Raw genomic sequence first — 55,802 nt, 5'->3', positions numbered from 1 at the left:
GGCAGCGGGCCGGGGGCCCTCAGGCGACGATCAGCGCGATGCCCACATAGGTAGTGAGCAGCGTCGCGAGCAGCCATTCTGCGGTGGAACCCGTCTCGGCCAGAATCGGCAATGCCACCCGCCCATTGGACTTCCAGCAGCCGCCAATCAGCGGCAGCCGGCGGAACCAGCGCGGCGAGCCGATCTTGATCGGCCACAGCAGATTGCAGCCGCCGATGGTCAGCATGTCGCCCAGCACGTGCACGATCGCGCCCAGGGAGACTGCCATCAGGAACCAGAGGTTCTGCTCCGGCGCATTCATCCCGACGAAAGTCCCGGCGGCCAAGGCGATAATCCAGCACAGCAGCGGCGGCATGAATTTCATGGTCTTCACCGCGAAGGAAATCAGCAGGATCGCGAACAGCGCCGCGGCCGGGTAGACCGTGCCCAACGCCGCGGTCTGCACATCCCAGCCGTTGGCCAGCCAGGCCAGGAAGATGAAGAAGGCGATGCCGATCAGCGAATGGGTGCCATTGCGGTGCCCACCCGAAACCGAACCGACAATCCGCGTGAAAATGCTGGAGAACGGGGGCAGCGAGCGGGCGATCGTGGCCCCGTGGTGATCCGCGTCGGGCAGCAGGGCCGCGCCAGCGCAGACGATCGCGCCGGCCAGGGTTTCCCAGCGGTCCATCTGGAAAGTTCCCAGCCCCAGGTTCACCGAACCCACGGTGACGTCAGTTGTAATTGCCAACCATGCGGCTGCGCCGCTCACCGCGTGGTGTCCACCCATCATGCATTCAACCTTAGGTCTGGTCACCGACGTTTTAGCGGTGCGACGGAGGTAAGCTGGAACACATGAGTATTGTGCGTGAAGCTGTTCCGGGCGACTGCCCGCAGATCTTGGCGATGATCCAGGAATTGGCCGACTATGAAAGGGAACCTGATGCGGTGCTCAACACCGCAGCAGACCTCCAATCCCATCTGTTCGGCCCCAATCCCCAGGTCTTCGCCCATGTTGCCGAGGATGAAACCGGGACGCTCAGGGGCATGGCCCTGTGGTATCTGACCTACTCCACTTGGGAAGGCCGGCACGGCATCCATCTGGAGGATCTGTATGTGCGCGAATCCCAGCGCGGTTCAGGCACCGGCACCGCGTTGCTGCGCACGCTGGCGCAGATCTGCGTCGAACGCGGCTACAAGCGCCTGGAATGGTCAGTGCTGGATTGGAACGAGCCGGCCATCAGGTTCTACGACGCCATCGGTTCCAGCTCCATGGACGGCTGGAGCACCCGGCGCCTGGACGGCGAAGCACTGCAACAACTTGGCATGCAAGGAGCGAGCTAATGCGCCACTACCGCGGTATGGATGTCACCGACCATCGCATCGAGGTTCCACTGGATCACGCCGATCCGCAGGGCGAAAAGATCTCGGTCTTCGCCCGCGAGATCAGCACCGGCACGGCCAAGCCCTGGCTGCTGTTCCTGCAGGGCGGTCCAGGGGGCAAATCCCCGCGCCCCGGTTCCTTGTCGGGGTGGTTGGCCGAAGCCACCAAGCACTTCCGCGTGCTGCTGCTGGACCAGCGCGGCACCGGACTGTCCACCCCGGCTAACCGCAAGTCCCTGCCGCTGCGCGGGGACTCGGCCGCCCAGGCCCGCTACCTCTCGCATTTCCGCGCCGACTCGATTGTGCGCGACGCCGAAGCCCTGCGCGAGCACCTGGGCATCGAGCAGTGGAGCACCCTGGGGCAGAGCTACGGCGGGTTCTGCACCCTGACCTATCTCTCGCTCTTCCCGCAGTCGCTCACCCGCTGCCTGGTCACCGGCGGGCTGGCCTCGCTGGATGCCGATGCGAAGACCGTCTATCGCGCCACCTACCAGCGGATGGCAGGACGCAACAGCGAGTACTTCTCCTGGTACCCCGAGGACTTCCAGACCCTGCACAGGATCTACGAGCATGTGCGCACCAATGACGATGAGCTGCTGCCCAACGGCCAGCGCGTCACCGTGCCGCTGGTGCAGATGCTGGGCATGTACCTGGGCGGAAACACCCGGGTGCACCTGCTGCATCACATCTTCGAGGAGGCCTTCAGCCACACCCCGGGCGGCGACCGCCTCTCGGATCACTTCCTCGAAGCGCTCCTGGCCCAGAGCTCTTTCGCCTCGAACCCGCTCTATGCGCTGATGCATGAAACCATCTACGCCCAAGGCGAGCCGACCAATTTCGCGGCCGAACAAGTCCTGCCGGAATTCGCCGACTTCACCCGCCACGCGGCGACCCCGCTGCTGACCGGCGAGATGATCTACAGCTGGCACTTCGCCGAAGATCCTGCCCTGCGCCCCCTGGAGGACGTGGCCCGCATCCTGGCCGAGCACGAAGGCTTCGGCCCGCTCTACGATCTGGACGTCCTGGCCAAGAACACCGTGCCGGTGGCCGCCGCGGTCTACCATGACGACGTCTATGTGGACCGCGAGCTCTCGCTGCGCACCGCCTCGCAGGTGGCCGGGTTGCAGACCTGGGTGACCGATCAATTCCACCATGACGGCATCGGCGACGATGGCCCGGCGATCTTCCGCCGGCTGCTGGCCATGGCCAACGGCGAAGACCCGGACGCCGCGGCCCAGGACAGCTAGCCCGCGCACCGGCTAGGTTAACGCGCAGGGCGCTTGAATCCCCCGGGGATTCAAGCGCCCTGCGCGTTAAGCCTTCTGCTGCTAATGGTCCAGCTTCGCGGCAACCTGGTCATTCAACCGCTGCAGCAGCGGCACAGCCTGCGCCAGAATCCGCCGTTCCTCGGCGCTGAAAGAATCGATGCCGCCGGCCAGCGAGGAAATCGCGCGCTGCCGGTAGGCTTCAATGGCCTCCTTGCCGTCGCCGGTCAGGCTCACCAAGCTGGCGCGGCCGTCCCCAGGGTCCGGTTGTCGCTGGACCAACTGGTCGTTTTCCATGCGGATGACCAGACCGGTCATGGTCGGCTGGGCCACGCGCTGCTCGATCGCCAAGTCGCCCACGCGCTGGGGGCCCAACCGGTCCAGGGTGGAAAGCACCCGCCAAGCGGTCACCGATCGGCCTTGCCCGGCCGCGCGTCCAAGCAGCCGGGACATGGTGCCCGACGCTAGTGCTACGCCGGTGGCAATGCCACTGGCTTCTGTCGATAGGTCGCTCATGGAAAATACCTTAGCAGAACAGCATAGGCACACTATGCGGGTGCGGAAAACCCGCCGGGGCCAGTTGGAAGCAACTGGTCCCGGCGGGTAATTGTGCGGATTACTTGGCGGCGTCCTGCTCTGCAGCTTCCGCTGCGCCGGCGAGCTCCGCGGCTTCAGCCGAAGCAGCGGCGCGCTTGCCCCATGGGCTCCACAGCGACAGCACGGTTGCGATAACGATCGCGCCCAGGATGACCAGCAGCGAAACACCCACGGAAATATCCAGCCACGCGTAATGCAGCGGCTCGCCGCCGTTGATGAACGGCAGGCTGTTCTCGTGCAGGGCGTGGAAGACCAGCTTCACGCCGATGAAAGCGAGGATGAAGCTCAGTGCGTGCTTCAGGAAGACCAGGCGGTTCATCAGGCCACCGAGCAGGAAGTACAGCTGGCGCAAGCCCATCAGCGCGAAGATGTTCGCGGTGAACACAATGAACGCGGACTTGGTCAGGCCGAAGATCGCCGGGATCGAGTCGAAGGCGAACAGCAGGTCGGTCATGCCGATGGTCACGAAGACCAGCACCATCGGGGTGAACAGCTTCTTGCCGTCGACCACGGTGCGCAGCTTGGCGCCATCGAAGTCCTTGGAAATCGGCAGCTTGGAGGTCAGCTTCTTGACCAGGCCGCTTTCCTCGTCCTCATCCTCGTCCTTGAGCTGGTTCCATGCGGTCCACAGCAAGAAAGCGCCGAAGATGTAGAAGACCCACGACCACTGCTCGATGATCGCGGCGCCGAGCACAATGAAGATTGCGCGCAGGACCAACGCGATGATGATGCCGAACATCAGCACTTCCTGCTGGTACTTACGCGGTACCGAGAAGCGCGCCATGATGATGATGAAGACGAACAGGTTGTCCACCGACAACGCGTATTCGGTGACCCAGCCGGCGTAGAATTCCTGGCCAAGCTGCGGTCCAGCCTGCGTCCAGATCACGGCACCGAAGATCAATGCCAAGGAGATGTAGATGCCGACAAAAATGCCTGCTTCCTTCATGGAAGGAATGTGCGGACGCTTGGTGACGTACAGCAGGTCTGCGATGAGCACCGCGCACAGAACAATCAGCGCGATGATCTCGAATTGAATAGTTAACCCATTAGTGCCCACGGACGAGCGACCTTTCGTTGGAGGGTATGGAAAATCGCCGCAAGTCTCTCCGCCGCCACACCAGAAATCGAAACACTTCGATAGCTGGCTCAGTGATCGGCTGCTGTGCCCGGCGAAACATCATTGGTTCGCGTGTTGACGTCCACAGCATTGGGATACTCCCCTACGTCCAGTGATCAAGTGTAGCGCACAGGAACTGCACAGGCTTGGCGCATGTCCCAATACTGCGCTGGACAGCAGCAGGGCTACGCGTGCCCGGCAGCCTTCATCTGGCGCAATTCCTTCTTCAACTCGGACACTTCATCGCGGATCCGGGCGGCCAATTCGAACTGCAACTCAGCGGCCGCGGCGTGCATCTGCTCGGTCATTTCCCCGATCTGGGCCAGCAGGTCCTCGGCCGGGGCGGCGGCCAGCCCATCCTTGCGCACCGCGGACGAGGCCTTGGTGCGCTTGGCATTCTTCGCCAACCGGTTGTTGTTCAGCAGTTCCTGGGTGTCGGCATCCTCACGGGCCAGCTGGTCGGTGATGTCAGCGATCTTCTTGCGCAGCGGCGTGGGGTCGATCCCGTGCTCCTTGTTGTGCGCTTCCTGGATTGCCCGTCGGCGGTTGGTCTCCTCGATCGCCTGGTCCATCGCATCGGTGATCTTGTCGGCATACATGATCACCTGGCCCGAGACGTTACGCGCGGCACGGCCGATGGTCTGGATCAGGCTGGTGGCCGAACGCAGGAAGCCCTGCTTGTCGGCATCCAGGATCGCGACCAGCGAAACCTCGGGCAAATCCAGGCCCTCGCGCAGCAGGTTAATGCCCACCAGCACGTCGAAGGAACCCATGCGCAGCTCGCGCAGCAGCTCCACGCGGCGGATCGTGTCCACATCGGAGTGCAGGTACTGCACCCGCACCTGGTGCTCGGTGAGGTAGTCTGTCAGGTCCTCGGCCATGCGCTTGGTCAGCGTGGTGACCAGCACGCGCTCATCGCGATCCACACGGGTACGGATCTCATCGAGCAGGTCATCGATCTGGCCCTTGGTGGGCTTGACGATGATCTCGGGGTCGATCAGCCCGGTGGGGCGGATGATCTGCTCCACGAACCCGTCGGACTTGCCCAGCTCGTACTTGCCCGGAGTGGCCGAAAGGTACACGGTCTGCCCGATGCGCTCAAGGAACTCATCCCATTTCAGCGGGCGGTTGTCCATGGCACTTGGCAGGCGGAAGCCGTGTTCCACCAGCGTGCGCTTGCGGGACATGTCGCCCTCGTACATGGCGCCGATCTGCGGCACGGTGACATGCGACTCGTCGATCACCAGCAGGAAGTCATCGGGGAAATAGTCGATCAGGCAGTGCGGGGCGCTGCCGGCATCGCGGCCGTCGATATGGCGCGAGTAGTTCTCGATGCCGTTGCAGAAACCCATCTGCTCCATCATTTCCAGGTCGTAGGTGGTGCGCATGCGCAGCCGCTGGGCCTCGACGAGCTTGTTCTGCGATTCCAGCTCCTTCAGGCGCACCGCCAGCTCGTCCTCGATCCGCTTGATCGCCTTGTGCATCCGCTCGGCACCGGCCACATAGTGGCTGGCCGGGAAGATGTACATCTCGGTCTCCTCGCGGATCACCTCGCCGGTGACCGGGTGCAGGGTGTGGATCGCTTCCACCTCGTCGCCGAAGAACTCGATGCGCACGGCCTGCTCTTCGTACATCGGGATGATCTCCACCGTGTCCCCGCGCACGCGGAAGGTGCCGCGGTGGAAGTCCATGTCGTTGCGGGTGTACTGCATGGCCACGAACTGGCGCAGCATCGCGTCGCGGTTCAGTTCCTCGCCGGTGCGCACGGTGACCATCCCGGCCACGTATTCCTCGGGAGTGCCCAGGCCGTAGATGCACGAGACGGTGGCGACCACAATGGTGTCGCGGCGGGTGAGCAGGGAGTTGGTGGCCGAGTGGCGCAGGCGCTCGACTTCCTCGTTGATCGAGGAGTCCTTCTCGATGAAGGTATCGGTCTGCGGGACGTAGGCCTCGGGCTGGTAGTAGTCGTAGTAGGAGACAAAGTACTCCACCGCGTTATTGGGCATCAGCTCGCGGAACTCGTTGGCCAGCTGGGCGGCCAGGGTCTTGTTCTGCACCAGCACCAGGGTGGGGCGCTGCACCTGCTCCACCAGCCAGGCGGTGGTCGCGGACTTGCCGGTACCGGTGGCACCGAGCAGCACGATGTCCTTCTCGCCGGCGTTGATCCGCTCAGTCAGCTGCTTGATGGCCTGCGGCTGGTCGCCGGCAGGCTGGTACTCGCTGATGACTTCGAAGGGGGCGACCACGCGCTTGATCGGCTGTGCAAGACTCATGCTTCCAGCATATCCACTTGCCCCGACCGTTGGGGCTGCGCCCTAGCCAGCTTTCAGCTTAAATCCGGGGTGCTACTTGCGCATCCCGTAGCGGATCGCATTGCGCTTGACGGTGCGCTGGATGCTGCTGCCGAAGAATCCCACGGTCATGATGGTGGCGGCAATCAGCCCCAGCAAGGCCAGGGAGCCGGAAATGTAGACCACCGGCGAATACGGCCCGGATTCGCTGGCAACGAATTCGGCGCGGCCGCCAAAACCGAGCCACAGCACCAAGGCGACGGCGAAAGCGATCAGGGTGATCCACTTGCAGATCTTGTACATTCCTACTCCTGTGCTGGCGCCAATTGGCGGTAGAGGGCAGAAACCTGCACCTCCAGTTCTTCCAAGGTACCGGAATTATCCAGCAGGTAGTCGGCTACGGCCGCCCGCTGGTCATCCGTGGCCTGCGCGGCCATCCGGGCCTCGGCGTCTTCCCGGGTCCAGCCGCGGTCCTGGACCATGCGGCGAATGCGTTCGGCGTGCGGGGCGGCCACGACGACCACCGCGTCGAAGCTGTCCAGCTGGCCGGTCTCGACCAGCAGCGGGATGTCCTCGACCACCAGCGAGCCGGCTGGCGCTCCTTGGCGCAACTTCGCCGCTTGCTCCCGCACCAGCGGGTGCACGATCGCGTTGAGCTTGGCCCGCGCCGCCTCGTCGGCGAAGACTATCGCGCCCAATGCGGGACGGTTCAGCGACCCGTCGGCCAGCAAAACGGCTTCGCCAAACGTGTCCTTGATCGCAGCCAGCCCGGGCGTGCCGGGTTCGACCACCTGGCGCGCCAACGCGTCGGCATCGATGACTACGGCTCCCAGGGCGGCCAATTTGGCCGCGACCGCAGATTTTCCGGAGGCCACTCCCCCGGTCAGTCCCACATGCATCATGTTCCCACCCTATAAACTAAGAGGGATGAACACCAACGACTCGGCCGCGACACGGTACACGACCTTGACCAGCGATTGCGTGCACGAGCTGGAAATCAAGCGTTCGCGATTCATCACCTACCTCTACCGGGTCGAAACCGAGGCCGCCGCCCGCGCGCAGATCGCGGCCCTGCGCAAGACCCACTTCGATGCCCGCCACCACTGCAGCGCGTTCATCCTGGGCCCCGATCGCATGGCCCAGCGCTCCAACGACGACGGCGAGCCCTCGGGCACCGCCGGCATCCCGATGCTCGATGCCCTGGCCAAGCGCGAAATCGCCGACGGCAGCGTGCTCTCGGATGTGCTGGCCGTGGTGGTCCGCTACTTCGGCGGGATCAAGCTTGGCGCCGGCGGACTGGTCCGCGCATATTCCGAGGCGGTATCTTCCGGGCTGGACAATGCGCAGCTGCACCTGCGCCAGCGCATGCGGATCTTCACCTTCCCCGCCGCCCACGCCGACGCGGCCCGCTACGAGAACGAGCTGCGCGCCGCCGGCTACCAGGTCGAACCGACCCTCTGGCAGGCCGATGCCGCAATCGTGCAGATCGGCATCCCGGACACGCCCGAAGCCGCCGCGCAGCTGCGCACCGGCATCGCCGCACTCACCTCCGGCGCCGGGGAACTGGCCGCCGCCAACACGCAATGGGTTGATCTGATTTGAACTCCGCCGCCAATCCCGAAGGCACGCCCGCTGCCGCGAGCGGCCTCCAGGCCCTGCTGCCCGCCCTGCGCCGCTGGCCCGATGTCGAAGCCGCCAACCTCTACGCCGCCGACGCCTGCGACCGGCTCATCCTGGACACCTGCGCCGCCGCGGCCGGACCCTCGGACCGCTGGCCGGATGCCATCGCGGTCATCGGCGACCACTACGGCGCACTGGCCCTGGGCGCACTGGCACTAGGCAGCACGAGCGTGCGCGTGCACACCGATTCGCTCACCGCCCGCCGGGCCATCGAGGCCAACCTCGCCCGGCTCATGCCCGAGCGGGCCGGACACCTCGAATTCTGCACCCTGGAACAGGTCGCCCAGCGCGCCAGTTCGATCCTGCTGGCCCTGCCTCGCGGACTGGACGTGCTGGGAGAACAGGCCGCCGCGGCAGCAGCCGTCGCCGATCCCGGCGCGAAGCTTTTCGCCGGGGGCCGCATCAAGCACATGAGCCGTTCCATGAACGAGGTGCTCGCGGCGCATTTCACCCGCGTCGACGTCTCGCTGGCCCGGCAGAAATCCCGGGTGCTCACCGCCAGCACCCCGCGCGCCGAACAGCCCGCCAGCAGCTTCCCGGCCACTGCCACCCACCAGGTGCGCGGCACCAGCTTCACGCTGCATGCCGGTGCCGGGACCTTCGGTGCCGCCCGGCTGGATCCGGGCACCCGGCTGCTGCTGGAAAACCTTCCGGACCTCTCCGGGCACGCCACGCTGGTCGATCTGGCCTGCGGCAACGGCGCGATCGGCATCTGCGCAGCACTGGAAAACCCGCAGCTGCGCGTGGACGCCTCGGACCATTCGGCCTCCGCGGTCGCCTCCACCCTGGCCGCCGCTCAACGCAACAACCTGGCCGGACGCATCACCGCCGTGCAGGATGACGCCCTGGGCCGCCTGCCCGACGCCAGCGCCACCCTGGTCACGCTGAACCCGCCCTTCCACATCGGCAACACCGTCACCGCCGACATCGCGTTCAAGCTGATCGACGACGCCGCCCGCGTGCTCGCTCCCGGAGGCACCTTGCTGTGCGTGTTCAATTCGCACCTGCGCTACCGCGGCGAATTGGCCCGCCGCGTTGGCCCCACCGAACAGCTGGCCCGCGACAGGACCTTCACCGTGACCGCATCCACCCGCGCGCACTAGGCTTTTCCACAGGCCGAATTGCCGGCCGGCACGCCACGCACCGCCTGGCGCATGCTGGGGCCATGAACAGAACTGTCAGCCAGGCGCTAGCCGGGCTTGCCCAAGCGATCAAGGATGCGCCGGCCCTCGCGGTGGACGACGCCCTGGCCGTCGCCGCGTTCATCCCCGTCCTGCACCAGACCCTGCTCTGCGCCGATCCAGCCACCGGCCCCGAGTCCCACTACCTGCACGATCCGCGCTACGCCTTGGCCCTGGCCACCGCGGCTGAAGCTTCGGCCCACCAGGCCCTTCGCACCCAGATCTACGCAGCCCACCTGGTCGATGACACCGCGGCGCACACCCTGGCCCAGGTTGAACTCGCCGCGGCCCGCCAGGGCACCACCGATTTCTTCGTCCCTGCCCAGCGCACCGGAAAGCGGCCCAGCTTCACCGGCCCTGCGGCACTGCTGGCATCCTGGCTGCGCACCGACCATTTCGAGGCCACGCGCCGCATCCAGTCCGCCAGCCACGTCTTTGCGCAATACGACTACCAGCATCAGCGGCACCAGGCACAGTTCCCGCTGCTGGCGCGGCGCTTCGCCGATCTGCGCCAGCCGCCAGCCGAAGTGCTCAGCGCGGCCCGGCGCCTGGGCGCTCTGGAACCCCAACGCGACGAATACGCCGCACCGGCCACCGCCTCGGCGCTCACCGAAGATGGCGAGCTGCTTGAATCCATCGTCAACCAGCAATTGGACGAGCCCGACCCCGGCACCCGCAGGCAATTGGTCAACAGCTTCCTGAAATCCCAGAAGGAACGCTTGGGCAAGAAGCGGCCCGAAGCCCAGGAAGGCCTGTACCGGCGGGGCGAACGCGGCGGCCTGGTCCACTACGACCTCGCCCTGCGCCCTACGCGCGCAGAACTCTTCGAATCGGGCATTTCGCAAAGCGACAATCCCCGCTCCGGTTCCGGCCAAGCCGCACGGGAGGCTTTTGCCCAGTCTCCGGGACAACGTACAGAGCAGGATGCTGCCCCTGGCACTTCCTACCAGGCCGACGCCGGAGGCCATCCAGATTTCTTGACCGATGAGGAAGCTGCCGCCAGCGAAGATCCTGTTTCCCCACCGCTTTCTCCCGCGGCACGCCGCCTCAACGGCCTGATGAATCTGCTGGAGATCAACACGAAGCGGCTCCAGGAGCTGCTGGATGCCGCGCGCAATGGCGGGACCCCCAAGGGCGCCGATGGGAATGATGCAGGCACCGTGGATGTCCCCACCATCACCCCGCAGGTCGTGGTCATGCTGACCTTGGACGAGTTGGAAGGCCGCGCGAGAACCCATGGCATCACCCAGCACGGTTTCAAGCTCGATGCAACTGACCTGCGCCAGACCCTGGCCAGGGCACGCATCATCCCGATGGTGCTCGGCGGCAGGGGCGAGCTGCTTGATATCGGGCGCAGCCAGCGCAAGCATCCGAACTACATGCGCCTGGGTGTTGCGGTGCGCGATCGCGGCTGCATAGTTCCCGGGTGCACCATGGATCCCGAACGCTGCAACATCCACCACATCTGGTTCTGGTCCGAGGGCGGTGTCACTGCGGTCTACTGGAGCGCGATGCTCTGCGACACGCATCATCATGACGTTCATGCCGGGTTGATCAAGGTCATTGCCGACGATGGCGTACCCAAGGTCATCCTGCCCAGCTTCATCGATCCCACCCAGACCCCGGTGCGCAACAGCTACCACATGGCCAAGGCCGCCTAGTTCGCGGCAATGCGCCGGCGCCATCCGGCTAGATCAAGAAAGGGCGTCCACCGTGCACGCGGACGGCTTGGGCGTTGATTCCCAATGGACGAAGGTCGATCCGGTCGATCTCGCCCCGCTCATTATTCTCGAAAGTATCAGCCGTAACCGAATCACCGGCAGGGGTCAGAACCGCCAGGCGGCGCTTGGTTCTGGCCAGAGGCTCGCGTGCCGATGCCGGGACGTAGTAGGCGCTGGCCTGCTTCCCTCCACCGTAGAGCCATGAAGCGCGCACCGCGACCGGGCGTGAGCCCCAGCCGCTGAGCCCTGCAATGACCAAGCGCTGGCCGGTTGCCTCTAGCAGTTTCCCATTCAGGTTTTCCCCATAGACCCAGGGCTGGGAGGCGATGCCCAGGAACTCTTCGGCAGAGCGCTGGTTGACCGCATGCACCCCGTGCACCGGGCACACCTCTGAGCAGAAAATGAATCGCGGATCCTCAAATTTCTGCTTGGACCCGTTCTTGTCGTCGTTGCGGCACAGGCAGGCCCCGGTTTCTTCCGTTTCGATGAGGATCGCGTTGCCATAGGCCCGCAATGACGTTGGACCAATTCGGTGGTCCGCTGGAACTTCGAGTGCGAAAAGTCTCATCGATTTCAAGCGCATCCAGCGCAGCATGCTCAGCAGCAGGCTGATGCCCAGCAGGACGGCCGCGGCGTACACGTCAAGACGGTAGCCTTCATCCAAGTCATGCAGCGAATGAACTTCCGTGCTGACCAGTTCCCAGCCCAGCCGGAGCAGCGGGTAGATCAGTGCTCCTACCGCAAGCTTCCATACCATGGGCGACATTTGCTTGGTGATTCCAAAATCGCTCTCTTGCCCCGGCGCCAAGGCGATGCCTCCTGAGGCTTCACGCTTCCAGGTTCTCAGCAGGCGTCGGAACCGTGCGTCCATGAGACCTACGGACAGTGCGAGCAGCAGGAAATAGCCCAGCGCCAGCATCAGGATCCTTTGCAGGTCCCCGGCAGGAGCCAGCAGGAAATAGATTCCGGCGGCTACGCCCAAGCCCATCCAGGGTGATTGCCGTCCGCCGCCAAAGATCATGGCCAGGACGGTAGCGACCATGGAGAAGGAGAGGATGTCCATGATGCCCTTGTCCAGGTACGGGGAATGCAGAAGATCCGAACGGACGAGGACCACCAGTGCAACCAGCGGAAGCCAGGTCGCTGCGGCAACCCAGAAATTGGGAATAGTGCGCGGTACAGTTTCCCACTCCTCGTGGCTGACCTGGCGCACCGGGATCTGCTGTCCGGCAGTTGCGCCTGCCGCATAGTCTGCCGGCGAATTTCCTGTCGTTGCCATGTGCTACTACCTGCCGTTAGTGAGTCCACCTGATCGGTGCACTTTTAGTCTAACCTCAGCAAGTATTAAGAGCAGTGCTCCTTCGGAGCTATTCCTGTCCGGCGGATGTCAGCAGAAATAATGACGTGCCAGCCATGCGGCAAGCAAAAAACCAGTTAAACAACGAAGGTCCAACCCTTGCAGGGTTGGACCTTCGTGAATCAGCTAGAGCTAATCACAATCTCTGCACGAGGCAGAAGCCGGAATTAGTTGCCGGTCAGCTTCTCGCGCAGTGCAGCCAGCGCTTCGTCCGAAGCCAGGGTGCCTGCATCGGTGGCTGGTGCCTCCGAGGAGTACGAAGCTGGAGCTGGCTCGGAACCACCGGCAGCAGCAGGCTCTGCTTCTGCGTCGGCAGCGATAGCGGCAACAACCTGCTTCTTGTGTGCTTCCCAACGCTCCTGGGCAGCAGCGTACTGTGCTTCCCATGCAGCGCGCTGGGTGTCGAAGCCCTCGAGCCATTCGTTCGACTCTGGGTCGAAGCCCTCTGGGTACTTGTAGTTGCCGGCCTCGTCGTACTCTGCAGCCATGCCGTAGAGTGCTGGGTCGAACTCGGTGCCCTCTGGGTCAACACCTTCGTTAGCCTGCTTGAGCGACAGCGAGATGCGGCGGCGCTCCAGGTCGATGTCGATGACCTTGACGAACAGTTCGTCGCCAACGGAGACAACCTGCTCAGCCAGTTCAACGTGGCGAACTGCAAGCTCGGAGATGTGAACCAGGCCTTCGATGCCGTCTTCGACGCGTACGAACGCACCGAATGGAACCAGCTTGGTAACCTTGCCCGGTACAACCTGACCAAGTGCGTGGGTGCGGGCGAAGGTCTGCCAAGGATCTTCCTGGGTAGCCTTCAGCGACAGGGAAACGCGCTCGCGGTCCAGATCGACTTCCAGAACCTCTACGGTTACTTCCTGGCCAACCTCGACAACCTCGGATGGGTGGTCGATGTGCTTCCAGGACAGTTCGGAAACGTGTACCAGGCCGTCGACGCCGCCCAGGTCCACGAATGCACCGAAGTTGACGATGGAGGAAACAACGCCCGGACGAACCTGGCCCTTTTCCAGCTTGTTGAGGAAGGTCGAGCGAACCTCGGACTGGGTCTGCTCGAGCCATGCACGGCGGGAAAGCACAACGTTGTTGCGGTTCTTGTCCAGCTCGATGATCTTGGCTTCGATTTCCTGGCCGATGTATGGAGCCAGGTCGCGCACACGGCGCATCTCGACGAGCGATGCTGGCAGGAAGCCACGCAGGCCGATGTCCAGGATGAGGCCACCCTTGACAACCTCGATGACGGTACCGGTAACGACGCCGTCCTCTTCCTTGATCTTTTCGATGTCGCCCCAAGCGCGCTCGTACTGCGCACGCTTCTTGGACAGGATCAGGCGGCCTTCCTTGTCTTCCTTGGTCAGGACCAAGGCTTCGACGCTGTCGCCAACGGTGACAACTTCACCTGGGTCAACGTCGTGCTTGATGGAAAGCTCGCGGGAAGGGATGACACCTTCGGTCTTGTAACCGATGTCGAGCAGAACTTCGTCGTGGTCAACCTTGACGACGGTGCCTTCGACGAGGTCACCATCGTTGAAGTACTTGATGGTGGCGTCGACTGCGGCCAAGAAGTCCTCAGCAGATCCAATGTCGTTGATTGCGACGACTGGTGCGCTGTTGTTCTCGTTCGAGGTGATGGTCATGTAGTAGGGACTCCGATGTGGATAGATTTGATCAGTCGAAACCCCGGAAGTCCCGGAATTTCGAAGGGGGTAGAACATGAATGCGGACATGACGAAGCCATGGCACGCTGTTCAAGTCTACGCGCCTAGCACACCGCGGGTCAAAGCGTAACCCGCTAACATCCTCGCCAGCATTTTGTGAACTTCGTCATATCAACCGGATAATGCGACCCGTCCCACTAGAAACCGTGCGGCGTGAAACCCTCGCGAGCCACGCTGAACAACTGAACCCAGTCCCCCGCAGCTCCCCCGCCGACCAGTTCGGCGCGTCCCGAATCCAGCAATTGGTCCAGCTGCACGGTGCCCAGGTACAGTCCAGCCAGCTCCCGCTCCGAAAGCGCCACGCGCGGCAGCCCGGAGTCGGCCTGCCCGTCCTCGATCCGGCTCACCGTGGCGCGGGAATCGGACACCTCGAAGAGGTAGGTTCCGGAGATCAGCTCCAGCCGGTCGCTCACGCTCAATAACAGCCGGGCATCGCGCTGGTAGCCGCGCGCTTGGAAGGCGGCAACAACATCGAGCACGCGCAGCCACAGCACATCGTCAATGGAACGCACGTGGTAGTCCCGCACGTTCTCCAGCACCTGGCGCAGTGGATCGGCCACCGGGCCTTGGCCATGCACTTCTTCCACCAGATCATGGTTGCCCAGGTACTCGAAGAGCTTGATGCGCGCGGCGTCGCTGGTGGCCACCAACTTGTGCACCACCAGCTTCGCCTTGGGCTCGTCCCAGCCGCCGAACTTGTAGGTGGCGAATCCGCCGAGCTGGCCAGCGTCATCGTAGTAGGCGGCAAAACGCAGGTTCTTCGGCTTCTCCAGGGTCTCCCAGGTGTCCCAGCGGCCCAGGGCAAAGCCATTGTCGAACTCGGTGCTGTCCACGGATCCGAACGTCTGCTCGAGCGCGCGCACGGCCAGCGCGGCATAACCGGGCCCGAAATGCTGCGGATCGGCGTCCACCACCCGGCCGGGTACCTGCACGCGCAACTTCACCCCGTGGGCGCACTTGAGCGTGAATCGGCTTTGGTAGGTAGCTGGCTCGAAGCCGTACCGCCCGTAGATCGTCGCTTCCGACGCGGTCAAAGCCGCAATAGGGAAACCCGCCTGCTGGGCATAGGCCAGGTCGGCGGTGATTTGCCTGGACAGGATGCCGCGGCGCCGATAGCTCGGCGCGACGGTGACCGCGGAGATCTTGTGCGTTGCCACCGGCGCCTCGCCGCCGGCATTGAGCAGCCCGGGGAATGCTCCATAGGTGTGCACCGGGTAGGTTGCATGGCGCGAGTGCGGTTCGGCCTGCTGATCGAACACCAGGGAGAAGCGCATTTTCTGCGCATAAGTCAGGTCCAGGTAGTGCGTCCAATTGGGCTCTTCGGGCAGCTGCTCGTAGAAGCCGATCCCGGTGGCCTGATGGAACAGCTTGATCGATTCGTCGAGTTCCGGACTGCGGATCGCAGCCTGGCAGGTCCGGGTTTCCAGCTGCGGCGGGGTCTCTGGTCTCATCGTGCTCCTTGGCGAGGAAATCGGCTGATCACAGTCTATGCGCCTGTCCGGCCGGCGCAAGGGGTGCATTCACCAGGCAGCGGAGAGCGTGGTGAACCGCAGGCCGGAATCCAGCACCTGCCCCAGCCCGAGCGCCACGCCCTTGGCAGTGCCCGAGGCGGGCTGGTTGAAGTGCCCGATGCCGACGTCCCCGGCGGCCAGCTGGCGGACCTGGGCGGCCACGGCTTGCGCGCCAAAGGTCGCCCCGGCGTCCAGGTTGACGGTGAAGTTCATCGGCACCACGCCCAGGTCCCGGCACATTGCCGCGCCGGCTTCGTCCATATGGGCGGTGCCGGAGCGGAAGAATTTCGCGGTGATGCCGAATTGGTCGGCAAGATACCGCTGGTTGCCCATCACCTCGTCGTAGGCCTGGCCGATCGACTCCGTGCCCCCGATGCCGTAGGCTGCCTGCCCGGAAGTGGCCAGCGGGGCGTGGCTGGTTCCGTGGTTGGCGATCTCGAACAGCTCGTCGCTGGCCAGCTCGGCCATCAGCGGCGCGTTGGCGCGTGCCCAGCGTTCGTTCACGAAGAGGGTCGCGGGCACCTGCTTGGCACGCAAGGCGTCCAGCAGGGCCCCATCCACCCCCGAGCCCCGGGGTCCCCCGCAGGCATCGAAGGTCAACGCCGCGGCGGCATTGCCCTTGGGCAGGCCCAGCTCGATGCCCGGGACTTCCAGCCCGAACTGCCCTGCAGGAACATTCTTGAACTTTTCCATGACCTGGCTCCGGCTCGGATACACCGTCTGGAGGCTGGCGGTAGGCCGGGGCGAAGCAGTGGCGGTGGGCGAAGGACTCGCCGTTGCCGAGGCCGCCGCGGACCCGGCTCGTTCCGCCGGTCCGCCCGTACTGCAACCGGAGACCAGCGCGGCGGCCAGCGCCCCCAGCCCCAGGCTTCCGGTTTTCAGCGCCCAACGGCGCGAGTAGTGCTCCAAGTTCGTCTCTTTCCCCAAGCCCATTCGATCCTGCCGAAAGGGGCAGGAACACCCGCGGTGCCCCTGCCCCTTTCGATTGCTGCCCCTAGTGCGCGGCGTCGTGCCAGGTCCGGCCGATGCCCGGCTGGACATCCAGCGGCACCAGCAGATCTGCGGCCTGTCCCATTTCGCGGGTCACCAGCTCCTGCACTGCTTCCAGCTCCTCCTCGGCGATCTCCAGGATGAGTTCGTCATGGACCTGCAGCAGCATCCGGGACTTGTACTGCCCAGCGCGCAGTCCCTCATCGATGCGCAGCATGGCCACCTTCACCAGGTCGGCGGCCGAACCCTGGATCGGGGCGTTCAACGCGGCACGCTCGGCGATGTCGCGCAGCCGGCGATCCGAGCTGTTCAGCTCCGGCAGGTAGCGGCGGCGTCCGAAAATGGTTTCGGTGTAGCCATCCTTGCGGGCCTGGTCGACGACCGAACGCAGGTAGGTGCGCACGGCACCGAAGCGGTCGAAGTAGTCCTTCATCAGCTTGCGGGCCTCGTCCACGCCGATCTTCAGCTGCTTGGACAGCCCGAAGCTGCTCAGCCCATAGGCCAGGCCGTAGCTCATCGCCTTGACCTTCGAGCGCATCTCCGAGGTGACCTCGTCCGGCTCGACGTTGAACACGCGCGAACCGACATAGCGGTGCAGGTCCTCGCCGTTCTGGTAGGCCTCGATCAGCCCCTCGTCTTCGGACAGGTGCGCCATGATGCGCATTTCGATCTGCGAGTAGTCCACTGTCAGCAGGCTCTGGTAGCCGGCCCCGACCATGAAGACGTCGCGGATGCGACGTCCCTCTTCCGAACGCACCGGGATGTTCTGCAGGTTCGGGTTCAGGCTGGAGAGGCGCCCGGTCGCGGCCACGGTCTGCGCATAGGTGGTGTGGATCCGGCCATCATCGTGGGTGGCCTTGAGCAGGCCGTCCACGGTCTGGCGCAGCTTGATCGCGTCGCGGTAGGCCATCAGCGCGACCAGGAACGGGTGCCCGGTCTTGATCAGCAGATCCTGCAGCGACTCGGCATCGGTGGTGAAACCGGTCTTGATCTTCTTGGTGCGCGGCAGATCCAGCTCTTCGAACAACACCACCTGCAGCTGCTTCGGGCTGGAGAGGTTGACTTCGTGGCCGATCGCGGCGAACGCGTCGTTGGTGGCCTGGTCCACCTGCTCGGTGAAGTGGGCACGCAGTTCGTTCAGGCGATCCACGTCCACTGCCACGCCGGCGCGTTCCATCTCGAAGAGTACCGGAATCAGCGGCAGCTCCATCTCGGCAGCCAGTTTGTCCGCGTGCTTCTCGGCCAGCTTGGTAGCCAGGTAGGCGGAGAGGTCGTGGATGGCCTGCGCCTGGGCCAACGTTGGCTCGGCAAGATCCGAAGTGAGCCCCAGATCCAGTTCGCCCCTCTTGGCCTGATGCACCGGCACGGCGTACTTCAGGTGGTACTGCACCACGTCCACCAGGTCGTGGCTGCGGCGATCGGGCTGGATCAGGTAGGCGCTGATCAAGGTGTCGTCCTTGATGCCGGCGATCCGAAGCCCGCGCTCGATGAGCAGGTGCATGGCGGCCTTGGCATCGTGGAAGAGCTTCGGCGCGTTCTCATCGGCCAGGAACTGCGCAAGCACGCCTTCGGTGGCTTCATCGAGTTCGGCCAGTTCCAGCCAGAGGGCTTCCGACCCGCGGAAAAGGGCCAGACCCACGGCTTCGCCGTCAACCGCAGCAGGCTGGATTGCGATCGGCGCGCCCTTCCCGGCCCCGATGAATCCGCCCAGTGCGTCGGCATCGGCGCCGAGCACCCGGGAGAATTCGGCAACTTCGGGTGCCGCTTCCTCTTCCTGGGCTGCAAACAGGTCGAACAGGCGCTTGCGCAGGGTGTTGAATTCCAGCGCGTCGAACAGGTTCTCGATCTCTTCGCGGTTCGGGGCTTCGAGTTCCATCTGATCGAGCGTGACCGGGAGTTCCAGGTCGTGCTTGAGCTGGTTCAACCGGCGGTTGCGGGTCACGTTGTCCACGTGCTCGCGCAGCGACTCGCCGACCTTGCCCTTGATGTTCTCCACATTCTCCAGGATGCCAGCCAGGTCCCCGTAGAGGTTGATCCATTTGGCGGCGGTCTTCGGCCCCACGCCTGGCACACCGGGCAAGTTATCCGCGGTTTCGCCGACCAGAGCCGCCAAATCCGAGTAGCGCTCGGGACGCACGAAGTACTTGGCTTCCACCGCTGCGGCATCCATCGGCGGGATATCGCTGATGCCCTTCTTCGGGTACAGCACCAGGGTCTTGTCGGTGATCAGCTGGAAGGCGTCGCGGTCGCCGGACACCACCAGCACGTTGAAACCGGCTTCTTCGCCCTGGGTGGCCAGCGTGGCCAAGATGTCATCGGCCTCGAAGCTCTCCAGGGTGATCGAAGGGATGTTCATCGCCTTCATGACTTCCTGGATCAGATCGATCTGCCCGTAGAACTCTTCGGGCGTCTTATTGCGTCCGCCCTTGTACTCGGTGTACTCCAGCGAGCGGAAAGTCGGGGTGTCCAAGTCGAAGGCCACCGCAACGTGGGTGGGCTTTTGCTGGCGGATCATCGTCAGCAGCATCGATACGAATCCGTGCACGGCATTGGTGTGCTGGCCGGTGCTTGTTGCGAAGTTCTCTGCAGGCAGCGCATAGAACGCGCGGAAGGCCATGGAGTGTCCGTCAATAATCAGCAGTCTCTTGTCCGACGAGGCAGTCGGTTTGGTAGTTTCGCTCACACCTGAAAGCCTAGTTGCCATGAGCGACAATTTCACTTCTCGAACCACGCAATCTTCGGCACATCCGTTTGCCGCGCAGCTGGCCCGCCACGGCATTCCCGAATCCATGTGGCCCTACCTGCTGCACAATGGCGTGGGCGAACTCGTGGAGAAACTGGAAATCATCTTCACCGGGTTCGAACCCCAGCGCGTTGCCGCCACCATGCCGGTGGCGGGCAACACCCAGGTCTACGGCATCCTGCATGGCGGCGCTTCGGCGGCACTTGCCGAAACCCTCGGTTCGATGGCCGCTGCGCTGCACGGTGCCGGCCGGGCCAACCCGGTCGGCGTGGATTTGAACATCACCCACCACAAGGCCGGGCGCACCGGGCTGGTCACCGGGGTATGCACGCCGGTGCATCTGGGCCGCAGCAGCACCTGCCATGAGATCGTGATCAGCAATGAGCAGGGCCAGCGTGTCGCGACCGCTCGCATCACCAATATGCTGCTGCCGGTCGAAAACTGATCCCCGCAGGCGCCGTTCGCGCCAAGCGCGGCGGATCCGGCTTTTCCGGAGCGCTGGCCCTGGCCGGCTGGTCCCCTTGGCCGTTTAGCCGATCGCGTAGCGCGAGAGGAAGATATCCGCGCCGAGCTCGGTGATCCCCAGGGCCGAGAGCTGCGTGCTGATCCCGCGGCCAAAGATATTGGCCCCGTCGCCCAGCACCTCCGGAACGGTGACCAGAAGCAGCTCATCGAGCGCATCGGCTTCGACGAACGCTCCAGCCAGGTCGGCACCGCCAACCACCCACACGTCCCCGGCCCCTGCGCTCTGGGCGATGTCCCGGCTCCAGAAGCCCACCTCGCCGCGGATGAAGGTCAGGTCCGCTCCGGGCAGTGTCGGCAGTTCATGGTGTGTGAAGACCCACACCGGCTTCTCGCCGAACACCCACGGCACGGTTCCCTCGGCAGCATCGCGGACGATGTTCTCGTAGGTCTTGCCTCCGATCACTACGGCGCCGACGCTCCCGAAGAACTCGTCGAAATGCTTTTTCACTCCCGGCTGCGTGGCATAGGGGATGAACCATTGGACGCTTCCGCTGCGATCGGCGATAAAACCATCGATGGAGGCACCCACGTAGTACTTGAAGCTAGTCATGGCTCCAGTCTAGGGGTGCCTCCATCGAAGGCAATATCAAGTTGTCGAGGGACCCGAAAATCGTGTCGGATCCACCCGCAGCCGCGAGCAGTTCCTAGTGGCTCGAGGAGAAGCCCAGGATCGCTTCGCTCAGCTGCGGCACGATCAGCACCACGCCGAAGAGGACGATCAGGCCGCAAATCGCGAAGCAAGCGTAGGCTCCGGCATTGCTCAGGCTCTGGTTGCGGCCCTCGTCCTTGGCAACTGCCAGCAGGCGGACGCCGAAGGAGTAGGCCGCCACGATCGCCATCGCGGAAAACCAGGTGATGGCGGCGACGATGAGAAAGGCTGTCCAGTCAATCATGAATTATCGGCTTCCTTCTGCGCTGCGGCAGCCTTGGCCAGCTTGGCTTCCGCCTTGGCCTTGGCACGGCGTTCCTTCTTGGTCAGGATGTTCACGGCTGCGCCCGAGTTATCGATGTCGGAAATGTTCGACTCGTGGTCATGCGGCTGCTTGCGCGAGAGGAACCAGATGGTCAGCATGGCGCCGGTGCCGGCGATCGCGACGATCACGATGCCGATGGTGCCCAGGTGGGTGATCGCTGCGGCCACGCCGCCAACGGCCGCGGCTGCTGGCAGGGTGAACAGCCAGCCCAACGCGATGCGTCCTGCGGTGCCCCAGCGGACTTCGCCGCCCTTGCGGCCCATGCCCGAACCGATCACGGAGCCGGAGGCTACCTGGGTGGTGGACAGCGCGAAGCCCAGGTGCGAGGAGGTCAGGATCGCCGAAGCGGTGGACATCTCGGCTGCGAAGCCCTGCGCGGGCTTCACGTCGGTCAGGCCCGAACCCATGGTGGCGATGATGCGCCAGCCGCCGGTGTAGGTACCCAGCGCGATGGCGAAGGCACAGGTGGCAACAACCCAGAACTGCACGCCGGAGTCGGAATCCTGCAGGCCAGAAGCCACCAGGGTCAGGGTGATGATGCCCATGGTCTTCTGCGCATCGTTAGTGCCGTGGGACAGCGCGACCAGCGAGGAAGAGAAGATCTGCCCGTAGCGGAAGCCGCCGCGCTTGGGCGCCGCGCCATTCTCGCGCTTGGTGATCGCGTAGGCCAGCTTGGTGCACAGGTACGCGGAGATGCCGGCGATCACCGGCGCGCACAGGGCCGGAAGCAGCACCTTGGAGAGCAGCACGCTGTAGTTCACCGAGGCGAAGCCTGCACCGACGATCGCGGCGCCTACCAGGCCGCCGAACAATGCGTGGGAGGAGCTCGAAGGCAGTCCCAGCAACCAGGTGAACAGGTTCCAGATCACGGCGCCCATCAGGCCGGCGAAAATCATCGCCGGCCCAATAGCCACGCCCGAGGTCGGATCTTCGTTGATGATGCCGCCTGAAATGGTCTTCGCTACCTCGGTGGAGAGGAATGCGCCAACCAGGTTCAGAATTGCGGCGAGGGCAACTGCCTTCTTAGGGGAAATTGCTCCGGTTGCGATTGGGGTGGCCATCGCATTGGCCGTGTCATGGAAACCATTGGTGAAGTCGAAAAACAACGCCAAGGCAATGACCAGGACGACGATAAGCGTCAAATCCATTGAATACCAGCCTGAGGGGTCGAACGGCAAGGAAAAAGAGAACGGGCCAGAAATAGGATCCTGCGAAAGGCATTGGCGTGCAGGACTTCGTTCTAAGCGCAATTTCCATCTTAGGCGTACGGCGCAGTACGTCAATCCGGAACTTCAACCCCATCCGGGGGAAACTCGGATGAACAACTGGTTACCAGAGGGTTAACTAGCCTCCAAGCGCGGTATCGGCGCATCGCAGGCATAAAAAATGTGCGCCAAACCATAAGTGGCTTGGCGCACAATCCAGTGCTTGGCGGTCCCTACTTGACCTGGTCGACGACCGTCTCGGCAACCTGGCGCATGCTCAGGCGGCGATCCATGGAGGTCTTCTGGATCCAGCGGAACGCTTCCGGCTCGGTCAAGCCCATCTTGGTGATGAGCAGCGACTTGGCGCGATCAACCAGCTTGCGGGTTTCGAACTGCTCGGCCAGGTTGCTGACTTCTTCCTCCAGCGCGCGCAGCTCGTCATTGCGGGAAATCGCGATTTCGATGGCCGGGGTGAGGTCTGCCGGGGTGAACGGCTTGACCACGTAGGCCATGGCACCGGCTTCGCGGGCACGCTCCACCAGTTCCTTCTGGCTGAAGGCGGTCAGCAAGACGACCGGGGCGATGCGTTCCTTGACGATGGCTTCGGCGGCGGTGATGCCATCCATGACCGGCATCTTCACGTCCATGAGCACCAGATCGGGCTTCAATTCGCGCGCCTTCTCCAGGGCGGTCTGGCCGTTGTCGGCTTCGGCGACGACGTCGTACCCTTCGGAACGGAGAATTTCGACGATATCCAAGCGGATCAGGGTTTCATCCTCGGCAACGACCACTCGACGCGGAGTGGATTGCACCTCGGATGGGATGCGGGTGATTTCAGGTAGTTCGCTCATTGGCGCCTTCCTCCATGGTCAGAAATCCTGCCCGCTGAATGGGCAGTATCTAGATGGTTTCAGTTCAGCGAAGCCACGTTGCCTCGGTTTCACATCTAAGCCTACTGGCATGTACTCTTGTTGAGGCGAAGACGCGAGGTTCCTGATTAGGAAATCTGGAAAACCTCTAGTAAAGTAGTCAAAGTGCCAGCCCAAGTGGCGGAATCGGTAGACGCGCCGCACTCAAAATGCGGTATCGAAAGATGTGTGGGTTCGAGTCCCACCTTGGGCACCAGCATGAAGGCCGTTGGATCGGAAATTTTCCGGTTCAACGGCCTTTTTTGCGCGCGCAGCCACAGGGCACGTGCTCGAGTTCACAATGGTGCATTGCGGGTGCCAAGGCAAAAAATCCGCCCTGCTCCAGAATTCTGGAGCAGGGCGGATTTTCTTGCCTCAGCTAGTGCGCGAAAGAGCGTCTACAGGTTTTTCGGCGTGGAGACGTTTTCCGGTGCCCACGGACCGACCTTCTCGCGAGCAGGCATCGGCTTGCCATTGACCAGCTGGCCGGCATCGGCGAGGTCGCCGACCTTGTGCACGCGCAGCGAGTTGGTGGACCCTGCCTGTCCCGGAGGGGAGCCGGCGGCGATGCACACGATATCGTTGAGCTCCGCCAGGCCTTCGGAGAGCAGCGCCTCGTCCACCTGGGCAGTCATCTTGTCAGTGTGGTCGGCGTAGGCCACCAGGCGTGCCTGCACACCCCACATCAGGGTCATGATGTTGTAGGTCTGCTGCAGCGGGGTGAAAGCCAGGACCGGCTTCTTCGGGCGCAGGCGCGAGAGGCGCCGTGCCGAGTCGCCGGACTGGGTGAAGGCGACGATGTACTTCGCGTCGAGCTGATCGGCGATCTCCACCGCGGCACGAGTGATCGCGCCGCCGCGGGTCTTCGGCTGGGAGCCCAAGCGGGGAATGCGATCCAGGCCGTGCTGCTCGGTCGAGGAGATGATGCGCGACATGGTCTCCACGGTTTCCACCGGGTACGCGCCCACGGAGGTCTCCCCCGAGAGCATGACCGCGTCGGCGCCGTCGAGCACCGCATTGGCGCAGTCCGAAGCCTCGGCGCGGGTCGGGGTCGGCGATTCGATCATCGATTCGAGCACCTGGGTGGCGACGATGACCGGCTTGGCCCAGCGGCGTGCCAGCTCCACGGCACGCTTCTGCACGACCGGAACTTCTTCCAGCGGCAGCTCCACGCCCAAGTCGCCGCGGGCGACCATGATGGCGTCGAAGGCATTGATGATTTCTTCCAGCGCGGCCACGGCCTGCGGCTTCTCGATCTTGGCGATCACCGGCACGCGTCGGCCTTCTTCGTCCATGATCTCGTGCACGCGCTCGATGTCCTCGGCATTGCGCACGAAGGACAGTGCGACCATGTCAATGCCGGCACGCAGTGCCCAGCGCAGGTCGTCCTCGTCCTTTTCGCTCAATGCGGGAACGTTCACCGCGACGCCTGGCAGGTTGATGCCCTTGTTATTGGACACCTCGCCTCCGACGACAACCTCGGAACGCACCGAGGTCTGGTCAACTGCCAGCGCCTTGAGCTTGACCTTGCCATCGTTGATCAGCAGGAAATCGCCCGGCTGGACATCGGTGGGAAGGCCCTTGAAGGTGGTGGAGCACAGGTTGCGCGTACCTTCGATGTCCTCGATGGTGATGGTGAATTCCTCACCAGCCTCGAGGATGTACTTGGCGTTGTCCTTGAAGCGGCCAAGGCGGATCTTCGGACCCTGCAGGTCGGCGAAGATGCCGACCGCGCGGCCGATCTCCGCGGCCGCATTGCGCACATTCGCCAGGGATTGTGCGTGCATGGAGTGGTCTCCATGGCTCATGTTCAGGCGGGCTACGTCTACGCCCGCCTTCAGTACCGCTACAGTATTTTCATAACTTGCCAGGGCCGGGCCCCAGGTTGCCACAATCTTTGCGCGTCTCATTCCGTCAGCCAAATGCCTTTCATGTTCACATAGGCAAAATGCGGCCCACCCGGCATCCGGGTGCGCCGCATTCAAGCCTATGTCACTCAAATGATGCTGATGGCCCTATCGGTTGGAGCAACCGGTGCAGGAAGGGTAGTCGAACCCATGAGGAACTTGTCGACCGCGGCCGCGCAAGCGCGTCCTTCGGCGATAGCCCACACGATCAGCGACTGTCCCCGACCGGCGTCTCCGGCGACGAATACCGATTCGGTGTTCGTCATGTAGTAGCCATCTCGGGCGACGTTGCCCCGGTTGTCGAATTCGATACTGACCTGTTCGTCCAATCCGGAAACTTCCGGACCGGTGAACCCGAGGGCAAGCAGAACCAGATCCGCTTTGATTACGCGTTCGGTTCCAGGCTTCGGGAGGCGCTTGCCAGCAACAAATTCTGTCTCTGCAACTGTAACACCGATCACCTTGTTTTGCTCAGTTCCCTCGCCGGAGATGAAGTTCACGGTCGAAGCCAGGTAGGTTCGCTCGCCGCCTTCCTCATGGGAGGTCTGCACCTCGAAAAGCACCGGCATCATCGGCCACGGCTGGTCTTCGCGGCGCTCGGTGCCCGGCTGCTGGCCGATGGCCAGCGTCGTGACGCTCGCCGCGCCCTGGCGCAGGGCGGTGCCGATGCAGTCCGAGCCGGTGTCTCCGCCGCCCAGCACGATCACGTGCTTGCCCGCCGCATCGATGCGCGGGGCATCGAGCTGGCCGGCGACCACGCGGTTGCTCTCGGTGAGGAACTCCATGGCATGGTGCACGCCCTCGAGCTTGTTGCCCGGCACCGGCAGCTCGCGCGGCACCGTGGCACCGGTGGCCACGATGACCGCGTCGTAGTCTCGGCGCAGCTGCTTCCAGGAGATGTCCTTGCCGATCTCGATGCCGGTGCGGAAGATCGTTCCTTCGGCTTCCATCTGGGCCAGGCGCAGGTCGATGACCTGCTTCTCCAGCTTGAAGTCCGGGATGCCGAAGCGCAGCAGGCCGCCGATGGCTTCGTCGCGCTCGTAGACGGCCACGGTGTGCCCGGCACGGGTCAGCTGCTGGGCGGCGGCCAATCCGGCCGGCCCCGAACCGACGATCGCCACGCGGTGCTCGGTGTGGCGGGCAGGCGGCTGCGGCACGAAGTCGCCGGCGTCCATCAGGTGGCCAGCGAGTTCGGCTTCGACCTGCTTGATGGTCACCGCGGGCTGGTTGATGCCCAGCACGCAGGAGGACTCGCACGGGGCCGGGCACAGCTTGCCGGTGAGCTCCGGGAAATTGTTGGTGCTCAGCAGCCGGGCGGCCGCATCATCCATCCGGCCCCTGTAGGCCAGGTCGTTGAACTCCGGGATCAGGTTGCCCAGCGGGCATCCCGAATGGCAGAACGGGACGCCGCAGTCCATGCAACGGCCGGCCTGCTCCTCCAGGACGCCGGACTTCTGGCGCTCGACGACCTCCTTGTAGTCCATCAGGCGCACCGGCACCGGGCGCTTGGGCTGGGTGACACGTTCGGTCACCTTCAGGAATCCACGTGGATCAGCCACGGGTCACCTCCAAAATCTTGTTCCATACCTGCGGCGAATCCGGGTTCTGCCCGTTGGCTACTGCGTCGCTGCGCAGCTGCTGCACGGCGGCGAAGTCGCGCGGGGTGATGCTGGTCAGCCGGCTGCGGGTTCGTTCCCAGTCCAGCAGCAGGCGGGAGGCCAGCGGGGATGCGGTCAATGCGATGTGCTCGGTGAGCAGCTCGTGGATGCGTTCGGCTTCGGCATCGGTAATCGGCGCTACCAGCAGGTTCGACTGCCCGGCAGCCAGCGGGTTCAGCTTGGCTGCATCGAAGTCCAGCACCCAGGCCACGCCGCCGGAGAACCCGGCGCCGAAGTTGCGGCCGGTGGCTCCCAGGATCAGCACCTGTCCCCCGGTCATGTACTCGCAGCCGTGCTCGCCGATGCCTTCGGTGACAATCGTGGCCCCGGAGTTGCGCACCGCGAAGCGTTCGCCGACCATGCCGTTGATGAACAGCTCCCCGCTGGTGGCGCCGTAGCCGACCACGTTGCCGGCGATGACCTGCTCCTCGGGTTTGGACAGGGTGGTGTGCGGCGGGTGGATCGCGATCCGGCCGCCGGACAATCCCTTGCCGACGTAGTCATTCGCGTCGCCCGAGAGCTTGAGCGTAATGCCCTCGGGAAGGAAGGCGCCCAGCGACTGGCCGGCGCGGCCCGAGAGGTTCACCTTGATGGTGTCCCGCTCCAGGGTCTGCAGCCCGAAGGTCTTGGTCACATGGTGGCCCAGCAGCGTGCCGGTGGAGCGGTCGGTATTCACGATCGCCGCGTCGATGCTGACCGGCAGGCGGTCAGCCAGCGCCGGTCCGGCCGCGGCGAGCAGCTGCTGGTCCAGGTGCGTGTCCAGCCCGTGGTCCTGGCCGATGCGGCGGCGGCGCGCCGCCAGCTCGGTATCCGGCACGTGGGTGATCGCATCCAGCGCCAGCCCGGAGACCTTGTCGTGCGCGGCGAACTGGGCGGGATCGGCCTGGAGCAGTTCGACCTTGCCGATCACCTCGTCCAGGGTGCGCGCCCCCAGCGAGGCGAGCAGCTCGCGCACCTCCTGGGCGATGAACTCGAAGAAGTTCACCACGAACTCGGCCTTGCCGGTGAAGCGTTCGCGCAGCGCAGGATTCTGCGTGGCCACGCCCACCGGGCAGGTGTCCAGGTGGCACACGCGCATCATGATGCAGCCCGAGACCACCAGCGGGGCGGTGGCGAATCCGAATTCCTCGGCACCCAGCAGGGCGCCGATCAGCACGTCGCGCCCGGTTTTCAGCTGGCCATCGACCTGCACGGTGACGCGGTCGCGCAACCCGTTGAGGATCAGCGTCTGCTGCGCTTCGGCCAAGCCGATTTCCCACGGGGTGCCGGCATGCTTCAGCGAATTCATCGGCGAGGCGCCGGTGCCGCCATCGTGCCCGGAAATCAGCACGACGTCGGCCTTGGCCTTGGCCACGCCGGCCGCGACGGTGCCGATGCCGGACTCGGAGACCAGCTTCACGTGCACGCGGGCGGAAGGGTTGGCGCACTTCGCGTCGTGGATCAGCTGGGCCAGGTCCTCGATCGAGTAGATGTCGTGGTGCGGCGGCGGGGAGATCAGCCCGACACCCGGGGTGGAGTGGCGAGTCTTGGCGATCCAGGGGTAGAGCTTGGCGCTCATCAGCTGGCCGCCTTCGCCGGGCTTGGCGCCCTGGGCCATCTTGATCTGGATGTCATCGGCGTTGGCCAGGTACAAGCTGGTCACCCCGAAGCGGCCCGAGGCTATCTGCTTGACCGCGCTGCGGCGCACCGGATCGAGCAGCCGCTCCGGATCCTCGCCGCCTTCGCCGGTGTTGGACTTCGCGCCCAGCTGGTTCATCGCGATGGCCAGGGTTTCGTGGGCCTCGGCCGAAATCGAGCCGTAGCTCATCGCGCCGGTGGCGAAGCGCTTCACGATGGAGCTGACCGGCTCCACCTCGTCGATGGCGATCGGGGTGATCCCCTCGGTCTTGAACTTCAGCAGCCCGCGCAGGGTCTTGAGCTGTGCGGCCTGGTCGTCGACGGCCTTGGTGTACTCCTTGAACACGTCGTAGCGGCGGGTGCGGGTGGAGTGCTGCAGGCGGAAGACGGTTTCCGGGTTGAACAGGTGCGGCGGGCCTTCGCGGCGCCACTGGTACTCTCCCCCGGTTTCCAGTTCCAGCGGCTGGGCGCCGCCGTCGATCTCCGGGTAGGCGCGGGCATGGCGGGCGGCGGCCTCGGCGGCCACCACATCCAGCTCGATGCCCGAGAGCTTGGTGGCGGTGCCGGTGAAGTACTGGTCGACCACGCGCTGGGACAGGCCCACGGCCTCGAAGGTCTGCGCGCCGCAGTAGCTGGAGACCGTGGAGATGCCCATCTTGGACATGATCTTCAGCACTCCCTTGCCCAGCGCCTTGATCAGGTTGCTGCTGGCCTGGTGCCCGTCAACTCCGGGCAGCTCGCCGTTCTCGGCCATCTGCTCGACCGATTCCAGGGCGAGGTAGGGGTTGATGGCGCTGGCGCCGTAGCCGATGAGCAGGGCGATGTGGTGCACTTCGCGGGCGTCGCCGGACTCGATGATCAGCGAAACGCGGGTGCGGTTGGAGCTCTTGAGCAGGTGGTGGTGCACCGCGGAGGTCAGCAGCAGCGACGGGATCGGCGCCCAGGCCGCGGAGGAATCGCGGTCCGAGAGCACGATGTAGCGCACCCCGCGGTTCACCGCGGCGGAAACCTTCTCGCAGATTTCTTGCAGGCGGGCGCGCAGCTCGGATTCGCCGCCGGCCGGGCGGTACAGGCCGCGCACCTTCAGCGAGTACTTGGACCCGGATTCGTCGCGCAGGTGAACGATCTTGGCCAGCTGGTCGTTGGTCAGCACCGGGTAGTCCAGCGCGATCTGGGTTTGCGGGACACGGTCCAGGGACAGCAGGTTGCCGTCGGGGCCGATCGCGGTGCCCATCGAGGTGACCAGCTCTTCGCGGATTGCATCCAGCGGCGGGTTGGTGACCTGGGCGAAGGACTGGGTGAAGTAGTCGAACAGCAGGCGCGCCCGGTCAGCCAGGGCGGCAATCGGGGTGTCGGTGCCCATGGCGGCCAGCGGTTCGGCACCGGTGGCGGCCATCGGAGCGAGCAGCACGCGCAGCTCCTCGGTGGTGTAGCCGAAGGTCAGCTGGCGCAGGGCCACGGAGGCGGAGTTGTGGCGCACGTGTTCCAGATCCGGGAAGTCGGCCAGCGTCTTCAGGTTCTGCGAAACCCATTCGCGCCATGGCTTGGCGGCGGCCACTTCGGCCTTGATCTCGGCGTCCTCGACAATACGCTGGGCGTCCAGGTCCACGGCGAACATCTTGCCCGGGGCGACACGGCCCTTCTTCACGATGTGCTCTTCGTCGACGTCGATCACGCCGACTTCGCTGGCCAGGACCACCAGGCCGTCGTCGGTGACCCACCAGCGGGCTGGGCGCAGGCCATTGCGGTCCAGCACCGCGCCGGCCATCGCGCCATCGGTGAAGCAGACGGCGGCGGGACCATCCCATGGCTCGATGAGCATGGACTGGTACTGGTAGAAGGCGCGCAGGTCCGCGTCCATCTGATCGTCGTTTTCCCACGGCTGCGGGATCATCATCATGATGGTCTCGGTCACGTTGCGGCCCGAGAGCATGAGCATTTCGGCGACCTCGTCGAAGGAAGCCGAGTCCGAGGCGCCGGCGGTGCAGATCGGGAACAGTTCCTCGGGCACCTCGCCGAGCAGCTCGGATTCCAGGGTCGACTGCCGGGCGCGCATCCAGTTGCGGTTGCCCTTGACGGTGTTGATCTCGCCGTTGTGCGCGATGGTGCGGAAAGGCTGGGCCAGCGGCCACGACGGGAAGGTGTTGGTGGAGAAGCGCGAGTGCACGATCGCGCAGCGGCTGGTGAAGCGGGCGTCGGACAGGTCCGGGTAGAACGGCTCGAGCTGCGCGGTGGAGACCATGCCCTTGTAGACGATGGACTGCGAGGAGAACGAGGCGAAGTACACGCCCATCTTGTTGTGCGCGCGGCGGCGGATGCGCCAGGCGGCGGCGTCCAGCTCGCGGCGGGTGGCGGCCGGGGCGCCGGCGTGGGCGCCGATGAAGATCTGGGCGATGTACGGCATCACCTTGCGGGCCGAGGCGCCGAGCACGTCGGAATCAACCGGTACCTCGCGCCAGCCGAGCACCGCCAGGTTCTCCTCGGCGGCCATGGTTTCCAGTTCTTCCTGGGCGAAGGCACGTTCGCCGGCGTCGGCCGGGAGGAAGCCCATGCCCACGGCGTAGGAGCCGGCGGCGGGAAGATCGAATGCGGTGACGCTGCGCAGGAAGGCGTCGGGCAGATGCAGCAGGATGCCGGCGCCGTCGCCGGTGCCTTCATCGGCCCCGATGGCGCCGCGGTGCTCAAGCCGGCGCAGGGCGGTCAGCGCGTGGGCGACGATCTCGTGGCTGGCATCGTTCTTCAGGGACGCGATCATCGCCAGGCCGCAGGCATCCTTTTCGGCCGCTGGGTCATACAGACCCTGCGCGCCAGGCAGCGCGGAAAAACGGGTGTAGGGCGAGGGGACCTCCTCGCCAAAACCTGGCGAGGCGTTCATCTGGACTCCGGTCATGCTCATGAGCGTGCCTTTCTGTGGTTCATGCAGGATAGGCGCGCGGCAGCCCCCGGTAAAGGGCTTATTCTTGGCAAGGGCTTCCGGCCGCCTGGATGTTTCATCTAGCTGAAACTTTTCGACAGTGCTAAGCGGGGTCTGCTTGCGCATCGAGGTTTCGGGGACGAACATTTCCCACCTCGTTGTGGTGCTGCACCAGCTGGCCTTTCCAGGGGTCGATCGACCAGCGTGGCGCGTGGATCACACGTTACGCAGGTTTTGTTTCTCGCATGCGCGTGCTTGTGTTTCAGGAATGTTAAAAACTTCTGCCGCTACCGGCGCGGAAAAAGCAGTTTTTTGCGGGCGGGGATCGCGAAAACCGGTTTTGCCAGCCGGTTTTGATAGCCGCCCAATGTTTCGGGCATGTTGCGCCCGAGGGACGGAAAACTGCCCAGATTTTCCGGACATTTCGCCATATTGGGGCCAGGGCGCGTCATGAAAGCGGATCCGGGCAGCTGCTGGCGCGGCTTAAACCACCGGTGGCCGGCAAGCGTGGATGCTTGCCGGCCACCGGAATGGGGCTATGGAATTATTGCTGCCGCTCTGTGGCGTCGCTGCCCGGATCGGAGCTGGACTCCGCCGGTGAGTGCGCGGCGGGCTTGGCGCGATCTGCTTCGACCGGCTGCGCCGGGGCCCTGCCTGGCAGGTAGAACGGATCGACCTGCTGCTTGCGCAGCTTGCCCAGGACCACGATCAGCGCGAGGATGCCGGCGATGGCGATGCCGATCGCCAGCCACTGGTGCACGCGCAGGGCCAGCGGCCCGATGGCGATGATTTCGGCCGGGTCCAGGCGCAGCGATTCGGTGAAGGTACGTCCGATGCCGTACCAGATCATGTAGCAGCAGAACAGTGCGCCGCGGCGCAGCTTGAACTTCCGGTCCAGCGCGATCAGCACGAAGGCGCCCAGCACATTCCACAGCGACTCGTACAGGAAGGTCGGGTGGAAGAGCGTGTCCGCGGGCAGCCCGGCCGGAAAGTTGTAGCTGTCCGCATCGATCTCCAGGCCCCACGGCAAGTCGGTCGGCGCGCCGAACAGCTCCTGGTTGAACCAGTTGCCCCAGCGCCCGGCCGCCTGCGCCAGCAGCAGGCCGGGCACGGCCGCGTCGACGAAGGCCGAGAGCCGGATGCCGGCTTTCCGGCAACCGATCCACGCTCCGAGTGCGCCGAGCGACACCGCGCCCATGATGCCCAGCCCGCCAAGCCAGATCTGCGGGATCTCGGCCAGGTGGGCGGTTTGCCCGCCGAGTCCGAAGTAGTACATCGGGTCGGTGATCAGCACATGGTAGAGTCGTCCGCCGATGATGCCGAAGGGGATCGTCCAGATGGCGATGTCCCAGAGCATGTCGGAGTTGCCGCCGCGGGCGCCGAGGCGCTTGTTGGTCAGCCACAGCGCGATCAGGATGCCCGCCAGGATGCACAGCGCGTAGGCGTGGATGGTCAGCGGGCCGATCGAGATCCTGGCGAATTCCGGCGGCGGCGAAGGGATGGAGGCGGGCAAGGCAAGCGCCAGCTGCGCGGCAAAAGCCATCAGGCCCGTCCGCTCAGTTCGGCGGCCAGGGCGCCCACGGCCGGCACTCCCCCGTCACGCAGGGCGGCGACCAGCGCGGTGCCGACGATCACGCCGTCGGCGTAGGCGCCGATTTCTTCCACGTGCTCGCGGCGCGAGACGCCCAGGCCCACGCAGGCATTCTCGGCGCCGGCGTTGTGGGCGGCGGCGACCACTGCCTGCGCGGCGGAGGATACCTCGATACGGGCGCCGGTGACGCCCATCAGCGACACGCAGTAGACGAAGCCGGAGGACGCATCCACGGTGCGCTGCACCCTCGCTTCGGTGGACGAAGGGGCAATGAGGAACACGCGCTCCAGGCCGTGCTTCTCGCTGGCCTGGATCCATTCGGCGGCCTCGTCGGGCACCAGATCCGGGGTGATCAGGCCGGCGCCGCCGGCTTCGGCGAAGCGCCGGGAGAACTCGTCCACGCCCAGGCGCAGCACCGGGTTCCAGTAGGTCATGACCATCACGGCCACGTCGGTGCGTTCGGTGATTCCGCGCACGATGTCGAAGATCTGCGGGACCTTGAAGCCGTTGGCCAGCGCCTGCACGGTCGCTTCCTGGATCACCGAACCGTCCATCACCGGGTCGGAGTACGGGATGCCGATCTCGATGACATCCACGCCATTCTCGGCCAGCGCCACGGCGGCCTCGATGCTGGTGGCGACGTCGGGGAAGCCGGCAGGCAGGTAGCCGATGAGGGCCGGGCGGCCCTCGGCGCGGGCTGCGGCGATCTTCTGGGCGCTGGTCACGCGGGTCATCTACTTCTCCTCGGATTTCTGCGAGCCGGAGTTCTGCGCAGTGGCCGCGTTGATTTCGGCCTCGGCGTCTTTTTCGTCGATCATGTTGAACCAGGCGGCAGCGGTGCCCACGTCCTTGTCGCCGCGGCCCGAGAGGTTCGCGATGATGATGGTCTCTTCGGGGACCGCGCCTTCGGCGATCTTGCGCGCCGCCAGGCGGATGGTGCCGGCCAGGGCGTGCGCGGACTCGATCGCCGGCAGGATGCCCTCGGTGCGGCACAGCGCCTTGAACGCGTCCATCGCCTCGGTGTCGGTGACCGGCTCGTACTTCACGCGGCCGATGTCGGCCAGGTAGGCGTGCTCCGGGCCGACGCCCGGGTAGTCCAGGCCCGCGGAGATGGAGTGCGATTCGACGGTCTGCCCGTCCTCGTCCTGCATCAGGTAGGACTTCGCGCCGTGCAGCACGCCCGGGCGGCCCAGGGTGATGGTCGCGGCGTGGCGGTCGGTGTCCACGCCGTCGCCGCCGGCCTCGTAGCCGTAGATCTCCACCTCGGGATCGTCGAGGAAGCCGTGGAAGATGCCGATCGCGTTCGATCCGCCGCCGATGCAGGCGGTCACCGCGTCGGGCAGGCGGCCGGCCTGGGCCAGGATCTGCTCGCGGGCCTCGTCGCCGATGACCTCGTGGAAGTAGCGGACCATGGCCGGGAACGGTGCGCCGCCGGCGGCGGTGCCCAGCAGGTAGTGGGTGTTATCCACGTTGGCCACCCAGTCGCGCAGCGCCTCGTTGATCGCGTCCTTCAGCGTCTGGGAGCCGACGGTGACCGGGATGACGGTGGCGCCGAGCAGGCGCATGCGCGCGACATTCAGCGCCTGCCGGCGGGTGTCTTCCGCGCCCATGTAGACCACGCATTCCAGGCCCATCAGGGCCGCGGCGGTGGCCGAGGCGACGCCGTGCTGGCCGGCACCGGTCTCGGCGATGATGCGGGTCTTGCCCATGCGCTTGGCCAGCAGCGCCTGGCCGAGCACGTTGTTGATCTTGTGGCTGCCGGTGTGGTTCAAGTCCTCGCGCTTGAGGAAGATCCGCACCCCGCCGCAGTACTGCTCGGAAAAGCGCTTGGCTTCGGTGAGCAGCGAGGGGCGCCCCGAGTAGTTCTTGTTCAGGTCCTTGACCTGGGCGATGAACTCGGGGTCGTTCTTGGCCGCTTCGAAGGTCTCGTTCAGCTCGTCCATGGCGGCCATGAGGGACTCGGGCATCCATCGCCCGCCGTAGGCACCAAAGTACGGGCCGCTTGCGTGCCTTAGCGACTGTGCATCGATCGACTGGCGGTGCTCGGAGTTTTCCGGAGTGCTCATCGATTCCCTCTTTCCTCGTACGGAGCTTGATTCGTGGTAAGTCTCGTGCCCCGCCGGAAACTCCTGCGGGGCACGAAAAGCAGTTCTGGGTCCTTCGCCGCCGTGCGCGGCTAGCGCTGCGGCTTGGCGCCGGTACCGGCTTTGATGAACGCGGCGACCGAAGCGCGCGGATCGGCATGCTTCACCAGCGCTTCGCCGACCAAGACCGCGTCGGCGCCGGCCGCACCGTATTGGACGACCTGTTCGGTGGATTCCACACCGGACTCGGCGACGATCACCGCCTGGGCCGGCAGCAGCGGAGCGAGCTTGCCGAAGGTGGCTGGATCGACGTCCAGCGTCTTCAGGTTGCGCACGTTCACGCCGATGATCTTCGCTCCGGCCTTGCTGGCGCGGGCGATTTCCTCCTCGGTGTGGGTCTCCACCAGGGCGTTCATTCCCAGCTGGTGAGTCAATTCTAGGAAAGATGCCAGCAATTCATCATTCAGCGCCGCAACAATGAGCAACACGAGGTCAGCGCCGTGGGCGCGGGCTTCGTAGATCTGGTACTCGTCGACCGTGAAATCCTTGCGCAGCACCGGAATCTGCACGGCAGCGCGTACCGCGTCGAGATCCTGGAGCGAACCGCCGAAACGGCGGGCTTCGGTGAGCACGGAAATCACCGAGGCGCCACCGGCCTCGTATTCAGCGGCCAGTACGGCAGGCTCCGGGATATCTGCCAGCGCACCCTTGGACGGGGACTTGCGCTTGACCTCGGAGATGACACGCAGCGTGGTGTCGCGGGCGGCCTGGTCGGCATGGCCACCGAGCGCGGCGAAAGCATCGCGCGCAGGAGCTGCCGCTGCCGCGGCCTGCTTGATCGCTTCCAGGCTGGTGATTGCGCGACGGGCGCCCAGGTCTTCCCGGACGCCCGCGATGATCTCATCAAGAACAGTCAATTTAGTGCGATGCTCCGCTGCGAGCGCCGCCCACGCCGAAACCGGCTGCCTTCAGGATCCAGCCCAGGAGCAGGCCAACCACCATGATGCCGCAACCGACCCAGACGATGGACCAGGCGAAGTAGGCGAAGGCGATGCCGGCCACGATTGAACCGGCAATCATGGTCAGTACGCAGGCCCACGCTGCGATGGAGTTACCGTGGCCAATCTCTTCGGTGTATACCGGATCGAGCTCGGTGTTCTGCGACATGTTCGATGTCTCCTCATGTTGTGATGCTGCGTCCCGGCAGGGCGTTGCTGCCCGGGACGTTGGTCTTCAGGTTCCATTCTGCCACCTGCGCGCGAGAACCTCCTATTCCGGAAGCCTTCGTTTCGCGCCGGTGGTGCGAATCACGATCCGCTCGGGTTATTTCCGGCCAGCAGTCGGGTCTTCGCCGTCCGAGAGCTGCTCCCAGCTGGCGATGTTGCGCGAGGACTGGTCCTTGGGCTCCGCGCTGGACCTTGCCGCCTGCCGATCGTACTTGCTGGCCTTGGCGGGCCAGCGGCCGGCGAAGACGAACACCAGCACGGCCTGCAGCGCCATCAGCACTCCGGCGAACACCGCGACCGCTGGCCACGCGCTGAGCGTGTACTCGCCGACGTTCTGGGCCAGTCCGGTAGCTTCGGCCACGGTGGTGGAGGCGACGGCCTGCGGATCGCGCAGCGCCCCGAGGCCGGCGGCAACCACGGTGGCACCGGCGAGCAGGCAGATCGCCGCAATGATGTAGCGGGCGATCTTCCCGGCGATCAGCAGCGCCAGCGAACCGGCCAGCACCACCACGGAGACCGCGGTGACCGAGGCGGCCGCGGTGGCGCCGTCGATGGCGATCTGCGGGATCTGCACGGAGCTGGAGGCCACATCGACGGTGATCCATGTGCGGGTGGCCGACCAGAGGCCGATCAGTGCGCCGGCCATGCCGAAGAGGGCGAGGGTGCGGGCGCTGGTCAATTTCTTCACTTCGTTTCACCTGATTCGGTGTTGATGTTGTGGGCCGCACGCATCGACTGCGCAGCCCAGACGGCGCGCAGCGGAGCGGCTGCCTTGTTCACGGTTTCCAGGGCTTCGTCGGCGAACTTCGAGTCGTTGACGATGCCGCCGCCGGCTTGCACATAGGCGCGTTCCCCCTTGAGCAGGGCGGAGCGGATGGCGATGGCCATGTCCATGTCGCCGGCGAAGTCCAGGTAGCCGACCACGCCGCCGTAGATGCCGCGGCGGTACGGTTCGTACTCGTCCAGCAGCTGCAGGGCGCGGGGCTTCGGTGCGCCGGAGAGCGTGCCGGCCGGGAAGGTCGCGGCCAGCACGTCGTAGGCGTCCACGTCGTCGCGGGTCTTGCCCACCACATTGGAGACCAGGTGCATGATGTGGCTGAAGCGCTCGACCTCCATGAACTGGGTGACTTCCACGGTGCCGGCCTTGCAGACCCGCGAGAGGTCGTTGCGCGAAAGGTCAACCAGCATCAGGTGCTCGGCGCGCTCCTTCTCGTCGTTGAGCAGCGATTTCTCGTGCAGCTGGTCATCCTCGTAGTTCGCCCCGCGCGGGCGGGAACCGGCGATCGGGTGGGTGACCACGTGCGAATCGTTGACGGTGACCAGCGCTTCGGGCGAGGAGCCGACGATCTCGAACCGTTCGCCGTCCTCGTTGACGAAGTTGAACAGGTACATGTACGGGCTCGGGTTAGTCGCGCGCAGCACGCGGTAGACATCCAGCGCGTCGGCCTGCGTTTCCAGCTCGAAGCGGCGCGAGACGACGATCTGGAAGACCTCGCCGTCCACGATCGCGGTCTTGGACTTGGCCAGCGCCTTGAGGTACTCGTTCTCATCCCAGGAGTGGGTGACAGCGTCCATCAGGGTTTCGCGCGGCACATCGGTACCGGTGAGCACCGCCGCGGCCGACTCCACCGGCACCGCGAGCTGGTCGAGCATCGCCTGCAGGCGGGTGACGGCACCGTCGTAGGCCTCGTCGACATTCTCGTCGCTGCCATCGAAATTGATCGCGTTGGCGATCAGCGTGACGGTGCCTTCGGCCGCATCATGGGCAGCCATGTCCGCTACCAGGTTCATGCTCAGCTCAGGCAGGTTCAGATCATCCGCCGGCGGGTTGGGCAGCTTCTCCCAGTGGCGCACGCATTCCCAGCCGATGAAGCCGACCATGCCGCCGGTCAAGGGAGGCATGCCGGGAACGGGTTCGGTCTTCAGCGCGCGCACGGTGTCGCGCAGGACCTCCACGCCCGCACCGCCGGTAGGCAGGCCAGCTGGCGCATGGCCCTGCCAATAGGCTTCTGAACCACGGGTGCTCAGCGTTGCCGGGGAGTTCACCCCGATGAAGGAGTAGCGGCTCCAGACACCGCCCGGGGCAGCCGATTCCATCAGGAAGGTGCCCGGGCGCCCCTGCGCCAGGGTGCGGTAGAGGCCGATGGGCGTGAGCGAGTCAGCCAGCACGGTGATGGTCACGGGGATGACACGACGGTTCGCGGCCATGGCGCGGAAGGACTCGCGGGACGGGGAAATCTTGCCAAGGGTTTTCATCTGTGTTCTTCTTCTACGTATTCTTCGAGCGCGTGCTGCGATGCGCAGCTGGGCGCGGCATTCCCGGCGCTAGCCAACCGCGTGTGCCGGTGCTTCGAAAGTCCTACTCGGGGCGGTGGCCCACGACGGCCGGCAATTCACGATCGGTGAAGCAGGATTCGGTGCCGGTGTGGCAGGCGGCGCCTACCTGGTCGACCTGCACCAGCAGCGCGTCGCCATCGCAATCCAGGGCAACGGACTTCACGAACTGGAAGTGGCCGGAGGTGTCGCCCTTGCGCCAGTATTCCTGGCGGGAACGGGAGTAGAAGGTGACCCGGCCAGTGGTCAACGTGCGGTGCAACGCTTCATCGTCCATCCAGCCGAGCATCAGCACTTTCCCGGAGTCGTACTGCTGCGCGATGGCAGCAAACAGGCCATTGGCATCTCGCTTGAGACGCCGGGCAATAGCCGGGTCGAGGCTGTGGGATTCAGGGCTCGGATTCGAGCCGTCGTTAGAAGTAGACATCACCATTAGCATACTGGTTTTCCGCGGAATCCAGAGACCTGTGACGTACCGCTCGTCGACGCGCCACGCCGTCTTGGCGACACCTCTATCACCTTGCACAATTAGTCACTTGGAGCGTGCTAGTTTCAGAGGTGATGCACTTAGTTCAGGCTTCCAGACTTGCGTTGGCCGAGACCCTGCTTGCGGCAGGACCTACCGCCGACACCCTTTGCGACGGTTGGCAGACCCGCCATCTCGCCGCTCACCTTGTGTTGCGCGAAAGCTCATTGCTTTCTGCCGGCATGTTCTTCAAACCGCTGTCTAAGAAGCTCGAGGCGAAGCAGAACCAAATGGTGATCGCGGCGCAGACTCCCGAAGGCTATGCCGGGTTGGTCCGCAGCCTCCGATCGGGTCCGCCCGCTTTCTCGCCTTTCGCCATCGACAAGGTCAACCAGTCGGCGAACCTCTCCGAGTTCTTCATCCACACCGAAGATGTGCGGCGTGCCCGCGGCCAGTGGGCTCCGCGGGTCCTGGACACCGAGTACACCGAACTGCTCTGGCAGTCGCTGACCCGCATGTCTCGCCTGCTGTTCCGCCATGCGCCAATTGGCATTATCCTGACGCGTCCCGATGGCCAGCGTCATGTCGCCAAGAAGGCTCCGAACGCTGTTTCGATTACCGGCCCGGTCACCGAGCTGATGATGTACTCGTTCGGCCGCATCGACCAGAGCCTGGTCTTGTTCGAAGGCGGGGAAACCGCATTGGAAATCGTCAAGGGCTTCAAACCAGGGCTATAAGGCTCCCTTGGTTATCCACATTCGTGGGTGTGCCGTCCAAGTTCGCGTCGCACCGGCCTAGGATTTCGAGCAATCGATATCCAACAGGTCTGGAGCTTGGCCATGAACACGCGCAGAGTCCTTGAGCATTACCCCAGTGTCGCTATCGCCATCGTGCCCGCGTTCGTCTTGGTTGCCCTGGTATCAGCGCTCTTCGTTTCAGTCGCACCCACCGATCCGGCGTCCTCGGCTTCATTGCCGACGGCTTCAAGTACCACGCAGGCACCTCCATCAAGCGAACTGGAGCTTCCGGAGTCGGCAGATATCACGTATGAAAAATCGGATTACGGAGTCCAGGACGCCGCAACGTACTTCTTCGACTTGCTCAATTATGAAATCATCTACCAGGACTCCGCCGATTTCACCCCGATAGTTACCGGAACATGCAAAACGGAACAGTGCTGGAAGACCTTCCGCGAGCAAGTAGACCTCCGAACAGGTCCGGAATACATGCAAACCGGCGGCTACTACTTCCTGCACACGGACTATATCGTCCGGTTTGACGGTAGTTCTGCTTATCTGATGGGCGAGCTGACCTTGTCTGAACGTTCGCTCCTTCGTCCAGATCAGGAAACCATCATTGTCGAAGAACAAAATCTGGGTGAAATCACCATGGGACTTGAATACACCGACACCGGATGGAAAGTTTCTGCCATCGCGCTTGAGAGTCCCCCGAGTAAAGCACCGCTCAGCTAATTGAACGTGCCTGATTTCAGGCTAGGCGATTCCATGAGTCCTGAAATCAAACGTCGCCAGCCGCATCGTTTCACTCCAGACCGTCATCAAACGTGGTTACAGGTAATTGGGATTCGGGATTTAGCTGCCCTGAGTTTTCCACAGATTCCTCGAAAACTCTCCACTTTCTTGAAACACGGGCATAGGATGGCGCACAACCTGGCATTCCCAATGATCATGGAGAGTTCGAATGGACACTCGGAAAATTGCAGTTGTCGCGTCCGTTGCAGCAGTTGCACTCGCACTATCAGGCTGCAACGCAGGGAACGCTGAAGGGCCAGCTGCATCACCGACTGAAGCCTCTAGGTCTTCTTCGGCGCCAGGTTCAACGTCGGCTCCGCCGTCGCCGAGCAATACGGAAAAATATGAACCAGCCACGGCAAAAGGTCCAGCGCAAAACGTCCCTGTTCCGAAAATGCCAGAGGCAGCCAAAATGAAATCGAAGGAAGGTGCAGCCGAGTTCACCAGATATTACTTCGATCTCATCAATTACACTGCCGAAACAACGAAGACTGGGCCGATCAAGAACGTGACTTCTCGCAGTTGCAAGTTATGCGCCGAAGCGATTATCGACTCTGCTGACGAGAGTGCATCAGTCGGTGAATGGCAAGTCGGAGGCGAATACAAGGCATCAGTCATCGACTCTTACATTTCTGCACCAGGAAGGGCCATCGTCACCGCTAGATTCTCCGCAGAACCGTTCGATACTTACATAGTGCCTGATTCTGTAGTTGCGGAATATTCAGAAGTAAAGTCTTCTTTATCAACTTTTCAATTGTCCTTTGACACCAAATGGACAGTTGAAGATTTACTCGTCGCAGAAGAGTAATTCTCATGCCTTATCTTCGCCTAGCAATGGCCTCACTTCTGCTCTTTTCTCCACTCAGTTCCGTTTCGCTAACGGAGCAACAATCGAATCTCGTACCTTGCAAAAAGAAAGAATCACTCGGTCAAAAAGATGTAAATGTAAAGTGGTCATTCTGCCCCAAGAAGGATAGAGACGGAGGCTACCACAGAGAGGATCCGCCAATAACGGAAAAGCAAGAGAAACCGAAATATGATTTCCGTGACTTTGATTCATGCAGCCCTACAAATGATTCCTTCATGGGATGCCGATCGAATCCAGACCTAAAGGTTTGCGACGATGGGTCTTATCCGATAATCCGCCAAATCTTGGTCTTGGAAGGGAATGATAAAGGCGGCATCCTGGATTCCTTCCGCGTTTGCCCGGAAGACCCCAAGGACGAAAGAATAGAAAGAATTAAAAAGGAATCGGTCAGCGTCTCGCTCGAACAATTCCGATCATTTCCAATCATCGCTTCGAACATCAGCAGTTCCCCGGCGAAATTTTCGTTGCGAAATGGTCATAGTCATCTTTGGGCAACTAGGGAAGTTCAATCTTTCGACTTGGAGATAGGACAAAGTTCAGTACGAATCAAAGCGATACCGATTCAATGGAACTGGAACTATGGGGATGGGACTACTCGAAATCTTGATTTCCCTGGCGAACCGATGCCGAATCATACGCTGAGAGATGAAACCCCCACGAGTCACTCGTATGGAGAGACGGGAACTTTCAAGGTCGGGGTGACCACTCTCTACCGCGGAGAATTCAGCGTCGATGGTGGCGCGTGGCAAGCTATACCCGGTCAGGCTGCCGTCGCCAGCGTTCCTATTGAAATTGACGTCTGGCGGACCGAGAAGGAACTGATTGCCAACGAGTAGCGGGGTACAGCTAAGGCCCAGCACCATTTGGTGCTGGGCCTTCGGCTTAAGTGCCTAGCGAACCGGGTAGCCAGCTTCGCGGATGGCCTGCTTGACCTTGGCGATCATGTCCTTCGGACCGAAGTGGAAAATCGAGGCGGCCAAAACGGCATCGGCACCTGCTTCAATTGCTGGAGGGAAGTCCTCAGGCTTTCCTGCACCACCCGATGCGATCAGCGGGACCGAGACCTCGGCACGAACTGCACGGATCATTTCCAGATCGAAACCATCCTTGGTGCCATCAGCATCGATCGAGTTCAGCAGAATCTCCCCCACGCCTCGTTCAGCAGCTTCCTTGGCCCAAGCTACGGCGCACATGCCCGTGCCAGTACGACCACCATGAGTAGTAACCTCGTAGCCCGATGCAATCGTCGGATCATCTGTGCGTCGGGCGTCGAGAGACAGCACGAGTACCTGGGAGCCGAAGCGCTGGGTAATCTCGTTGATGACCTCAGGACGGTTCACCGCCGCGGTATTGATCGAGGCCTTGTCAGCGCCGTTGCGCAGCAGGCGATCGACGTCTTCGGCAGCGCGGACGCCTCCGCCCACGGTCAGCGGGATGAAAACTTCTTCTGCGGTATGGCGAACGACCTCATAAGTAGTTTCACGATCCGCGCTGGATGCGGTGACATCCAAGAAGGTCAACTCGTCGGCTCCTGCATCATTGTAGCGACGGGCAAGCTCAACGGGATCGCCAGCATCGCGAAGCCCCGCAAAGTTCACGCCCTTCACAACACGTCCGGCGTCAACGTCGAGGCAAGGAATAACACGAATTGCAACGCTCATCAGCGAATTTTCCTTGTCTACTTAGATGCGGCAGGCGTGGATCTGGCTGACCAAGATGGCGCGGGCGCCGACTTCGTACAGCTCGTCCATGATGTTATTGGTCTGCGACTTCTTGACCATGGCGCGCACGGCCACCCAATCGGAGTTTGCAAGGTCCGACACGGTTGGCGATTCCAGGCCTGGGGTCAGCTCGCAAGCCTGGTCGGCAAGCTCGCGCCGCACGTCGTAGTCGAGCATGACGTACTGGCGGGCAACGAGCACACCGTTCAGGCGGCGGATCAGCACGTCCAAGCCGGATGGCTTGTGGCCGACACGGCCGATCATGACTGCTTCGGAGTTCAGCAGCGGATCGCCGAAGATCTCCATGCCAGCGGCCTTGATGGTATTGCCGGTTTCTACAACGTCAGCGATGGCATCGGCCACGCCCAGCCGGACCGAAGACTCGATGGCACCGTCAAGGCGAACGATCGAAGCCTGGATGCCGGACTTTTCGAGGTAGTGGCGCAGCAGCACGTCATAGCTGGTGGCAATGCGCTTGCCATTGAGCTGCTGTGCATCGTTGAAGGCGCCAACCGGGGCAGCGAAGCGGAAGGCCGACTTTCCGATGCCCAGCGAGAGCTGCTCTTCGACAGCGTCGTCGACATCTGCATCAAGGTACAGATCGCGACCGGTGATGCCTACGTCCAGGATTCCCCGGCCGACATAGACTGCGATGTCGCGCGGACGCAGGTAGAAGAATTCAACTTGGTTTTCCTCATCGACCAGGACCAGTTCGCGGGAATCGCGGCGCTGGAGGTAGCCGGCTTCCTTGAACATGGTGGAAGCGATTTCGGATAGGGCACCCTTATTGGGTAGGGCTACGCGGAGCATTATTGACTCATTTCGTCATGAATGGCGCTGCGGCGATTAGCCATAAACAAGCGCCAAGGATTAATTCGTTGGCCGTTGTTTCTGCCGCCGTGCGTTGACTGCGCCCTGATCGGTAGTGGATCAGGCCGCAATCGCGCGACGGCTATAGATGCTTGTAAACGTCGGCCAAGGTCATTCCCTTGGCGATCATGAGAACCTGAAGGTGGTACAGCAGCTGGGAGATCTCCTCCGCCGCGGCCTCATCGGTTTCGTACTCCGCAGCCATCCAAACTTCGGCGGCTTCCTCGACGATTTTCTTGCCGATGCCATGGACACCAGAGTCGAGTTCGGTGACGGTACGTGAGCCTTCCGGGCGGGATTGTGCCTTGAGCGATAGTTCGCTGAAGAGCTCGTCAAAAGTTTTCACGGAACTTATCCTAGCTGTTTTCTCCGCAGGGGCTGTATTCTGGTGGCCCTTTGTGACAGGGCCACCCGAATACTAGGGCAGTGCGGCTACCGTCATGACGGCAGCCGAGTAGGCTTCATAGCCTTTGTCCTCGCTGGAGTTTTCCAAGCCAGCGCGGTCAAGGGCCTGCTCTTCGTTATCGCAGGTGAGCACGCCAAAACCGATTGGGGTTTTGGTGTCCACGCTCACATTGGTTAAGCCATTGGTCGCGGCCAAGCAAACGTAGTCAAAGTGCGGAGTACCGCCACGGATGACCACGCCCAGCGCGATGACCGCATCGTAGTCGCCGGCAAGAGTGGAGGCAGCGACCGGCAATTCGAAGGTGCCCGGCACGCGGATCAGGGTGGTGCTCGATTCCAGACCGGCTTCCTTGGCGGCGCGCTCGGCGCCGTCAATCAGTCCGTTCATGATCACCTCGTGCCAGCTCGCGGCCACGATGGCCACCTTGAGCTGGGAGAACTTCTCCTGAGCGGCCAGGGCCTTCAGCTGTTCGCTGACATCGGCAGGTGCGCCATGCTTGCTCATCTTGATGCTCCTTCTATTCTTCTGGATTCGTGGGGTTCAGGCGCCGTGGTAGGCGTCGGCTTGCTGGTCATCGTCGGTATCGGGAAGATCCAGGTGGTGGCCGAAGCGCGTCTGCTTGGTGCGCAGGTAGGCCGAGTTCTGCTCACGCGGTGCAATCTGCAGGCCGATCAGCTCTGCTACCTTGATTCCCGCGTCATTCAGCTGTTCCTGCTTGTCCGGGTTGTTGCTCAGCAATCGGATTTCGTCCATGCCCATGGCCTTGAGGATGGCAGCGACGGCGAAGTACTCGCGTGCGTCGGCAGGGAAGCCCAGATGCAGGTTGGCGTCCAGGGTATCCATGCCGCCTTCCTGCAGGGCGTAGGCGCGCAGCTTGTTGGCCAGGCCGATGCCGCGGCCTTCGTGCCCGCGGATGTAGATGACGTGACCGCCTTCGCGGGCGATGGTTTCCATGGAAGCATGCAGCTGTTCGCCGCAGTCGCACCGGTAGGAACCGAAGATGTCCCCGGTGAGGCACTCCGAATGGATGCGCACCAGGTTGCCGGGCTTAGCGCCGTCGGGACCGGCGTGGCTGAGCACGACGTGCTCGTGGCCTTCTGCGGTAGCAGCGCGGGCGGTGAAGTCCCCGAAGGCGGTGGGCAGCTTGATCGGATCGGTCAGCTCGATCTCGTCGTTGACTCGGCGCCAGCGGGCCAGGTCGTCGATGGAGATCAGCGGCAAGTTGTGTTCAGCTGCGAAGACGCGCAGGTCATCCAGGCGCATCATTTCGCCGTCGTCCTTGGTGATTTCGCCGATCACGCCGACCGGTTCCAAGCCGGCGGCCTGGCACAGGTCGACCGCCGCTTCGGTGTGCCCGCGGCGTTCCAGCACTCCCCCGGCCGCAGCTCGCAGCGGGAAAATGTGGCCCGGGCGGGAGAGCTGAGCCGGTTCGGTGGCCGGGTCGGCCAGCAGTCGGCTGGTCAGCGCACGATCGGCAGCGGAAATACCGGTGGTGATCCCTTCGGCGGCATCGCAGGTGACGGTGAAGGCAGTGCCTTTGGCATCCTGGTTGATGCCGACCATCGGGGCCAGGCGCAGCGCGTCGGCCCGCTTGGCGCCCAAGGGCACGCAAATCACCCCTGAGGTGTAGCGGATGGTGAAGGCCATCAGCTCCGCCGTAGCGTGCTGGGCGGCGAAGATGATGTCGCCCTCGTTTTCCCGGTCCTCGTCGTCGACGACCACTACGGCTCGGCCGGCGGCCAGGGCTGCCAGCGCGGTAGGGATGGAATCCAAAGTCGAGGTGCCCATTACTGCTGGCCTCCGAATTCATTCAGGCGTGCCACGTACTTGGCGAGCACATCGACCTCGATATTGATCTTCTCGCCCACTTGGCGGGTGCCCATGGTGGTCTCGGCGAGGGTGATCGGGATGATGCCGACCTCGACCCAGTGCCCACCGGAATTCGTTGCCGGGGAGACTGCGGTAATGGTCAGCGAGATGCCGTCCAGCGCAATGGAGCCCTTTTCCGCGGTCAGCGGCGCGTAAGCAGCGTCGATTCCAATGCGGAAGGTGGTCCACTGGCCGTGGTCTTCGCGGGCCAGCACCTCGCCGACGGTGTCTACGTGGCCCTGCACCACATGCCCATCGAGCCGGCCTCCGGCGGGGGTGCAGCGTTCGAGGTTGACCTGGTCGCCGGTTTTCAAGGCGCCGATGGTGGTGCGGCGCAGGGTTTCGCCCATGACGTCGACGCTGAGCGTGTCGCCTTCCAGCTCGGTGGCGGTCAGGCAGACCCCGTTGACGGCAAGAGAACCGCCAAGGCCCAGGTTTTCGGTGTGGCCCGGGGCACGCAGGGTCAGTACTGCCAGATCCTTGCCGCTGAAGGTCTCGATGCCTTCTATGACTCCCTGGCCGGTGACAATTCCGGTGAACATGATTACTCCTTGAAAAGTTTGGGGTTGCTGGCGCTTAGGCGCGGGGCAACGGTTCTAGATGCAGGGCAATATCATCGCCCAGCCGGGTCAACGATTCGTTGCTGGCCGAATCCAGCCGGAAACGCTGCGCGTCACTGAGTGTGGTGGTGCTTGGCATGTTGACCGATGAGCTGCCTGCGCCGATCAGCACTGGTGCTTGGTAGCAGTAGATTTCGTCGGCCAGATCTGCTGCGATGAAGGCCGAGGCGACCGTGGCGCCACCTTCAATCAGCAGGTGGGCCAGGCCCAACTCGTTAGCCCGGGCGAGGGCCTCTTGCACGTCGTGGCTGCGGATCTGCGACCAATCGCTTCCCTGGGCGAGTGCCAGATCTGCTGGCAAATCGCGTTCGCCCATGACCAGGCGGAAGGGCTGGCGTTCATGCAGCTGCCCCTCGGGAGTGCGGGCGGTCAGCCGCGGATTGTCGATGATCGCCGTGTTCGTGCCGACCAGGATGCCATCCACGCGGGAGCGCAGGGTGTGCGCGTGGTTGCGCGAGGCCTCGGAGGTGATCCATTGGCTCGTGCCATCCGGTGCGTTGATCCGGCCGTCGAGCGACTGGGCAATTTTCACCGTGATGAACGGTCGGCCTTCGGCCTTGGCGATGAACCAGCGGTAGTTCAGCTGCTTCGCCGCGGAGAAATCCTCCAGCTGGGTGGCTTGGGTTCCGTGGCTGCGCAGGTAGTCGGCACCCCCGCTGGCGGCGGTGTTATCCGAGACTGCGTAGTACACCTGCCCGATGCCGGCTTCCACGATGGCTCGGGCACAGGGACCTGTGCGACCGGTGTGGTTGCACGGTTCGAGGGTCACTACCATCGTTAGTTCGCGGGCCTTGGCAGGAGGCATCTTGCCCAGGCGCCGCAGTGCGTCGACCTCGGCGTGCGGATGCCCCGCCCCGATATGAAAACCGGTGGCGATGATATTTCCCTCGGCATCCAGGACGCAGGCGCCGACCAGCGGGTTGGCCCCGCGGTGGCCGCGTCCGGCGGTTTCCAGCGCGGTGCACAATGCGGCGTCGAGCTGCTGGGTCGTAATCATGGTGCTGCTCCCCTTTCAGCGTTGGCGCGAGATGGTTGGATCGAGCATTTCGGTTTCAATCTGGGGTTTCGCGTCGCGCTTGGACTTGGCCCAGACGAAGAAGCCGACCAGGGTGAATGCCCCGTAGAACAGGTACATGAACGCGCTGGCGTAGTAGCCGGCGGAGAACAGCAGCGGCACGCCTACGGCGTCGACGGCGACCCAGATCAGCCAGAATTCGACCCAGCCCTTGGCCATGCCGTACGTGGCGAGCATCGAACCAACGAAGGTCCATGCATCAGCCCAGACAGGTTCATAGGAGCCGAGGAGGCGGAAGATCGGTGTCACTGCGAGAGTGCCGAGGATCAGCACGGCGATCAGGCCCAGGCGAGCCTTGTTGGAAGCCCATTCAGGGGTGACGGCGCTACCGGTGCCGTTCTTGGCCTGCTTCCAGCGGTACCAGCCGAAGACCGAGACGGCGATGAACATGATCTGCCGGCCGGCTTGGCCCCAGAGGTTGGCAGTGTATCCGGTATCGAAAATGCTGCCCAGGAACACCGTCAGCAGCAACAGGTTGCCGACGATTCCGATAGGCCAGGCCCAGACTTTGCGGCGCATGCCGCCCACGGCGCTGGCCAGGCCGAAGATATTGCCTACGACTTCGCGCACCAAAAGTGCCGACGAGCCGATCGCAATTTGTGAGTTGAAAGCTTCAATGAGCCACCGCAGGAAATCCATCATTCCACCCTTCTCGAAGCGGCGGCTCCGGGGGTGTGCATTTGATGGGCCTGTGGCTCTGCTTTAGGAGATAGACCCGGTGCGGGCTATCGGCAGTACCAGTAGGCATATCAAATTCGTGCTTCTCCCATCCAGACTTTAACTGTCGGTACCGGAATTTCACCAGTTCAACCGTTCCCTCAGCTTGTGGCTTTGGTTGCGGGTCGCGGACTATCACCGCCGGTTCGGACTTTCACCGACCCCGGAGCACGTATTCGTGTTTACTGAGTTTATTCTGACACACTTTGTGCGCCGCTAGTGACCGCCCAGCGCAAGATTGCGTAATACATCGATTTCCACCGATGGATCCTGGGCCGAGTACACCGCGGAACCGGCGACGAATACATCCGCACCGGCTTCGGCGGCGCGCAGGATCGTGTCGCGCGAAATGCCGCCGTCAACCTGCAGCGCAATCGGCTTGCCGCTGCCGTCAATGGCAGCTCGGGCACGCTTGATCTTGGGAAGGACCAGATCCAGGAACTTCTGGCCGCCGAAACCTGGTTCCACGGTCATCAGCAGAACCATGTCCAGCTCGCCGAGCATGTCCAGGTAGGGTTCGATCGGCGTTGCCGGGCGCAAGGCCATGGCGGCCCTGGACCCGGCGGAACGCAATTCACGAGCCAAGCGGACAGGAGCTGCCGAAGCCTCGGCATGGAAAGTCACCGAATCCACGCCGAGCTGCGCGTATTCCGGGGCCCAGCGATCCGCGTTCTCAATCATCAGGTGCACATCGATCGGCAGCTTGCTGACCTTGTTCAGCGCATCAACCACGGGCAAGCCCAGGGTCAGATTGGGAACGAAATGGTTGTCCATGACATCCACGTGGACCGCGTCAGCAGTGTGGATGCGTTCCAGCTCGCTAGCGAGGTTCGCAAAATCGGCAGACAGGATCGACGGGTTGATCCGCGCATTACGCATGGATGCTCCTTGGAATACTCGGGCTTGGCTAGGCTTTTTTGGTCAGGATTGCCATGAACATGGCGTCGGTGCCGTGCACGTGCGGCCACAGCTGCACGGTGCTCCCATCGCCCAGTGCATGGCCTGCCGATGGCGCGTCCTGATACATCACCGAGGAAACCGCGGCGCTGGTATCCAGCAGTGCCGCGTTTTCGTGGTGCTTCAAGAAGTCTTCCACAACCAGGCGGGTTTCGGCCTGATGCGGCGAACAGGTGACGAAGCCGATGACGCCGCCGACGCGGACCGCGTTGAAGGCTGCAGCGAGCAGCTCGCCTTGCAACTTGGTCAGTTCCGGAATGTCGCGCGGGGCTTTGCGCCAACGCGATTCCGGGCGGCGGCGCAATGCGCCCAAGCCGGAGCAAGGGGCATCGACCATGATGCGGTCGTAGTCCCCTGCATAGTCCAGACCGCCGAAGCTGCGCCCGTCGTCACCGGTGACCATCCAGTAGTCATGCGGCACCGCAGCCAACGAGTTCTCGACCAGGCGAGCGCGGTGCGGTGTTGGCTCGTTGGCAGTCAGGCGGGCGTCGCGCTGCACGGCGATCGCTGCGAGCAGCGCCGCCTTTCCGCCTGGACCTGCGCAAAGATCCAGCCAGTAGCGGTCCTCGCCGGCTTCGGGCAATTCGATAGTAGCCAGGGCGCGGGCCATGACCTGGCTGCCGGCATCCTGGACACGCACGGTGCCTTCCTTGACCCCTGGCACACGCGAGACGTCGCCGTGCTTGTAGGTGGCCGAATCAGCCAGCAAGGTGCCCGGTTCCGCCCCGGATTCCAGGGCGCCGGACAGATCGCCCAGCCCTGGCAGGGACACCAGGTTCACCAGCGGCGCCAGGTTATCTGCCTCCAGCAGGGCTTCGAGTTCGCTGGCGTCGCGGCCATGGGAAATCAGCGCGCCGCGCAAGGCACGGACAATCCAATCCGGGTGCGAGTGCTCGATGGCCAGCCGCTCGGACTCCGAAGCGGCAGCATTGGCCAGCAGCTCAGTCCACTCATCGGCTTCCTTGGCAGAAACGCGCCGCAGTACGGCGTTGATCAGGCCGGAAGGGCCGGCGCCGATCTGCGCACGAGCCAGCGACACGGTTTCATCCAGGGCGGCGTGCTTGGGCACACGCATGGCCAGCAGCTGGTGGGCACCCAGGCGCAGCGCATCGAGGATGGCCGGATCCAGCTCGGCCAGCGGACGGTCAACCAGGGTGGTCAGGATCGCGTCGTAGAACCCCTGGCCGCGCAGTGCCCCGTAGGCCAGTTCGGTGGCGAAGCCCGCGTCGCGGCGGTCAAGCTGGTATTCGCGGATCATCTTCGGCAGCACCAGGTTGGCATAGGCATCCGCGCCGGATACCTCACGCAGGGTCTTGAAAGCTACCAGGCGTGCCGGGTCGGCCGCGCGCTTTCGCTGGCCGGGTGCGGATGCCGAATACTTGCGCGGGCCGGCCTGGCCGCGGTTGCGGGTACGGCCCTGCTCATTGCGGCGATCATTGTCGCGGTATCCGCCGCGTGGTTCCTGTCCGCTCATGCGAAGCTCACTTTCGTTCCCTGGGTGAGCACTCCACGTGCCCAGTCGCTGGCGTTCATCATTTTCTTGCCCGGAGGCTGGATTTCGGTGGGCTGCAGGGCCCAGGTGGCGGTGCCGATGTATACCTTCGGCTGCTTGCCTGGCTCGATGCGCACTTCGCCTGGCGCAAGGTCGGTGATCTCGCGGTGCTCACGCAGTGGACCGAATTTGAAGCGCTTGTCTTCGGCCTTGACCCAGGCGCCCGGGGACGGGGTGGTTCCGTGGGCGCGCCGACGTATTTCCGTGGCGGTCCGGGTGAAGTCCAGCTCCGCATCCACGTCGGTAATCTTCGGTGCGTAGGTGTGCGATCCGGACTGCGGAATGGCAATGGCCTGTCCGGAATCCAGAGCTTGCAAGGTCTGCACCAGCAGGTTCGAGCCGGACCGGCTGAGCCGTTCGAGCATGATGCCTGCGGTGTCCAGTTCACCAATTCTCTCGGTGACCTGTCCGAATACCGGACCTGTGTCCAGTCCGGTTTCCAGCTGGAAGGTGACTGCACCGGTGATGTCATCGCCGTTGATAATGGAATGCTGCACCGGAGCGGCACCCCGCCAGTGCGGCAGCAAGGAGAAGTGCAGGTTGATCCAGCCATAGGTTGGAACTGCCAATGCCGCCTCCGGCACTAGCCCTCCATAGGCGACGATGGCCGCGGCTTCAAGGTCCAAGGCCGCAAGTTCGGCGGTAGTTTCTTCGGTGATCTTGGCAGCCTTGATGATCGGCAGGCCAAGCTCTGCGGCGCGAGCGGCAACCGGCGATGGGGTCAGCACGCGTTTGCGTCCCAACGGGGCATCGGGACGGGTGAGCACTGCGGCAATTTCAAAACCGGCCTCGTGCAGGTAATCCAGGGAAGTGACGGCGACCTGTGGTGTGCCGGCGAATAAAATACGCATGAGTTAGAACCCCAATCCTGCGCCAAAGCTGGAGCCCAGGGCTCCGGAACGTTTCTTTACGGTGGCGTTAGCGGTCTGCGAGTAGTTGTTGGCCCGCAAGGTGCGCCACGCCGCTTTCTTTTCTTCTGGTGCCAGCCGGTCCAGGAACAAGATGCCGTCCAGGTGATCGGTTTCGTGCTGGAAGCAGCGGGCGAGCATGTCGGCGCCTTCGAGTTCTACCGGGTTGCCGAACTTATCGAAGCCGGTGGCCCTGACATAGCGCCGGCGCCGAACTGGTGCTGCAATGCCCGGGATGGACAGGCAGCCCTCCACCTGGTCTTCCTGGTAATCCTCGCTGAGCTCCAGCACCGGATTCACGATATGTCCGCGTTTTTCGCCAATTTGGTAGGTGAAGACACGCAGGGAAACACCGACCTGCGGTGCGGCAAGTCCTGCACCGGTGACGTTTTCCATCGTCTGATCCATGTCTTCGACGAGCTTCTGGAGCTCCGGGCCAAAGTCGGTCACCTCCTGCGCTGGGGTGCGTAGAACGGGGTCTCCGATGATCCGAATTCCCAAAATCGCCATAATCCGCTGGTACCTTCCCTGCCGTGGACATTGGTATTAGGTTTCGCAATGCCGAAAGCTAACCGTTCCAGTCTACGCGGTGGGCGTGCGACTTTATTGAGCTGGCGGCGTGATTTCGGCCAGTGAGGCACGCGACTGCGCGATCCTGAATGAGGCTTCCCAATTCCGGCGCAAGGCATAGAACTTGGACCAGTAGTCGGGCAAAGCTGGAGGTGGGGCCATGAAGGTGCGTGCCCCGGTCTCGCCCAGGGCTACGGCGAGCAGCATGGCATCGGTCCCGTGCTCCCACCCTTTCCACGTGCCTTGTTCGGCATCGACTACTTGCTCTTCGGCTTTGCATGCGGCCGCGAGCTGCATGATCACCTTGTCGTCAGGACGCTTGACGAAGCCGTTGCGGTCGGTGTTTTTGGTCTTGTAGTCAACGAGACAGGTTCGACCGCCAATCTTGGCGACCAGGTCGATGGTGCCGGCGTAGCCGACGCTGTGATTCCAAACCGTCACCTCGGCGGCAATGGGCTGGACGTTGTAGTCTTCCCACCATTGGTCAAAGTGGCGTGCGAAGCCCAACTCCTTATTCGCTTCGAGCGCGGCTTGAGCTGCGCCCAGGTCATGTTCCAGATCCAGCGCTTGCAGGGCGCGCTGCTCCGCGTAGTTATGCACCCGGTCCCCGCGCATGGCCGCGGAATCCCGATAAGCTTCGGCCGCACCGGCTGCATCTCGCACGAGTGAGCGCAATTGGCGCGGGTCCCCCACCGCTTGCACCAGCCGATGATCATCGGAAAGCGACTTGGCCGCCATGTACCCGGCCCAGCCGGAGAGGTCGAGCTTGTCCATGCCGATGACTGTGGTGATGGATGGGACAATCGCTTCCCCGCCGACTTTTCGGCTGTACATGCGGCCCAGGTCTGTTTGAATAGCCAGTTTTGGTGACGTCATGCACACGATCATGGCATGCACTCGGATTGCTTCGCTCCTAGTCGAGACGGAAAAATCAATTTTCCGCGTAGTTCCGCGGTTTTTAGGCCATGTGAACCAGATCTCAGCGTTTCGATTTGTGGGGATGCGAAAACTCGTATAGAGTTTTTACTCGTTGGAGCGAACGGAAACGTTCAGAAAACAACACATTTTGCGGACATAGCTCAGCTGGTAGAGCGCAACCTTGCCAAGGTTGAGGTCGCGAGTTCGAACCTCGTTGTCCGCTCGCAAAAAGATTCACCGACTAGGTAAAACTAGTCACTCTGACTTCGGTCAGTATGGTGGGGTGGCCGAGAGGCGAGGCAGCGGCCTGCAAAGCCGTATACGCGGGTTCGAATCCCGTCCCCACCTCGCAATGAAGGTTGCTTGATCTTTTTTGCGCGATTGGCGCAGCGGTAGCGCGCTTCCCTGACACGGAAGAGGTCACTGGTTCGATCCCAGTATCGCGCACGGAATCATGGTTCACCAGACCATGGATCTACTAATTAAATATATGCGGTCATAGCTCAGCTGGTAGAGCGCAACCTTGCCAAGGTTGAGGTCGCGAGTTCGAACCTCGTTGACCGCTCCAAATAATTGAATATAGTTTTGCGGTCATAGCTCAGCTGGTAGAGCGCAACCTTGCCAAGGTTGAGGTCGCGAGTTCGAACCTCGTTGACCGCTCCAAATAAAGATGGGAATCACTTTTCGTGATTCCCATCTTTGCTTTAACCATCATTCCAGGCGGCTACCACTTCCCTGACTAGTAAATAGCTAACCTGTGTGCAATCTGACATCCACCAGCAAAACACCTAGGCAACTGGCGAAATGTCTCTAATACACTTCCATGCGTTGGCCTGAGCCTTTAGGGTGGGTAGTAGTTGTGGAGCTACAGGGGTTCCCACAGACGAATGGAGGTGCAGCATGGCAGGATTTGATGATCTGCGTGGCAAGGCAGAGGAATTCGCCAAGGAGAACCCGGAGCAGGTATCCCAGGGTATCGAACAGGCTGGTGATTTTGTCGATGACAAGACCGGCGGCAAGTTCGCCGAGCAGGTAGACGGTGTCCAGCAGGGCGCTGGCGACTACCTCAATGGCCTTGGCGGAGGCGAAGGCGAGAATAACGAGGCCTAATTCCTCGACGCACTCCCCTCGGCTTGCCCGAGCATCCTGGGAAGGTACCGACCGAGGTCGGTGCCTTCCCTGCTTTAACGTCATATCAGGGGAATTAATTCATGCCGATTTTCGGCAAACCGGCGCCACCCTGTAGAAAAAGAGTATGACTCGTCACACGCCCCCGGATGGAGCTGGCCTTTTCCATTCCGTGCTTGCGGGATTGATCACCACCATGGTGGGATTCGTAGCATCCTTCGCTGTCGTACTGGCCGGATTATTCCAGGTCGGAGCTTCTAGCGAACAGGCCGCCTCAGGCTTATTCGTCCTGTCCCTCTGCGTAGGCCTGAGCACCATTGCGCTTTCGCTGCGATACCGCCAGCCGATCAGCATTGCATGGTCCACTCCCGGTGCAGCCATGCTCGCCTCACTGGCTCCCGGAGTGTTCGGGTTCAATCAGGCAGTGGGGGCATTCATCGTCAGCGGCGCACTGATCGTGTTGACCGGTCTGGTACCGTCCTTGCACCGGCTGCTCACTCGTATTCCGGTCCCAATTGCCCAAGGCATGCTCGCCGGTGTCTTGATCCCGCTGTGCCTGAAACCATTTACAGCCGTGGCCAGCATCCCGTTGCCCGCGTTGGGAATTCTCCTGGTGTTCTTCGTCGGGCTCAGGATCCTTCCGAAATTCGCCGTAGCGCTGAGCATGCTGGCGGCGGTGGGGTTCGGCCTATGGCATATTGGCCGCTCCGCGACGTGGGATTCACTCGAAGTTCTTCCGCAGCTGCAGTGGGTCAGTCCTGAATTCTCCTGGCAGGCCATTGCCAGCATCAGCGTTCCGTTGTTCGTGGTGACGATGGCATCGCAGAATATTCCGGGCGTGGCCGTGCTCAGCTCCTTCGGGTACACCGCGCCGTGGCGCCCCACCATGCTGGCGACCGGAGTGGGGTCGGCTAGCGGCGCGTTCTTCGGCGGGCATGCCATCAACCTGGCGGCAATCACCGCGGCGCTGGCTGCCGGAGAGCAGGCCGGCCCGGACCCCCGGCTGCGTTGGCGGGCGGCGGCGAGTTCAGGTGTCTTCTACTTGGTCTTCGGTGCCTTGAGCGCGCTGATCGTATCGGTGGCCAGCGCCTCGCCCGAGGGGCTGTTCCAAGCGGCGGCGGGCTTGGCCTTGCTGGCAAC

The 55,802-nt window shown here is 63.3% G+C and carries 52 protein-coding genes, 6 tRNA genes and 1 riboswitch (1 of these 59 running past the window's edge); of the genes, 18 read left to right on the top strand and 40 right to left on the bottom strand.

Annotation, left to right across the window (positions count from 1 at the left end):
• Positions 1-19: 19 nt before the first annotated feature.
• Entirely contained in the window at positions 20-772 is a 753-nt protein-coding gene (locus ACIOTL_RS07540; RefSeq protein ID WP_105656685.1) for a metal-dependent hydrolase, read from the bottom strand.
• Positions 773-834: 62 nt separating this feature from the next.
• Here ACIOTL_RS07540 and ACIOTL_RS07535 point away from each other — a divergent pair, with 62 nt between their 5' ends.
• Together ACIOTL_RS07535 and ACIOTL_RS07530 are read left to right on the top strand one after the other, a co-directional pair.
• A complete protein-coding gene (locus tag ACIOTL_RS07535; RefSeq protein WP_133834222.1) occupies positions 835-1,323 on the top strand; it encodes a GNAT family N-acetyltransferase in 489 nt (162 codons plus the stop codon).
• Positions 1,323-2,609, top strand: coding sequence for an alpha/beta fold hydrolase (locus ACIOTL_RS07530; RefSeq protein WP_400342250.1), 1,287 nt, complete (start codon positions 1,323-1,325; stop codon positions 2,607-2,609). Before ACIOTL_RS07535 ends, ACIOTL_RS07530 begins: the two co-directional genes overlap by 1 nt.
• Positions 2,610-2,690: 81 nt before the next feature.
• Here ACIOTL_RS07530 and ACIOTL_RS07525 read toward each other — a convergent pair whose 3' ends face one another.
• The 5 genes from ACIOTL_RS07525 to coaE all read right to left on the bottom strand — a co-directional run bounded on the left by ACIOTL_RS07525 (position 2,691) and on the right by coaE (position 7,537).
• Positions 2,691-3,143 (bottom strand): MarR family winged helix-turn-helix transcriptional regulator, encoded by a 453-nt coding sequence (locus tag ACIOTL_RS07525; protein ID WP_105656688.1) that lies wholly within the window; start codon positions 3,141-3,143, stop codon positions 2,691-2,693.
• Between the two features lie 100 nt (positions 3,144-3,243).
• Positions 3,244-4,284 carry a TerC family protein gene (locus ACIOTL_RS07520; RefSeq protein ID WP_105656689.1) on the bottom strand — a complete coding sequence of 347 codons (1,041 nt, stop codon included), beginning with the start codon at positions 4,282-4,284 and terminating at the stop codon, positions 3,244-3,246.
• Positions 4,285-4,529: 245 nt separating this feature from the next.
• Positions 4,530-6,617 carry an excinuclease ABC subunit UvrB gene (gene uvrB / locus ACIOTL_RS07515; RefSeq protein ID WP_105656690.1) on the bottom strand — a complete coding sequence of 696 codons (2,088 nt, stop codon included), beginning with the start codon at positions 6,615-6,617 and terminating at the stop codon, positions 4,530-4,532.
• 72 nt (positions 6,618-6,689) lie between these two features.
• Positions 6,690-6,938, bottom strand: a complete 249-nt coding sequence (locus ACIOTL_RS07510) for a hypothetical protein (protein ID WP_400342249.1) — start codon at positions 6,936-6,938, stop codon at positions 6,690-6,692.
• Between the two features lie 2 nt (positions 6,939-6,940).
• Positions 6,941-7,537: a dephospho-CoA kinase gene (coaE, locus tag ACIOTL_RS07505; RefSeq protein WP_332502773.1), complete on the bottom strand. Its 597-nt coding sequence runs from the start codon at positions 7,535-7,537 to the stop codon at positions 6,941-6,943.
• A 25-nt stretch (positions 7,538-7,562) separates the two neighbouring features.
• On the opposite strand from coaE, the gene ACIOTL_RS07500 reads away from it, so the two are divergent.
• The 3 genes from ACIOTL_RS07500 (at position 7,563) to ACIOTL_RS07490 (ending at position 11,157) form a co-directional block, all read left to right on the top strand.
• A complete protein-coding gene (locus ACIOTL_RS07500; protein WP_400342248.1) occupies positions 7,563-8,237 on the top strand; it encodes an IMPACT family protein in 675 nt (224 codons plus the stop codon).
• Entirely contained in the window at positions 8,234-9,418 is a 1,185-nt protein-coding gene (locus ACIOTL_RS07495) for a class I SAM-dependent methyltransferase (protein ID WP_400342247.1), read from the top strand. The genes ACIOTL_RS07500 and ACIOTL_RS07495 overlap by 4 nt, the downstream gene beginning before the upstream one ends.
• A gap of 62 nt (positions 9,419-9,480) precedes the next feature.
• Positions 9,481-11,157 carry an HNH endonuclease signature motif containing protein gene (locus ACIOTL_RS07490; RefSeq protein WP_400342246.1) on the top strand — a complete coding sequence of 559 codons (1,677 nt, stop codon included), beginning with the start codon at positions 9,481-9,483 and terminating at the stop codon, positions 11,155-11,157.
• 28 nt (positions 11,158-11,185) lie between these two features.
• On the opposite strand, the gene ACIOTL_RS07485 is transcribed toward ACIOTL_RS07490, so the two are convergent.
• The 5 genes from ACIOTL_RS07485 to polA form a co-directional block, all read right to left on the bottom strand.
• The gene (locus ACIOTL_RS07485; protein ID WP_400342245.1) at positions 11,186-12,496 is read right to left on the bottom strand and encodes a hypothetical protein; all 1,311 of its coding nucleotides are present in this window, start codon (positions 12,494-12,496) and stop codon (positions 11,186-11,188) included.
• Between the two features lie 245 nt (positions 12,497-12,741).
• Positions 12,742-14,217 carry a 30S ribosomal protein S1 gene (rpsA, locus tag ACIOTL_RS07480; RefSeq protein ID WP_013349277.1) on the bottom strand — a complete coding sequence of 492 codons (1,476 nt, stop codon included), beginning with the start codon at positions 14,215-14,217 and terminating at the stop codon, positions 12,742-12,744.
• A 218-nt stretch (positions 14,218-14,435) separates the two neighbouring features.
• Positions 14,436-15,749: a GNAT family N-acetyltransferase gene (locus ACIOTL_RS07475; RefSeq protein WP_400342244.1), complete on the bottom strand. Its 1,314-nt coding sequence runs from the start codon at positions 15,747-15,749 to the stop codon at positions 14,436-14,438.
• A gap of 69 nt (positions 15,750-15,818) precedes the next feature.
• Positions 15,819-16,736 carry a polysaccharide deacetylase family protein gene (locus ACIOTL_RS07470; RefSeq protein WP_332502769.1) on the bottom strand — a complete coding sequence of 306 codons (918 nt, stop codon included), beginning with the start codon at positions 16,734-16,736 and terminating at the stop codon, positions 15,819-15,821.
• Positions 16,737-16,803: 67 nt separating this feature from the next.
• Positions 16,804-19,416 (bottom strand): DNA polymerase I, encoded by a 2,613-nt coding sequence (polA, locus tag ACIOTL_RS07465; RefSeq protein WP_400342267.1) that lies wholly within the window; start codon positions 19,414-19,416, stop codon positions 16,804-16,806.
• Between the two features lie 85 nt (positions 19,417-19,501).
• Between polA and ACIOTL_RS07460 the strand changes: the two genes are divergently transcribed.
• Positions 19,502-19,987, top strand: a complete 486-nt coding sequence (locus ACIOTL_RS07460) for a hotdog fold thioesterase (RefSeq protein ID WP_105656699.1) — start codon at positions 19,502-19,504, stop codon at positions 19,985-19,987.
• Between the two features lie 84 nt (positions 19,988-20,071).
• On the opposite strand, the gene ACIOTL_RS07455 is transcribed toward ACIOTL_RS07460, so the two are convergent.
• The 4 genes from ACIOTL_RS07455 to ACIOTL_RS07440 all read right to left on the bottom strand — a co-directional run bounded on the left by ACIOTL_RS07455 (position 20,072) and on the right by ACIOTL_RS07440 (position 23,097).
• Positions 20,072-20,617 carry a dihydrofolate reductase family protein gene (locus ACIOTL_RS07455; protein WP_105656700.1) on the bottom strand — a complete coding sequence of 182 codons (546 nt, stop codon included), beginning with the start codon at positions 20,615-20,617 and terminating at the stop codon, positions 20,072-20,074.
• 94 nt (positions 20,618-20,711) lie between these two features.
• On the bottom strand, positions 20,712-20,960 hold the full coding sequence (locus ACIOTL_RS07450) for a hypothetical protein (protein ID WP_105656701.1): 249 nt from the start codon (positions 20,958-20,960) through the stop codon (positions 20,712-20,714).
• Positions 20,957-22,189, bottom strand: a complete 1,233-nt coding sequence (locus tag ACIOTL_RS07445) for an inorganic phosphate transporter (protein WP_105656702.1) — start codon at positions 22,187-22,189, stop codon at positions 20,957-20,959. Before ACIOTL_RS07445 ends, ACIOTL_RS07450 begins: the two co-directional genes overlap by 4 nt.
• Positions 22,190-22,479: 290 nt before the next feature.
• Entirely contained in the window at positions 22,480-23,097 is a 618-nt protein-coding gene (locus ACIOTL_RS07440) for an ANTAR domain-containing response regulator (protein ID WP_105656703.1), read from the bottom strand.
• A gap of 189 nt (positions 23,098-23,286) precedes the next feature.
• Between ACIOTL_RS07440 and ACIOTL_RS07435 the strand changes: the two genes are divergently transcribed.
• Positions 23,287-23,371, top strand: a tRNA-Leu gene (locus tag ACIOTL_RS07435).
• A 181-nt stretch (positions 23,372-23,552) separates the two neighbouring features.
• Here ACIOTL_RS07435 and pyk read toward each other — a convergent pair.
• The 12 genes from pyk to hisI form a co-directional block, all read right to left on the bottom strand.
• A complete protein-coding gene (gene pyk, locus ACIOTL_RS07430; RefSeq protein ID WP_133834232.1) occupies positions 23,553-25,064 on the bottom strand; it encodes a pyruvate kinase in 1,512 nt (503 codons plus the stop codon).
• A gap of 86 nt (positions 25,065-25,150) precedes the next feature.
• Positions 25,151-26,620 (bottom strand): glutamate synthase subunit beta, encoded by a 1,470-nt coding sequence (locus tag ACIOTL_RS07425; protein WP_400342243.1) that lies wholly within the window; start codon positions 26,618-26,620, stop codon positions 25,151-25,153.
• The gene (gene gltB / locus ACIOTL_RS07420; protein WP_400342242.1) at positions 26,613-31,232 is read right to left on the bottom strand and encodes a glutamate synthase large subunit; all 4,620 of its coding nucleotides are present in this window, start codon (positions 31,230-31,232) and stop codon (positions 26,613-26,615) included. Before gltB ends, ACIOTL_RS07425 begins: the two co-directional genes overlap by 8 nt.
• 305 nt (positions 31,233-31,537) lie before the next feature.
• Positions 31,538-31,702 (bottom strand): hypothetical protein, encoded by a 165-nt coding sequence (locus ACIOTL_RS07415; RefSeq protein WP_166650793.1) that lies wholly within the window; start codon positions 31,700-31,702, stop codon positions 31,538-31,540.
• 92 nt (positions 31,703-31,794) lie between these two features.
• Positions 31,795-32,793: a prolipoprotein diacylglyceryl transferase gene (lgt, locus tag ACIOTL_RS07410; RefSeq protein WP_286134101.1), complete on the bottom strand. Its 999-nt coding sequence runs from the start codon at positions 32,791-32,793 to the stop codon at positions 31,795-31,797.
• The gene (gene trpA / locus ACIOTL_RS07405; protein ID WP_400342241.1) at positions 32,793-33,575 is read right to left on the bottom strand and encodes a tryptophan synthase subunit alpha; all 783 of its coding nucleotides are present in this window, start codon (positions 33,573-33,575) and stop codon (positions 32,793-32,795) included. The genes lgt and trpA overlap by 1 nt, the downstream gene beginning before the upstream one ends.
• Positions 33,576-34,907, bottom strand: a complete 1,332-nt coding sequence (gene trpB, locus ACIOTL_RS07400; protein ID WP_105656707.1) for a tryptophan synthase subunit beta — start codon at positions 34,905-34,907, stop codon at positions 33,576-33,578. It lies immediately after the preceding gene.
• Positions 34,908-35,017: 110 nt separating this feature from the next.
• A complete protein-coding gene (gene trpC / locus ACIOTL_RS07395; protein ID WP_105656708.1) occupies positions 35,018-35,842 on the bottom strand; it encodes an indole-3-glycerol phosphate synthase TrpC in 825 nt (274 codons plus the stop codon).
• A 1-nt stretch (position 35,843) separates the two neighbouring features.
• Complete coding sequence (locus ACIOTL_RS07390) at positions 35,844-36,092, bottom strand: HGxxPAAW family protein (protein WP_105656709.1); 249 nt, start codon at positions 36,090-36,092, stop codon at positions 35,844-35,846.
• A gap of 156 nt (positions 36,093-36,248) precedes the next feature.
• Positions 36,249-36,839: a Trp biosynthesis-associated membrane protein gene (locus tag ACIOTL_RS07385; protein WP_133834236.1), complete on the bottom strand. Its 591-nt coding sequence runs from the start codon at positions 36,837-36,839 to the stop codon at positions 36,249-36,251.
• On the bottom strand, positions 36,836-38,407 hold the full coding sequence (locus ACIOTL_RS07380) for an anthranilate synthase component I (RefSeq protein WP_400342240.1): 1,572 nt from the start codon (positions 38,405-38,407) through the stop codon (positions 36,836-36,838). Before ACIOTL_RS07380 ends, ACIOTL_RS07385 begins: the two co-directional genes overlap by 4 nt.
• A gap of 103 nt (positions 38,408-38,510) precedes the next feature.
• Entirely contained in the window at positions 38,511-38,912 is a 402-nt protein-coding gene (gene hisI, locus ACIOTL_RS07375) for a phosphoribosyl-AMP cyclohydrolase (protein WP_105656852.1), read from the bottom strand.
• A 134-nt stretch (positions 38,913-39,046) separates the two neighbouring features.
• Here hisI and ACIOTL_RS07370 point away from each other — a divergent pair, with 134 nt between their 5' ends.
• From ACIOTL_RS07370 to ACIOTL_RS07355, 4 genes are all read left to right on the top strand, one after another.
• Positions 39,047-39,688: a TIGR03085 family metal-binding protein gene (locus tag ACIOTL_RS07370; RefSeq protein ID WP_400342266.1), complete on the top strand. Its 642-nt coding sequence runs from the start codon at positions 39,047-39,049 to the stop codon at positions 39,686-39,688.
• Positions 39,689-39,790: 102 nt separating this feature from the next.
• A complete protein-coding gene (locus ACIOTL_RS07365) occupies positions 39,791-40,423 on the top strand; it encodes a hypothetical protein (RefSeq protein WP_400342239.1) in 633 nt (210 codons plus the stop codon).
• Positions 40,424-40,652: 229 nt separating this feature from the next.
• The gene (locus tag ACIOTL_RS07360; RefSeq protein WP_400342238.1) at positions 40,653-41,291 is read left to right on the top strand and encodes a DUF6318 family protein; all 639 of its coding nucleotides are present in this window, start codon (positions 40,653-40,655) and stop codon (positions 41,289-41,291) included.
• A 5-nt stretch (positions 41,292-41,296) separates the two neighbouring features.
• Complete coding sequence (locus ACIOTL_RS07355; RefSeq protein WP_400342237.1) at positions 41,297-42,187, top strand: hypothetical protein; 891 nt, start codon at positions 41,297-41,299, stop codon at positions 42,185-42,187.
• Between the two features lie 54 nt (positions 42,188-42,241).
• On the opposite strand, the gene hisF is transcribed toward ACIOTL_RS07355, so the two are convergent.
• The 13 genes from hisF to ACIOTL_RS07290 form a co-directional block, all read right to left on the bottom strand.
• The gene (gene hisF, locus ACIOTL_RS07350; RefSeq protein ID WP_105656715.1) at positions 42,242-43,012 is read right to left on the bottom strand and encodes an imidazole glycerol phosphate synthase subunit HisF; all 771 of its coding nucleotides are present in this window, start codon (positions 43,010-43,012) and stop codon (positions 42,242-42,244) included.
• Between the two features lie 21 nt (positions 43,013-43,033).
• Complete coding sequence (gene hisG / locus ACIOTL_RS07345; protein ID WP_105656716.1) at positions 43,034-43,882, bottom strand: ATP phosphoribosyltransferase; 849 nt, start codon at positions 43,880-43,882, stop codon at positions 43,034-43,036.
• Positions 43,883-44,024: 142 nt separating this feature from the next.
• A complete protein-coding gene (locus ACIOTL_RS07340) occupies positions 44,025-44,288 on the bottom strand; it encodes a phosphoribosyl-ATP diphosphatase (RefSeq protein ID WP_038991810.1) in 264 nt (87 codons plus the stop codon).
• A gap of 72 nt (positions 44,289-44,360) precedes the next feature.
• Positions 44,361-44,852, bottom strand: coding sequence for a 6,7-dimethyl-8-ribityllumazine synthase (gene ribH, locus ACIOTL_RS07335; RefSeq protein WP_400342236.1), 492 nt, complete (start codon positions 44,850-44,852; stop codon positions 44,361-44,363).
• A 36-nt stretch (positions 44,853-44,888) separates the two neighbouring features.
• Entirely contained in the window at positions 44,889-46,136 is a 1,248-nt protein-coding gene (gene ribB, locus ACIOTL_RS07330) for a 3,4-dihydroxy-2-butanone-4-phosphate synthase (protein WP_133834243.1), read from the bottom strand.
• Positions 46,136-46,759, bottom strand: coding sequence for a riboflavin synthase (locus ACIOTL_RS07325; protein WP_105656719.1), 624 nt, complete (start codon positions 46,757-46,759; stop codon positions 46,136-46,138). The genes ribB and ACIOTL_RS07325 overlap by 1 nt, the downstream gene beginning before the upstream one ends.
• Positions 46,760-46,793: 34 nt before the next feature.
• Entirely contained in the window at positions 46,794-47,834 is a 1,041-nt protein-coding gene (gene ribD, locus ACIOTL_RS07320) for a bifunctional diaminohydroxyphosphoribosylaminopyrimidine deaminase/5-amino-6-(5-phosphoribosylamino)uracil reductase RibD (protein WP_400342235.1), read from the bottom strand.
• A gap of 15 nt (positions 47,835-47,849) precedes the next feature.
• Positions 47,850-48,551, bottom strand: coding sequence for a nicotinamide riboside transporter PnuC (gene pnuC / locus ACIOTL_RS07315; RefSeq protein WP_105661574.1), 702 nt, complete (start codon positions 48,549-48,551; stop codon positions 47,850-47,852).
• 115 nt (positions 48,552-48,666) lie between these two features.
• A riboswitch (FMN riboswitch) is annotated at positions 48,667-48,804 on the bottom strand.
• 41 nt (positions 48,805-48,845) lie between these two features.
• Positions 48,846-49,508 carry a ribulose-phosphate 3-epimerase gene (gene rpe, locus ACIOTL_RS07310; RefSeq protein ID WP_400342234.1) on the bottom strand — a complete coding sequence of 221 codons (663 nt, stop codon included), beginning with the start codon at positions 49,506-49,508 and terminating at the stop codon, positions 48,846-48,848.
• Between the two features lie 28 nt (positions 49,509-49,536).
• Positions 49,537-51,060: an RsmB/NOP family class I SAM-dependent RNA methyltransferase gene (locus tag ACIOTL_RS07305; protein WP_105656722.1), complete on the bottom strand. Its 1,524-nt coding sequence runs from the start codon at positions 51,058-51,060 to the stop codon at positions 49,537-49,539.
• Positions 51,057-51,989 carry a methionyl-tRNA formyltransferase gene (fmt, locus tag ACIOTL_RS07300; RefSeq protein WP_133834246.1) on the bottom strand — a complete coding sequence of 311 codons (933 nt, stop codon included), beginning with the start codon at positions 51,987-51,989 and terminating at the stop codon, positions 51,057-51,059. Before fmt ends, ACIOTL_RS07305 begins: the two co-directional genes overlap by 4 nt.
• 3 nt (positions 51,990-51,992) lie before the next feature.
• Positions 51,993-52,556, bottom strand: coding sequence for a peptide deformylase (gene def / locus ACIOTL_RS07295; protein WP_133834247.1), 564 nt, complete (start codon positions 52,554-52,556; stop codon positions 51,993-51,995).
• A gap of 93 nt (positions 52,557-52,649) precedes the next feature.
• Positions 52,650-53,492, bottom strand: a complete 843-nt coding sequence (locus ACIOTL_RS07290; protein ID WP_400342233.1) for a PD-(D/E)XK nuclease family protein — start codon at positions 53,490-53,492, stop codon at positions 52,650-52,652.
• Between the two features lie 192 nt (positions 53,493-53,684).
• Here ACIOTL_RS07290 and ACIOTL_RS07285 point away from each other — a divergent pair.
• The 7 genes from ACIOTL_RS07285 to ACIOTL_RS07255 all read left to right on the top strand — a co-directional run.
• Positions 53,685-53,757, top strand: a tRNA-Gly gene (locus ACIOTL_RS07285).
• 54 nt (positions 53,758-53,811) lie between these two features.
• Positions 53,812-53,882, top strand: a tRNA-Cys gene (locus tag ACIOTL_RS07280).
• 27 nt (positions 53,883-53,909) lie between these two features.
• Positions 53,910-53,981: transfer RNA gene (locus ACIOTL_RS07275), tRNA-Val, on the top strand.
• Between the two features lie 45 nt (positions 53,982-54,026).
• A tRNA-Gly gene (locus ACIOTL_RS07270) sits at positions 54,027-54,102 on the top strand.
• Positions 54,103-54,121: 19 nt separating this feature from the next.
• A tRNA-Gly gene (locus ACIOTL_RS07265) sits at positions 54,122-54,197 on the top strand.
• Between the two features lie 237 nt (positions 54,198-54,434).
• Positions 54,435-54,644: an antitoxin gene (locus tag ACIOTL_RS07260; RefSeq protein WP_133834248.1), complete on the top strand. Its 210-nt coding sequence runs from the start codon at positions 54,435-54,437 to the stop codon at positions 54,642-54,644.
• Between the two features lie 145 nt (positions 54,645-54,789).
• Positions 54,790-55,802, top strand: the 5' portion of a protein-coding gene (locus tag ACIOTL_RS07255) for a benzoate/H(+) symporter BenE family transporter (protein WP_400342232.1). It continues 175 nt past the right edge of the window; only the first 1,013 of its 1,188 coding nucleotides appear in the window; the start codon lies at positions 54,790-54,792; its stop codon lies beyond the right edge, outside the window.

This window comes from Glutamicibacter sp. NPDC087673, from assembly GCF_044743255.1.
Lineage (GTDB): Bacteria > Actinomycetota > Actinomycetes > Actinomycetales > Micrococcaceae > Glutamicibacter.
This window is presented reverse-complemented; position numbering and strand designations above follow the sequence as displayed.

Bases quoted from the DNA above. Each gene is read 5' to 3' on its own strand.
- ACIOTL_RS07540 (WP_105656685.1), bottom strand. From the start codon at position 772: ATGATGGGTGGACACCACGCGGTGAGCGGCGCAGCCGCATGGTTGGCA.
- ACIOTL_RS07535 (WP_133834222.1), top strand. From the start codon at position 835: ATGAGTATTGTGCGTGAAGCTGTTCCGGGCGACTGCCCGCAGATCTTG.
- ACIOTL_RS07530 (WP_400342250.1), top strand. From the start codon at position 1,323: ATGCGCCACTACCGCGGTATGGATGTCACCGACCATCGCATCGAGGTT.
- ACIOTL_RS07525 (WP_105656688.1), bottom strand. From the start codon at position 3,143: ATGAGCGACCTATCGACAGAAGCCAGTGGCATTGCCACCGGCGTAGCA.
- uvrB (WP_105656690.1), bottom strand. From the start codon at position 6,617: ATGAGTCTTGCACAGCCGATCAAGCGCGTGGTCGCCCCCTTCGAAGTC.
- ACIOTL_RS07510 (WP_400342249.1), bottom strand. From the start codon at position 6,938: ATGTACAAGATCTGCAAGTGGATCACCCTGATCGCTTTCGCCGTCGCC.
- coaE (WP_332502773.1), bottom strand. From the start codon at position 7,537: ATGATGCATGTGGGACTGACCGGGGGAGTGGCCTCCGGAAAATCTGCG.
- ACIOTL_RS07500 (WP_400342248.1), top strand. From the start codon at position 7,563: ATGAACACCAACGACTCGGCCGCGACACGGTACACGACCTTGACCAGC.
- ACIOTL_RS07490 (WP_400342246.1), top strand. From the start codon at position 9,481: ATGAACAGAACTGTCAGCCAGGCGCTAGCCGGGCTTGCCCAAGCGATC.
- ACIOTL_RS07485 (WP_400342245.1), bottom strand. From the start codon at position 12,496: ATGGCAACGACAGGAAATTCGCCGGCAGACTATGCGGCAGGCGCAACT.
- rpsA (WP_013349277.1), bottom strand. From the start codon at position 14,217: ATGACCATCACCTCGAACGAGAACAACAGCGCACCAGTCGTCGCAATC.
- ACIOTL_RS07475 (WP_400342244.1), bottom strand. From the start codon at position 15,749: ATGAGACCAGAGACCCCGCCGCAGCTGGAAACCCGGACCTGCCAGGCT.
- polA (WP_400342267.1), bottom strand. From the start codon at position 19,416: ATGGCCTTCCGCGCGTTCTATGCGCTGCCTGCAGAGAACTTCGCAACA.
- ACIOTL_RS07460 (WP_105656699.1), top strand. From the start codon at position 19,502: ATGAGCGACAATTTCACTTCTCGAACCACGCAATCTTCGGCACATCCG.
- ACIOTL_RS07455 (WP_105656700.1), bottom strand. From the start codon at position 20,617: ATGACTAGCTTCAAGTACTACGTGGGTGCCTCCATCGATGGTTTTATC.
- ACIOTL_RS07450 (WP_105656701.1), bottom strand. From the start codon at position 20,960: ATGATTGACTGGACAGCCTTTCTCATCGTCGCCGCCATCACCTGGTTT.
- ACIOTL_RS07445 (WP_105656702.1), bottom strand. From the start codon at position 22,189: ATGGATTTGACGCTTATCGTCGTCCTGGTCATTGCCTTGGCGTTGTTT.
- ACIOTL_RS07440 (WP_105656703.1), bottom strand. From the start codon at position 23,097: ATGAGCGAACTACCTGAAATCACCCGCATCCCATCCGAGGTGCAATCC.
- pyk (WP_133834232.1), bottom strand. From the start codon at position 25,064: ATGAGACGCGCAAAGATTGTGGCAACCTGGGGCCCGGCCCTGGCAAGT.
- gltB (WP_400342242.1), bottom strand. From the start codon at position 31,232: ATGAGCATGACCGGAGTCCAGATGAACGCCTCGCCAGGTTTTGGCGAG.
- ACIOTL_RS07415 (WP_166650793.1), bottom strand. From the start codon at position 31,702: ATGACGCGCCCTGGCCCCAATATGGCGAAATGTCCGGAAAATCTGGGC.
- lgt (WP_286134101.1), bottom strand. From the start codon at position 32,793: ATGGCTTTTGCCGCGCAGCTGGCGCTTGCCTTGCCCGCCTCCATCCCT.
- trpA (WP_400342241.1), bottom strand. From the start codon at position 33,575: ATGACCCGCGTGACCAGCGCCCAGAAGATCGCCGCAGCCCGCGCCGAG.
- trpB (WP_105656707.1), bottom strand. From the start codon at position 34,907: ATGAGCACTCCGGAAAACTCCGAGCACCGCCAGTCGATCGATGCACAG.
- ACIOTL_RS07390 (WP_105656709.1), bottom strand. From the start codon at position 36,092: ATGTCGCAGAACACCGAGCTCGATCCGGTATACACCGAAGAGATTGGC.
- ACIOTL_RS07380 (WP_400342240.1), bottom strand. From the start codon at position 38,407: ATGAAAACCCTTGGCAAGATTTCCCCGTCCCGCGAGTCCTTCCGCGCC.
- hisI (WP_105656852.1), bottom strand. From the start codon at position 38,912: ATGTCTACTTCTAACGACGGCTCGAATCCGAGCCCTGAATCCCACAGC.
- ACIOTL_RS07370 (WP_400342266.1), top strand. From the start codon at position 39,047: ATGCACTTAGTTCAGGCTTCCAGACTTGCGTTGGCCGAGACCCTGCTT.
- ACIOTL_RS07365 (WP_400342239.1), top strand. From the start codon at position 39,791: ATGAACACGCGCAGAGTCCTTGAGCATTACCCCAGTGTCGCTATCGCC.
- ACIOTL_RS07360 (WP_400342238.1), top strand. From the start codon at position 40,653: ATGGACACTCGGAAAATTGCAGTTGTCGCGTCCGTTGCAGCAGTTGCA.
- ACIOTL_RS07355 (WP_400342237.1), top strand. From the start codon at position 41,297: ATGCCTTATCTTCGCCTAGCAATGGCCTCACTTCTGCTCTTTTCTCCA.
- hisF (WP_105656715.1), bottom strand. From the start codon at position 43,012: ATGAGCGTTGCAATTCGTGTTATTCCTTGCCTCGACGTTGACGCCGGA.
- hisG (WP_105656716.1), bottom strand. From the start codon at position 43,882: ATGCTCCGCGTAGCCCTACCCAATAAGGGTGCCCTATCCGAAATCGCT.
- ribH (WP_400342236.1), bottom strand. From the start codon at position 44,852: ATGAGCAAGCATGGCGCACCTGCCGATGTCAGCGAACAGCTGAAGGCC.
- ribB (WP_133834243.1), bottom strand. From the start codon at position 46,136: ATGGGCACCTCGACTTTGGATTCCATCCCTACCGCGCTGGCAGCCCTG.
- ACIOTL_RS07325 (WP_105656719.1), bottom strand. From the start codon at position 46,759: ATGTTCACCGGAATTGTCACCGGCCAGGGAGTCATAGAAGGCATCGAG.
- ribD (WP_400342235.1), bottom strand. From the start codon at position 47,834: ATGATTACGACCCAGCAGCTCGACGCCGCATTGTGCACCGCGCTGGAA.
- pnuC (WP_105661574.1), bottom strand. From the start codon at position 48,551: ATGGATTTCCTGCGGTGGCTCATTGAAGCTTTCAACTCACAAATTGCG.
- rpe (WP_400342234.1), bottom strand. From the start codon at position 49,508: ATGCGTAATGCGCGGATCAACCCGTCGATCCTGTCTGCCGATTTTGCG.
- ACIOTL_RS07305 (WP_105656722.1), bottom strand. From the start codon at position 51,060: ATGAGCGGACAGGAACCACGCGGCGGATACCGCGACAATGATCGCCGC.
- fmt (WP_133834246.1), bottom strand. From the start codon at position 51,989: ATGCGTATTTTATTCGCCGGCACACCACAGGTCGCCGTCACTTCCCTG.
- def (WP_133834247.1), bottom strand. From the start codon at position 52,556: ATGGCGATTTTGGGAATTCGGATCATCGGAGACCCCGTTCTACGCACC.
- ACIOTL_RS07290 (WP_400342233.1), bottom strand. From the start codon at position 53,492: ATGACGTCACCAAAACTGGCTATTCAAACAGACCTGGGCCGCATGTAC.
- ACIOTL_RS07260 (WP_133834248.1), top strand. From the start codon at position 54,435: ATGGCAGGATTTGATGATCTGCGTGGCAAGGCAGAGGAATTCGCCAAG.